General features: G+C 65.5%; 58 protein-coding genes (1 of these 58 cut by a window edge). 31 read left to right on the forward strand and 27 right to left on the reverse strand.

The annotated features are described in order from the left end of the window. Positions 1-18 precede the first annotated feature (18 nt). From K9B33_RS07595 to K9B33_RS07630, 8 genes are all read left to right on the forward strand, one after another. Positions 19-1758: a PHA/PHB synthase family protein gene (locus tag K9B33_RS07595; RefSeq protein WP_224547857.1), complete on the forward strand. Its 1740-nt coding sequence runs from the start codon at positions 19-21 to the stop codon at positions 1756-1758. Positions 1759-1898: 140 nt separating this feature from the next. Then, the gene (locus K9B33_RS07600) at positions 1899-2771 is read left to right on the forward strand and encodes a phasin family protein (protein WP_224547858.1); all 873 of its coding nucleotides are present in this window, start codon (positions 1899-1901) and stop codon (positions 2769-2771) included. 120 nt (positions 2772-2891) lie between these two features. After that, entirely contained in the window at positions 2892-3302 is a 411-nt protein-coding gene (clpS, locus tag K9B33_RS07605) for an ATP-dependent Clp protease adapter ClpS (RefSeq protein ID WP_261935664.1), read from the forward strand. A 133-nt stretch (positions 3303-3435) separates the two neighbouring features. Next, complete coding sequence (locus tag K9B33_RS07610) at positions 3436-4032, forward strand: hypothetical protein (protein WP_224547860.1); 597 nt, start codon at positions 3436-3438, stop codon at positions 4030-4032. 115 nt (positions 4033-4147) lie between these two features. Continuing rightward, positions 4148-5650: a glycerol-3-phosphate dehydrogenase gene (locus K9B33_RS07615; RefSeq protein ID WP_224547862.1), complete on the forward strand. Its 1503-nt coding sequence runs from the start codon at positions 4148-4150 to the stop codon at positions 5648-5650. After that, the gene (locus K9B33_RS07620; protein WP_224547864.1) at positions 5647-7113 is read left to right on the forward strand and encodes a glycerol kinase; all 1467 of its coding nucleotides are present in this window, start codon (positions 5647-5649) and stop codon (positions 7111-7113) included. Before K9B33_RS07615 ends, K9B33_RS07620 begins: the two co-directional genes overlap by 4 nt. A gap of 92 nt (positions 7114-7205) precedes the next feature. After that, on the forward strand, positions 7206-8987 hold the full coding sequence (locus K9B33_RS07625; protein WP_224547866.1) for a sensor domain-containing diguanylate cyclase: 1782 nt from the start codon (positions 7206-7208) through the stop codon (positions 8985-8987). Between the two features lie 76 nt (positions 8988-9063). Further along, positions 9064-9441: a MerC domain-containing protein gene (locus K9B33_RS07630; protein WP_224547867.1), complete on the forward strand. Its 378-nt coding sequence runs from the start codon at positions 9064-9066 to the stop codon at positions 9439-9441. Between the two features lie 51 nt (positions 9442-9492). On the opposite strand, the gene glpX is transcribed toward K9B33_RS07630, so the two are convergent. Next, positions 9493-10476 carry a class II fructose-bisphosphatase gene (gene glpX / locus K9B33_RS07635; RefSeq protein WP_224548042.1) on the reverse strand — a complete coding sequence of 328 codons (984 nt, stop codon included), beginning with the start codon at positions 10474-10476 and terminating at the stop codon, positions 9493-9495. Positions 10477-10616: 140 nt separating this feature from the next. Between glpX and K9B33_RS07640 the strand changes: the two genes are divergently transcribed. Then, on the forward strand, positions 10617-11051 hold the full coding sequence (locus K9B33_RS07640) for a hypothetical protein (RefSeq protein ID WP_224547868.1): 435 nt from the start codon (positions 10617-10619) through the stop codon (positions 11049-11051). Positions 11052-11058: 7 nt separating this feature from the next. Here K9B33_RS07640 and K9B33_RS07645 read toward each other — a convergent pair whose 3' ends face one another. Both K9B33_RS07645 and K9B33_RS07650 read right to left on the reverse strand, forming a co-directional pair. Further along, positions 11059-12363 carry a homoserine dehydrogenase gene (locus K9B33_RS07645; protein ID WP_224547869.1) on the reverse strand — a complete coding sequence of 435 codons (1305 nt, stop codon included), beginning with the start codon at positions 12361-12363 and terminating at the stop codon, positions 11059-11061. Positions 12364-12460: 97 nt separating this feature from the next. Beyond that, positions 12461-13333 carry a hypothetical protein gene (locus K9B33_RS07650; protein ID WP_411973995.1) on the reverse strand — a complete coding sequence of 291 codons (873 nt, stop codon included), beginning with the start codon at positions 13331-13333 and terminating at the stop codon, positions 12461-12463. 254 nt (positions 13334-13587) lie between these two features. Between K9B33_RS07650 and K9B33_RS07655 the strand changes: the two genes are divergently transcribed. The 5 genes from K9B33_RS07655 to K9B33_RS07675 all read left to right on the forward strand — a co-directional run bounded on the left by K9B33_RS07655 (position 13588) and on the right by K9B33_RS07675 (position 16675). Further along, positions 13588-14250 (forward strand): energy transducer TonB, encoded by a 663-nt coding sequence (locus K9B33_RS07655; RefSeq protein ID WP_224547871.1) that lies wholly within the window; start codon positions 13588-13590, stop codon positions 14248-14250. Between the two features lie 72 nt (positions 14251-14322). After that, a complete protein-coding gene (locus K9B33_RS07660; RefSeq protein ID WP_224547872.1) occupies positions 14323-15078 on the forward strand; it encodes a MotA/TolQ/ExbB proton channel family protein in 756 nt (251 codons plus the stop codon). 111 nt (positions 15079-15189) lie between these two features. Further along, entirely contained in the window at positions 15190-15678 is a 489-nt protein-coding gene (locus K9B33_RS07665; RefSeq protein WP_224547873.1) for an ExbD/TolR family protein, read from the forward strand. Positions 15679-15702: 24 nt separating this feature from the next. Beyond that, positions 15703-16125, forward strand: a complete 423-nt coding sequence (locus K9B33_RS07670) for an ExbD/TolR family protein (RefSeq protein ID WP_224547874.1) — start codon at positions 15703-15705, stop codon at positions 16123-16125. 220 nt (positions 16126-16345) lie between these two features. After that, positions 16346-16675: a PilZ domain-containing protein gene (locus K9B33_RS07675; RefSeq protein WP_224547875.1), complete on the forward strand. Its 330-nt coding sequence runs from the start codon at positions 16346-16348 to the stop codon at positions 16673-16675. Positions 16676-16718: 43 nt separating this feature from the next. On the opposite strand, the gene K9B33_RS07680 is transcribed toward K9B33_RS07675, so the two are convergent. Further along, positions 16719-18506, reverse strand: coding sequence for an ABC transporter transmembrane domain-containing protein (locus tag K9B33_RS07680; protein ID WP_224547876.1), 1788 nt, complete (start codon positions 18504-18506; stop codon positions 16719-16721). A gap of 111 nt (positions 18507-18617) precedes the next feature. Then, positions 18618-19910, reverse strand: a complete 1293-nt coding sequence (locus K9B33_RS07685; RefSeq protein ID WP_224547878.1) for a class I SAM-dependent methyltransferase — start codon at positions 19908-19910, stop codon at positions 18618-18620. A gap of 103 nt (positions 19911-20013) precedes the next feature. On the opposite strand from K9B33_RS07685, the gene dgcA reads away from it, so the two are divergent. Then, positions 20014-20991: an N-acetyl-D-Glu racemase DgcA gene (gene dgcA, locus K9B33_RS07690; RefSeq protein WP_224547879.1), complete on the forward strand. Its 978-nt coding sequence runs from the start codon at positions 20014-20016 to the stop codon at positions 20989-20991. Here the strand turns inward: dgcA and K9B33_RS07695 are convergent. From K9B33_RS07695 to K9B33_RS07705, 3 genes are all read right to left on the reverse strand, one after another. Then, positions 20985-21374, reverse strand: a complete 390-nt coding sequence (locus K9B33_RS07695; RefSeq protein WP_224548044.1) for a hypothetical protein — start codon at positions 21372-21374, stop codon at positions 20985-20987. The two genes, dgcA and K9B33_RS07695, sit on opposite strands and share 7 nt — an antisense overlap. A 185-nt stretch (positions 21375-21559) precedes the next feature. Then, complete coding sequence (locus K9B33_RS07700; RefSeq protein ID WP_224547881.1) at positions 21560-22726, reverse strand: mechanosensitive ion channel family protein; 1167 nt, start codon at positions 22724-22726, stop codon at positions 21560-21562. A gap of 33 nt (positions 22727-22759) precedes the next feature. Further along, positions 22760-23767: a DNA topoisomerase IB gene (locus tag K9B33_RS07705; protein WP_224547883.1), complete on the reverse strand. Its 1008-nt coding sequence runs from the start codon at positions 23765-23767 to the stop codon at positions 22760-22762. A 116-nt stretch (positions 23768-23883) separates the two neighbouring features. On the opposite strand from K9B33_RS07705, the gene K9B33_RS07710 reads away from it, so the two are divergent. Continuing rightward, positions 23884-24438, forward strand: a complete 555-nt coding sequence (locus K9B33_RS07710) for a type 1 glutamine amidotransferase domain-containing protein (protein ID WP_224547884.1) — start codon at positions 23884-23886, stop codon at positions 24436-24438. Here the strand turns inward: K9B33_RS07710 and K9B33_RS07715 are convergent. Genes K9B33_RS07715 through K9B33_RS07725 form a run of 3 tightly spaced genes read right to left on the reverse strand, consistent with a single transcriptional unit; the run spans position 24398 to position 26611 of the window. Continuing rightward, a complete protein-coding gene (locus K9B33_RS07715; RefSeq protein WP_224547885.1) occupies positions 24398-25105 on the reverse strand; it encodes a hypothetical protein in 708 nt (235 codons plus the stop codon). The two genes, K9B33_RS07710 and K9B33_RS07715, sit on opposite strands and share 41 nt — an antisense overlap. Continuing rightward, positions 25102-26481 carry a DUF5935 domain-containing protein gene (locus K9B33_RS07720; RefSeq protein ID WP_224547886.1) on the reverse strand — a complete coding sequence of 460 codons (1380 nt, stop codon included), beginning with the start codon at positions 26479-26481 and terminating at the stop codon, positions 25102-25104. Before K9B33_RS07720 ends, K9B33_RS07715 begins: the two co-directional genes overlap by 4 nt. Continuing rightward, a complete protein-coding gene (locus K9B33_RS07725) occupies positions 26474-26611 on the reverse strand; it encodes a hypothetical protein (RefSeq protein WP_165363561.1) in 138 nt (45 codons plus the stop codon). Before K9B33_RS07725 ends, K9B33_RS07720 begins: the two co-directional genes overlap by 8 nt. A gap of 105 nt (positions 26612-26716) precedes the next feature. On the opposite strand from K9B33_RS07725, the gene K9B33_RS07730 reads away from it, so the two are divergent. Continuing rightward, positions 26717-27943, forward strand: a complete 1227-nt coding sequence (locus K9B33_RS07730; protein WP_224547887.1) for a TIGR04063 family PEP-CTERM/XrtA system glycosyltransferase — start codon at positions 26717-26719, stop codon at positions 27941-27943. Between the two features lie 48 nt (positions 27944-27991). Beyond that, on the forward strand, positions 27992-28966 hold the full coding sequence (locus K9B33_RS07735; protein WP_224547888.1) for a hypothetical protein: 975 nt from the start codon (positions 27992-27994) through the stop codon (positions 28964-28966). Between the two features lie 21 nt (positions 28967-28987). Here the strand turns inward: K9B33_RS07735 and K9B33_RS07740 are convergent, their stop codons facing one another. Together K9B33_RS07740 and K9B33_RS07745 are read right to left on the reverse strand one after the other, a co-directional pair. Next, positions 28988-29359 (reverse strand): hypothetical protein, encoded by a 372-nt coding sequence (locus tag K9B33_RS07740; protein ID WP_224547889.1) that lies wholly within the window; start codon positions 29357-29359, stop codon positions 28988-28990. Continuing rightward, positions 29356-29541, reverse strand: coding sequence for a hypothetical protein (locus K9B33_RS07745; RefSeq protein WP_224547890.1), 186 nt, complete (start codon positions 29539-29541; stop codon positions 29356-29358). The genes K9B33_RS07740 and K9B33_RS07745 overlap by 4 nt, the downstream gene beginning before the upstream one ends. A 115-nt stretch (positions 29542-29656) precedes the next feature. Here K9B33_RS07745 and K9B33_RS07750 point away from each other — a divergent pair, with 115 nt between their 5' ends. Next, on the forward strand, positions 29657-30325 hold the full coding sequence (locus tag K9B33_RS07750) for a S24 family peptidase (RefSeq protein WP_224547891.1): 669 nt from the start codon (positions 29657-29659) through the stop codon (positions 30323-30325). A gap of 94 nt (positions 30326-30419) precedes the next feature. Then, complete coding sequence (locus K9B33_RS07755; RefSeq protein ID WP_224547892.1) at positions 30420-31361, forward strand: XdhC family protein; 942 nt, start codon at positions 30420-30422, stop codon at positions 31359-31361. 275 nt (positions 31362-31636) lie between these two features. Here the strand turns inward: K9B33_RS07755 and K9B33_RS07760 are convergent, their stop codons facing one another. The 4 genes from K9B33_RS07760 to K9B33_RS07775 all read right to left on the reverse strand — a co-directional run bounded on the left by K9B33_RS07760 (position 31637) and on the right by K9B33_RS07775 (position 34778). After that, on the reverse strand, positions 31637-31822 hold the full coding sequence (locus K9B33_RS07760) for a YbdD/YjiX family protein (RefSeq protein ID WP_224547893.1): 186 nt from the start codon (positions 31820-31822) through the stop codon (positions 31637-31639). Continuing rightward, complete coding sequence (locus K9B33_RS07765) at positions 31819-33867, reverse strand: carbon starvation CstA family protein (RefSeq protein WP_224547895.1); 2049 nt, start codon at positions 33865-33867, stop codon at positions 31819-31821. The genes K9B33_RS07760 and K9B33_RS07765 overlap by 4 nt, the downstream gene beginning before the upstream one ends. Before the next feature lie 64 nt (positions 33868-33931). Further along, a complete protein-coding gene (locus K9B33_RS07770) occupies positions 33932-34327 on the reverse strand; it encodes a DoxX family protein (RefSeq protein WP_411973996.1) in 396 nt (131 codons plus the stop codon). A gap of 4 nt (positions 34328-34331) precedes the next feature. Beyond that, positions 34332-34778, reverse strand: coding sequence for a pyridoxamine 5'-phosphate oxidase family protein (locus K9B33_RS07775; protein WP_224547896.1), 447 nt, complete (start codon positions 34776-34778; stop codon positions 34332-34334). A gap of 127 nt (positions 34779-34905) precedes the next feature. Here K9B33_RS07775 and K9B33_RS07780 point away from each other — a divergent pair, with 127 nt between their 5' ends. Beyond that, the gene (locus K9B33_RS07780; protein ID WP_224547897.1) at positions 34906-35457 is read left to right on the forward strand and encodes a 2'-5' RNA ligase family protein; all 552 of its coding nucleotides are present in this window, start codon (positions 34906-34908) and stop codon (positions 35455-35457) included. Between the two features lie 7 nt (positions 35458-35464). Here K9B33_RS07780 and K9B33_RS07785 read toward each other — a convergent pair whose 3' ends face one another. From K9B33_RS07785 to K9B33_RS07825, 9 genes are all read right to left on the reverse strand, one after another. Then, the gene (locus K9B33_RS07785) at positions 35465-35767 is read right to left on the reverse strand and encodes an alkylphosphonate utilization protein (RefSeq protein ID WP_224547898.1); all 303 of its coding nucleotides are present in this window, start codon (positions 35765-35767) and stop codon (positions 35465-35467) included. Positions 35768-35773: 6 nt separating this feature from the next. Further along, the gene (gene yihA / locus K9B33_RS07790) at positions 35774-36421 is read right to left on the reverse strand and encodes a ribosome biogenesis GTP-binding protein YihA/YsxC (protein ID WP_224547899.1); all 648 of its coding nucleotides are present in this window, start codon (positions 36419-36421) and stop codon (positions 35774-35776) included. 126 nt (positions 36422-36547) lie between these two features. Next, complete coding sequence (yidC, locus tag K9B33_RS07795; RefSeq protein WP_224547900.1) at positions 36548-38251, reverse strand: membrane protein insertase YidC; 1704 nt, start codon at positions 38249-38251, stop codon at positions 36548-36550. A gap of 32 nt (positions 38252-38283) precedes the next feature. Beyond that, entirely contained in the window at positions 38284-38496 is a 213-nt protein-coding gene (gene yidD, locus K9B33_RS07800; protein ID WP_224547901.1) for a membrane protein insertion efficiency factor YidD, read from the reverse strand. Further along, positions 38493-38906, reverse strand: coding sequence for a ribonuclease P protein component (gene rnpA / locus K9B33_RS07805; RefSeq protein WP_224547902.1), 414 nt, complete (start codon positions 38904-38906; stop codon positions 38493-38495). Before rnpA ends, yidD begins: the two co-directional genes overlap by 4 nt. Before the next feature lie 32 nt (positions 38907-38938). Continuing rightward, the gene (gene rpmH, locus K9B33_RS07810) at positions 38939-39073 is read right to left on the reverse strand and encodes a 50S ribosomal protein L34 (protein WP_021317369.1); all 135 of its coding nucleotides are present in this window, start codon (positions 39071-39073) and stop codon (positions 38939-38941) included. Between the two features lie 207 nt (positions 39074-39280). After that, positions 39281-40045 (reverse strand): DsbA family protein, encoded by a 765-nt coding sequence (locus K9B33_RS07815; RefSeq protein WP_224547903.1) that lies wholly within the window; start codon positions 40043-40045, stop codon positions 39281-39283. A gap of 2 nt (positions 40046-40047) precedes the next feature. Then, entirely contained in the window at positions 40048-41397 is a 1350-nt protein-coding gene (locus tag K9B33_RS07820) for a M48 family metalloprotease (RefSeq protein WP_224548046.1), read from the reverse strand. Positions 41398-41561: 164 nt separating this feature from the next. After that, positions 41562-44324: a ribonuclease E/G gene (locus tag K9B33_RS07825; protein WP_224547904.1), complete on the reverse strand. Its 2763-nt coding sequence runs from the start codon at positions 44322-44324 to the stop codon at positions 41562-41564. A gap of 522 nt (positions 44325-44846) precedes the next feature. Here K9B33_RS07825 and K9B33_RS07830 point away from each other — a divergent pair. The 7 genes from K9B33_RS07830 (at position 44847) to K9B33_RS07860 (ending at position 52634) form a co-directional block, all read left to right on the forward strand. Beyond that, the gene (locus K9B33_RS07830) at positions 44847-46127 is read left to right on the forward strand and encodes an N-acetylmuramoyl-L-alanine amidase (RefSeq protein WP_224547905.1); all 1281 of its coding nucleotides are present in this window, start codon (positions 44847-44849) and stop codon (positions 46125-46127) included. A gap of 173 nt (positions 46128-46300) precedes the next feature. Next, positions 46301-48844: a penicillin-binding protein 1A gene (locus K9B33_RS07835; RefSeq protein ID WP_224547906.1), complete on the forward strand. Its 2544-nt coding sequence runs from the start codon at positions 46301-46303 to the stop codon at positions 48842-48844. A gap of 97 nt (positions 48845-48941) precedes the next feature. Then, positions 48942-50069: a peptide chain release factor 2 gene (gene prfB / locus K9B33_RS07840; protein WP_224547907.1), complete on the forward strand. Its 1128-nt coding sequence runs from the start codon at positions 48942-48944 to the stop codon at positions 50067-50069. Further along, positions 50069-50788, forward strand: coding sequence for a class I SAM-dependent methyltransferase (locus K9B33_RS07845; protein ID WP_224547908.1), 720 nt, complete (start codon positions 50069-50071; stop codon positions 50786-50788). The genes prfB and K9B33_RS07845 overlap by 1 nt, the downstream gene beginning before the upstream one ends. 86 nt (positions 50789-50874) lie before the next feature. Beyond that, positions 50875-51198, forward strand: coding sequence for a PilZ domain-containing protein (locus K9B33_RS07850; protein ID WP_224547909.1), 324 nt, complete (start codon positions 50875-50877; stop codon positions 51196-51198). Positions 51199-51226: 28 nt separating this feature from the next. After that, positions 51227-51478 (forward strand): hypothetical protein, encoded by a 252-nt coding sequence (locus tag K9B33_RS07855; RefSeq protein ID WP_224547910.1) that lies wholly within the window; start codon positions 51227-51229, stop codon positions 51476-51478. 106 nt (positions 51479-51584) lie between these two features. Beyond that, complete coding sequence (locus tag K9B33_RS07860; protein ID WP_224547911.1) at positions 51585-52634, forward strand: NADP(H)-dependent aldo-keto reductase; 1050 nt, start codon at positions 51585-51587, stop codon at positions 52632-52634. A gap of 13 nt (positions 52635-52647) precedes the next feature. Here K9B33_RS07860 and K9B33_RS07865 read toward each other — a convergent pair whose 3' ends face one another. Next, entirely contained in the window at positions 52648-52938 is a 291-nt protein-coding gene (locus K9B33_RS07865) for a hypothetical protein (protein WP_224547912.1), read from the reverse strand. Positions 52939-53149: 211 nt separating this feature from the next. On the opposite strand from K9B33_RS07865, the gene K9B33_RS07870 reads away from it, so the two are divergent. The 3 genes from K9B33_RS07870 to K9B33_RS07880 all read left to right on the forward strand — a co-directional run. Then, positions 53150-55264 carry a TonB-dependent siderophore receptor gene (locus K9B33_RS07870; protein WP_224547913.1) on the forward strand — a complete coding sequence of 705 codons (2115 nt, stop codon included), beginning with the start codon at positions 53150-53152 and terminating at the stop codon, positions 55262-55264. A gap of 23 nt (positions 55265-55287) precedes the next feature. Further along, the gene (locus K9B33_RS07875; RefSeq protein WP_224547914.1) at positions 55288-55920 is read left to right on the forward strand and encodes a DUF4198 domain-containing protein; all 633 of its coding nucleotides are present in this window, start codon (positions 55288-55290) and stop codon (positions 55918-55920) included. A 120-nt stretch (positions 55921-56040) separates the two neighbouring features. Then, positions 56041-56174 carry the beginning of a TonB-dependent receptor gene (locus tag K9B33_RS07880; RefSeq protein WP_224547916.1) on the forward strand. It continues 2173 nt past the right edge of the window, so only the first 134 of its 2307 coding nucleotides appear in the window; its start codon is at positions 56041-56043; the stop codon falls past the right edge of the window.

The raw sequence follows: 56174 nt of genomic DNA on the forward strand, positions 1-56174 counted from the left end.
AGGAGGAGCAAGGTGGCCATGGAAAAAGCCGATGTCATGGAACCCCACCTGCCCACATTGCAGCAGATGCAGCAATGGACCGAGGTGATCGGCCGCGCCCAGCAATTGATGCTGGAACAGGCCGCCGGCGCGACCGGCCGGGCGTTGCCGTTCGACCCGGAAACGGTGGCGCGCATCCAGACCAGCTTCGCCGACGAAGGGCTGGCGCTATGGCAGCGCTTCCTCGATTCGGGCGGATTGCTGCGCGACCAGCCGGACCCGGCGCCCGCTGACAGTCCGGCGGCGGCGAAGGACCGCCGCTTTGCCGACCCGGCCTGGACGCAGCATCCCTTTTACGACCTGATCCGGCAAAGCTATCTGCTGGTGTCGGACTATATGACCCGGCTGGCGGACGCGGTCGATGGGGTCGATCCCAAGGCCAAGGCCAAGCTGCGTTTCGCCACCAGCGGGATGCTGGACGCGCTCTCACCCGCCAATTTCCCGCTCACCAACCCCATCGTGGTGCAAAAGACGATCGAGAGCGGCGGCGAGAATCTGGTCAAGGGCCTCAAGCATATGCTGGCCGACATGGAAAAGGGGCAGTTGAGTCACACCGACGGCACCCAGTTCGAACTGGGGCGCAACATCGCTGCGACGCCCGGCAAGGTCATCCATGAAACCCCGCTCTACCAGTTGATCCATTATGCGCCCTCGACGGCGGAGGTGCTGGAAACCCCGCTCATCATCTTCCCGCCCTGGATCAACCGATTCTATATTCTCGACCTGTCGCCGGAAAAGAGCTTCGTCAAATGGGCGGTGGACCAGGGGATCAGCGTGTTCCTGGTGTCGTGGAAATCGGCCGACGCGTCGATGAAGGATCTGGTCTGGGACGATTATATCCTGAAAGGCCAGATCGATGCCATCGACACGGTACGCGATCTGCTGAAGGTCGAGAGCGTCCACACCATCGGCTATTGCGTGGCCGGCACGACGCTCGCCGCGACGCTGGCGCTGCTCGCGGCGCGGGGACAGGCGGACAAGGTGGCGAGCGCGACCTTCTTCACCGCGCAGGTGGATTTCGCCCAGGCGGGCGACCTGACCCTGTTCGTCGATGACGAGCAGATGAAGCTGGTGGACCAGCTTTCGGCCGGCGGTTTCATGGACGGGCGCTATATGGCCGCGACCTTCAACCTGTTGCGCGGGCGCGACCTGATCTGGAACTATGTCGTCAACAACTATCTGCTGGGGCAGGATTATCCGCCCTTCGACCTGCTCTACTGGAACGGCGACACCACCAACCTGCCGGCGCGATGGCACAAGGATTATCTGACCCGGCTGTACCGCGACAATCTGCTGGTCGTGCCCGGCGCGATCAGCGTGGACGGGACGCCGATCGACCTGACGCAGATCCGGACCCCCGCCTATGTGCAGGCCGGGCGGGAGGACCATATCGCCCCGCTGGAAAGCGTCTGGAAACTGACGGACAATCTGTCCGGGCCGGTGCGGTTCCTGCTGGCGGGGTCGGGCCATATCGCCGGGGTCATCAATCCGCCCGCGGCGAACAAATATCAATATTGGGTTGCTGAAGAGCCGCAGTCGACGCTGGAGGATTTCCTCGCGGTGGCGAAGGAGACCAAAGGCAGTTGGTGGCCCGACTGGCGCGCCTGGATCGAGCAGGGTGATTCGCGCCGGGTGCCGGCAAAGAGCGCGCGCCAGCCGGGGAAAGGTCGTCTCAAGGCTCTCGAGGATGCGCCCGGACGCTACGTAAAGGCGCGCTAAAGCCCCGTGATATGGGCTTTTCGGCCAATCGTGCCGGCAAGTGGTCGAAGCGTCCGTTTCAATTTTGTTGCACTGCACAATAACTATTGCAAGACTCCCGCAAAGCCCTTATTGTGCAGTGCAACAAACGGAGGATGGTCATGGCTGTTACACCAAAGACCCCGAAGAGCAGCCCGCGCGCCAAGCCCGGCTCGACGACCTTGTCGGCGAGCGAGGCATTGAAGGCGGCGGAAGCGGCGATCGGTGGCCCGGCTGAAAAAAAGCCCGCGCCCAGGAAGGCGGTTTCGGCGGCAGTAAAGCCGATCGATACCAATCCGCAGAAGGAGCCAGCGCCGACTCCTGCCCCGACGCCGACCCCGACGCCCACGCCCGCTCCGACGCCTTCGTCGAAGGCCGAGCCTGTCGAGATCCCGACCGAAAAGGCCGACCCGGTCGCGGTCGCCGCCGCCACGACTGCGGTGGACGCCGCGCCCGAACCCGAAATTACAGAGAGCCTGGCCAAGGCCGAAACCATCGCCACCCAGCCGCTGCCCGCAGAAGGAACCAAGATCATGAACGACGTCATCGAAACCGGTAAGAAGTTCGCCGAAGACACCAAGGCCAAGTTCGAAACGGCCTATGCCGACCTGAACGAGAAGGCCAAGGCCAGCGTCGAGAAGTCGACCAAGGCGATCGAAGAATTCAGCGACATCGCCAAGGGCAATGTCGAAGCGCTGGTCGAATCCGGCAAGATCGCCGCCAAGGGCATGGAAACGCTCGGCCAGGAAGCCGTCGATTACAGCCGCAAGAATTTCGAAAAGGCGACCGCGTCGTTCAAGACCTTCTCGACCGTCAAGACGCCGACCGAATTCTTCCAGCTGCAGAGCCAGCTCTTTTCGAGCAGCTTCGACGAGTTCGCCAAGGAAGCCGCCAAGAGCAGCGAAGCGTTCATGAAGCTGGCCGGCGACGTCGCTCAGCCGCTGACCGCCCGCGTGACTCTGGTGACCGACAAGGTGAAGTCGCTGGCCGCCTGATCGGTCGCACTTTTATCGTCATAGCGCAGGGGCGTCGCTTCCGTCGGGGAAGCGGCGCCCCTTTGCATTGAAGCTGAAATATCGTCCCACCCACCCGGATCGATTGTCCGGCCCCTTGCCATGGGCCGGCAAATCGCCATATCCTCGGGCATCATGAACAGCCTTACCACATCCCATGCAGGCCCCGTTGCGATGGCCGGCCAGCATCCGGACGATCAGGGCGAGGGACCGGGCGGTCCCAGCGTCGGCATCGCCACCCGGACGCGCACCCGCACCAAGAAGCCCTCGCTCTACAAGGTGCTGATGCTCAACGACGACTATACGCCGATGGAGTTCGTCGTGCATGTGCTGCAGAGCTTCTTCCGCATGGATATGGAGGAAGCGACGCGGGTGATGCTGCATGTCCACCAGCGCGGCGTCGGCGTGTGCGGCATCTTCAGCTATGAGGTCGCCGAGACCAAGGTCAACCAGGTGATGGATTTCGCCCGGCAGAACCAGCATCCGCTCCAATGCACGCTGGAAAAGGCCTGACCGGGGCCGGGCGTTAACCGATCCTTGATCCGTGTAGCGCTTATATTTCAATAAATTACTACATTGAAATACAAGGTTTTTTTAGACCTTGTCGGCATCATGGCCCTGCTGAAACGAAGTGGGGACTTCCATCATGACCAGTATCAACAGCTACACTATGAACATGCCGCCATCGCCCCGCGCGATGATGGACCGCAAGATCGGCGCCGCCGTCGAGACGGGATCATTGTCGTCGGTCGATGGCGATGCGCTGGAAACGGCGCTCGATTCGATCGACACTGCACTGTCCACCTCGGCGAGCGACGGCAGTGCGCGGCTCGATCCGTCGGCGATGAAGGACCGGATCGATTCGCTGATCGACGATCAGCTATCGGCCGGGACGCTGACCGAGGACCAGGCCACGGCGCTGCAAAGCTTCTTCGCGCAGGGACCGGGTGGCGCGACGGAAACCGCGGATGCCGGTGGCGAGGAAGGCTTCGGTATCGAGGGGATGGGCGGCGTCGGCGGCCCCGGCCCGATGCGCGGCCCGCCACCCGGCCCGCCGCCGTCGGAATCGACAGACGACAGCAGCACGACCAGCACCGATGCGACCAGCGCGACCGAGCAGTTGGATTCGATCATCGCCTTCCTTGAAAATTTGCGCAGCAGCCTGTCGCAGTCGCTGTACGGCAACGCGGCGAGCAGCACCGACGGCAGCAACAGCGGGCTGGTGATCGACAGTCTGGCCTGACCCGTCTTTCGCCTGGGGACTGGCGAAAGCCCGGCGGCGGCGCGGCATCGCCTGCCGTCGCCGGCCATGGTTTTCGCGGTTCCCTCGCGCGCCTGCCCATCCTACACCGGCAGGCGTGAACGAGACGCCAAGAGCCGAGATCTACGACCTGGCCGTCATTGGCGGCGGGGTGAATGGCTGCGGCATCGCCCGCGACGCGGCCGGGCGTGGCGCGCGCGTGCTGTTGCTGGAGCAAGGCGACCTCGCCAGCGGCACATCGTCGGCGTCCACCAAGCTGATCCATGGCGGCCTGCGCTATCTGGAGCATTATGAATTCGCTCTGGTGCGCGAATCGCTGGCCGAGCGCGAACGGCTCTGGGGCATCGCGCCGCACATCATCCACCCGATGCGCTTCGTCCTGCCCTGGACACGCGGTCTTCGGCCGCGCTGGATGCTGCGGCTGGGCCTGTTTCTCTACGACCATATCGGCGGCCGTCGCGCCTTGCCCGCGACGCAGGCGATCGACCTGCGTCGCCATCCCGCGGGCGCTGCGCTGAAAGCCGGCTTCGGGCCGGGCTATTGCTATTCGGACGGATGGGTCGACGACGCCCGGCTGGTCGTGCTCAACGCGCGCGATGCCGCCGATCGGGGCGCTGATGTGCGCACCCGCACCGCTGTCGTCCGGCTGGCGCGCGCCGATGGTCATTGGCGGATCGTGACGCAATCGGAACGCGGCGAAGAGGTTGTTCATGCCCGCGCGGTGGTGAACGCGACCGGTCCGGCCGCGCTCGACCTGCTCCACCGCGCCGATCGGCCGACCGACCGGCATATGCGGCTGGTGCGTGGATCGCATATCGTCGTGCCGCGCCTGTTCGATCACGGTTTCGCCTATTTCTTCCAGTTGCCCGACGGCCGTATCTTCTTCGCCATTCCCTATGAGCGCGACTTCACGCTGATTGGCACGACCGACCGCGATCATGACGGCGGGCTGGACCATGTCGCCCCGAGCGCCGAGGAGATCGCCTATTTGTGCGAGGGCGCGAATCGCTATTTCGCGCGTTCGATCAGGCCGTCCGACGTCGTCTGGTCCTATGCCGGAGTGCGGCCGCTGGTCGACGACGGATCGGCCAAACCCGAAGCGGCGACCCGCGGCTATCGCCTGGAACTGGACGGGGAGGGCGAACCGCCGCTGCTCAGCGTCTTTGGCGGCAAGATCACCACCTATCGCCATCTGGCGGCGGAGGCGGTGGATATGCTCAAGCCCCATTTGCCCGCGCTCAAGGGCGACGACTGGACCGCCGCTGCGCCCCTGCCCGGCGGCGATTTTCCGATGACCGGCCTTGCGGACCTGATCGCCGGGCTGGCGCGCGACTATCCCTTTCTGGAACCCGCCACGGTCGACCGGATCGCGCGCGCCTATGGCACGCAGGCGCGGGTCTGGCTGGGGGAGGCCCGCGATGCATCGGCGCTGGGGCTGGACTTCGGCCATGGCCTGAGCGAAGCGGAGGCGGCGCATATGGTGACGCGCGAATGGGCGCAGACCTGCGAGGACATGCTCTGGCGGCGGAGCAAGCTGGGGCTGCGACTGGACCGGCCGCAAGTCGCGCGGCTGGAGCGCTGGCTGGAGGAGAGGCTGTGAGCGAACGTCATCTGCTGGTGCTGGACGCGGGGACGACGTCGACCCGCGCGATGCTCTATGCCCCCGATGGTGCGCGGATCGCGACCGCGCAGGCGGACCTGACCCAATATTATCCGCAACCCGGCTGGGTCGAACAGGATGCGGCGGAAATCTGGACGCGCACGCTGGCATGCGCGCGGCAGATGGTGGACCACGCCGGGGGAGCCGACCGGATCGCCGCGATCGGCATCGCCAACCAGCGCGAGACGGTGGTCGCCTGGCACCGGCGGACGGGCGATCCGATCGGTCGGGCGATCGTGTGGCAGGACCGGCGCACGGCCGATCATTGCGCGACCCTGCGGGCGCAGGGCCATGAGGCGCTGGTCCAGCAGCGCACGGGCCTCGTCATCGATCCTTATTTCTCGGCGACCAAGATGCGCTGGATGATCGATCATAGGCCGGATGTGGTCGCGGCGGGCGATGCGCTGGCGCTGGGCACGATCGAAAGCTGGCTGGTGTGGAAACTGACCGGCGGGCTGCATATCAGCGACGCCAGCAATGCCAGCCGGACGCAGTTGATGGCGCTGGACGGCACGGGATGGGACGCCGAACTATGCACCCTGTTCGGCGTGCCGCGCGCGGCCTTGCCGGAGATCGTCGACAATGCGGGCGATTTCGGCGCAACCCTGCCGGATTGGCTGGGTGGACCGATCCGGGTCTGCGGACTGGCCGGCGATCAGCAGGCGGCGACCATCGGGCAAGGATGCCTGGCGGCGGGCGCGGTCAAGGCGACCCTGGGGACCGGGGCGTTCGTGCTGGCGCCGGTGGGGGCGGTGGTGCCGGCATCCGCAAACCGGCTGCTCGGCACGGTGCTGTGCCAGATGGACGGGCGGCGCCATTATGCGCTGGAAGGATCGATCTTCGTCGCCGGCAGTCTGATCCAGTGGCTGCGCGACCGGATCGGCCTGATCGCGGCGGCGGCCGATACCGATGCGATCGCCCGCTCCGTGCCCGACAATGGCGGGGTCTTCCTGCTGCCCGCCCTGTCCGGCCTGGGCGCGCCGCACTGGCGGCCGGAGGCGACCGGCGTCATCAGCGGGCTGACCCATGGGACGGGCAAAGCGCATATCGTGCGCGCCGCGCTCGAATCGATGGCGCATCAGGTGCATGACCTGGCCGCCGCCTTCGCTGCCGACGGCGCGCCGTGGCGGACGCTGCGGATCGATGGCGGGATGAGCGCCAACGACTGGATCGCGCAGGACATGGCCGACATGCTGGACCTGACGGTCGAACGACCCGCCGATGTCGAGACGACGGCGCGGGGCGCGGCCATGCTGGCGGGCGTCGGGGCCAGCCTGTTCCCTTCGCTGGAGGCGGCGGCCGGCATCGCGTCGGCGGCGACGCCATTTACGCCGCTGATGTCGGCGCAGGCGCGGGCGCAGCGGCTGGCGGGGTGGCGCGCTGTGCTGGCGCAGGCGGAATAAAGCGGCGCCCCGGATTTCGCGAGTCTTCTCCTCCACATGACCGGATCGGTCGTGAGCAAATATTAACGATGAGCGCCTAGCACTGGCCCATCATGTCGCGCACCGCTCTTCGCCAATCTCCCTCCTGGATCGGATCGGTCGCCACCGGCTGCGTCTATTTCGTGGTGGCGTCGCTGGCGCTCATGCTGTCGCGCTTTGAGGGCGGATTGGCGTTCATCTGGGGCGCCAACGCCTTCCTGATGGCGGAACTGCTGACATCGCGCACCGCCCATTGGCCGCGCGCGATCATCGCCTGCGGCATCGCCAGCGCCATCGCGACCGCCTGCTTCGGCATGGGGCCTCTCGCCGCGCTGCCCATGGCGGCGATCAACATCGTCGAATCGCTGATCGTGGCCGTGCTATGCCGCTGGTTCGTGGCCGACCGGATGGTGACCGGATCGATTCGCCCGCTGATCGTGTTCATCGTGGCGCTGTGCGGCGTCGCCAACATGGTGTCGGGCGTCGCCGCAGCGCTGGTGGCGTCGGCCCTGACGCCCGTGTCCTTCGGCCATTCCTTCGTGCAATGGTATACCGGCCATGTCCTGGGCGGGCTGACCTGCGCGCCGATTCTGATCATGGCGTTCCAGGGCGAATTCCGGCGATGGATGGACGAGGCCTCGACCCGAACGAAGCTGGAGGCGGTGCTGTTACTCGGCCTGTTCGCGCTGACGACCGTCCACGTCTTCTTTTGGGCGCGCTATCCGCTGCTGTTCGCGCCGCTGCTGCCGCTGGTGCTGATCGCCTTTAGGGTCGGCCATATGGGGTCGGCGGCGGCGATCATCCTGCTGGCCGCGATCGGCGGCAGTGCGACCATGGCGGGGGTCGGCCCGCTGACCTGGGTTCCCGGTTCGACGGGCGACCGCATCCAGTTCTTCCAATTCTATCTCGCGCTCAGCTTCCTGCTATGTATGCCGGCTGCCGTCGAGCTGGCAGCGCGCAAGCGATTGTTCCTGATGTTGCAGCAGAGCGAGGCGCGGTATCGCGCCATGGCCGAATATAGCGGCGACGTGGTGCTGCACATCAGCCTGGACGGCACGATCCAATATGCGTCGCCATCGGCGACTGAGCAGATCGGCTGCGCCCCGGACCTGCTGGTCGGGCAGGCGGTCGCCAATCTGGTCGACCCGCACGATCGCGCCACCGTGATCGCGACCCATCGTCTCGCGCTGGAACAGCCGGGCGCGGTGCACAAGGTTGAGTTCCGGCCGCTGGTATCGACCGACGGGCTGGAATGGTGCGAGATGGTGAACCGCGCCATGATCGACGAACGCGGCCTGCCGAGCGGCGTAGTGAGCATGATCCGCGACATGTCGCGGCACAAGGCGCGTCAGCGCGCGCTGCAACAGGTCGCCGCGCGCGATTCTCTGACCGGGGCGGACAGTCGCCGGGCCTTCCTCGACAAGCTGGACCGCGAGATCGAGCGCGTCGCCATCGGCGCCCGCTCGTCCTTGCTGCTGATCGATATCGACCATTTCAAGGCGGTCAACGATCGCTACGGCCATGGCGCGGGCGATCGGGTGCTGAGCGCCTTCGTGGAACGGCTGCGGCCTGGCCTGCGCGCGGGCGACAGCATCGGCCGGCTGGGTGGCGAGGAATTCGCCATTCTCCTGCTCGACAGCGACGTCGACCGGGCGAGCATGCTATGCGAAAGGCTGCGCGCCATCCTGACCGAGCCGATCACCGTCGGCGCGTCGCTGGCCATCGGCGTGACGTTCAGCGCCGGGCTGGTCGAACTGGACGGCGCGTCCGATCGGTCGGCGATGCTGGAAGCGGCCGACAAGGCGCTCTATCGCGCCAAGCAAAGCGGCCGCAATTGCCTGCGTCTGGCGGCCTGACCTCCCGCGCGCCGACGCGGAAAATTTGCAATGTTATGTTGTAACTTACGGTCGCTTGGCCTAAGTACTCGCAACCATGAAGTTGACCTTGCGCCATGCCCTGATGAGCGGCCGGATCGATCGCATCGCGATCGCGCTGTCGGGCTTGTGCGTCGCCCATTGCTTCGCCACGGCGGTGATATTGGGCCTGCTGGCGTCGGCGGGCGGAATCTTCGAAAGCCCCATATTCCACGAGGCCGGGCTGGTGCTGGCGATTTTGCTGGGCGCGGTGGCGCTCGGCCATGGCGCGCTGGTCCATGGTTATATGATGCCCGCGGCGATCGGATCGCTGGGGCTGGGGGTGATGGCGGGTGCGCTCACCATGGATCACGGCCTGCAGGAAGGCGTCTACACGCTGATCGGCGTCGGCATCCTGGCGCTGGGCCACGATCTCAATCATCGCGCCGGCCGCTAGGGCCGACCGCAAGCGATCATGTGAGGGAGCCTAGCCGGCTCCCTTTTGCGGTCAGCGGCTCTTGCTGTCGAAGCGATGTTCGCCCTTCACCCAGCGCACGGTGCCGGTGCTGGCGCGCATCACCACGCTCTCGGTGGTCAGCTTGCCGCCGGGCAGGCGCTTGACCCCGTCGAGCAGCGAGCCGTCGGTCACGCCGGTCGCGGCGAAGATGCAGTCGCCCTTCGCCAGTTCGTTGAGGTCGTAGATCTTGTCGAGATCGGTGATGCCCCATTTACGGGCGCGTCCCTTCTCGTCCTCGTTGCGGAACAGCAGCTTGCCTTTGAACTGGCCGCCGACGCAGCGCAGCGCGGCGCAGGCGAGCACCCCTTCGGGCGCGCCGCCCGATCCCATATAGATGTCGATCGTGGTTTCCGGGTCGGTGGTGGCGATGACCCCGGCGACGTCGCCATCGGGAATCAGCATGATGCCGCAGCCGATCGCGCGCAGTTCGCCGATCAGTTTCTCATGGCGGGGCCGGTCGAGTACGCAGACGATGATTTCGTGCGGATCGACGCCCTTGGCGCGGGCGACCGATTCGACATTCTCCCGCACCGATCGTTTGAGGTCGATCGTGCCGTCGGGATAGCCGGGGCCGATCGCGAGCTTCTCCATATAGACGTCGGGCGCGTTGAGCAGGCCGCCCTCTTCGGAGATGGCCAGCACGGCCAGCGCATTGGGCCCTGCCTTGGCGGTGATAGTGGTCCCTTCGAGCGGATCGAGCGCAATGTCGATCCGCGGCCCGGTGCCGATGGCGTTGCCGACCTTCTCGCCGATATAGAGCATCGGCGCTTCGTCCCGCTCGCCTTCGCCGATGACGACGGTGCCGTCCATATAAAGGTCGTTGAAGGCGAGGCGCATCGCTTCCACGGCGGCGGCGTCGGCCGCCTTTTCGTCGCCGCGGCCGATCAGCTTCGATGCGGCGATCGCGGCCGCTTCGGTGACGCGGACCATTTCGAGCACCAGGACGCGATCCAGAGTCGAGCTTGCCTGCACCATCATTTTCCTCTGCCTGTTCTTATGGATCGATCCGATAGGCGTCCGGCCCGTTCTTGTCGAGCGAGGAAGGCGGACCGCATGGCTCATTTCGCAACGATTCGCCGCGACATGATACGGCCATGATTGGCTGCTTTTCTGGCATGATGAAGCGGCTTATTCTTCTCGCTCCGCTGGCGATGGCATCGCCTGTCCATGCGCAGGATGCGGGAGAGGATGCGGTGATGGCCGCCTATCGGGACAAGACGCGGGTCGTCCGTCCCTGCGATCGCAGCGGCGATGCTATCGTGGTGTGCGGGACGCGGGCGGAACGCAATGCGCGCGAGCGGCTGCCCCTGCCGCGCTCCAACGACGATGGCGGCGCCCCGTTGCGTGGGGAGGCGCCGCGGGCATCGGCCGTCGCCGTGCGGCAGGGCAGTTGCGGAGTGGTCGGCGGCCAGGGAACGGGCTGCACCGGCGGCTTGCCGGTGTTCCAGATGATCGGCGCGCTGGCCAGGGGCGTGCAGGCGATCGTCGATCCCGATGCCGACCTGTCGCCGCCGCCGCCCGAACGCATCAAGGGCGCCGGGCGGGATTAAGGCGGCATCAATCCAGTATGTGCATGACCATCGGCGTGCCCAGCAGGCTGTCGGACCCCGCCAGCCGCTCCAGCGTGTCGCGCACGCAGCGCTCCTCACCGGCATGGGTGACGATCGCGACCAGCACGCCGTCGGCCTGGTTGGCGCCGCGCTGGATCATGCTTTCGATCGATACGCCCGCGTCGCGGGTGGCTGCTGCGATTTCGGCCAGCACGCCAGGGCGGTCCTGTACCTTGAAGCGCAGATAGCTGCGGCCGATGCGCGCGCCGGCGTCCGCCGTATTTTGCGGCGTCAGGGCGGCGACCGGCATGGCGAAGGCATCGCCATATTCGTCGCGCGCGACGTCGATCAGGTCGGCGACCACGGCCGACGCGGTCGGCCCGTCGCCTGCGCCGCGCCCCTGAAAGAAAAGGCGACCGACGAAATTGCCCTCTGCGACCACGGCGTTCAGCGAACCGTCGACATGGGCGAGCGGATGATCGAGCGGCACCAGCATCGGATGGACCCGCTGGAACAGGCCGTCCGGCCCGTTCTGCGCCATGCCGACCAGGCGGATGCGGAAGCCCAGCGCGGCGGCTTCGGCGATGTCGGCGGCAATGACATGGCGGATGCCGGTGGTCGCGACCGCGTCGAAATCCAGTTCGGTGCCGAAGGCGAGGCTGGCGAGGATGGTCAGCTTGTGCGCGGCGTCGACGCCATCGATGTCGAAGCTGGGATCGGCTTCGGCATAACCCAGATCCTGCGCTTCCTTCAGCACCTCGTCGAAGCCCCGGCCTTCCTTCTCCATGGTGGTCAGGATATAATTGCAGGTGCCGTTGAGGATGCCGTAGACGCGGCTGATCTCATTGGCGGCCGCGCCTTCGCGCATCCCCTTGATGACCGGGATGCCGCCCGCGACCGCAGCTTCATATTTGAGCGCGATGCCGCCCTGCTCGGCCAGCCGGGCGAGGTCGAGGCCATGATGCGCCAGCATCGCCTTGTTGGCGGTGACGAAGGGCTTGCCCAAGGTCAGGCACTGGCGCGCCAGCGTCAGGGCGGGGCCGTCCGCGCCGCCGATCAGTTCGACCACGACATCGACATCGTCGCGCGTGGCCAGCGTCGTCATGTCGTCCACCCATTCATAGGGTGACAGGTCGACGCCGCGATCCTTGTTCCGGTCGCGCGCGGAGATGGCGACGATCTGGATCGGGCAGCCGGCGCGGCGGGCGATCAGGTCGCCATTGGTCTCCAGCAGCCGAATCACCCCGCCGCCCACCGTGCCGAGGCCGACAAGCGCGACGCGCAGCGGGGCATGGCGGTGCAGATTGGTCATGGCGGCGTATCTTCCCTTCCGTGATGAACGCCGCGCTGATAGCCGCCCGCGCGAAACTGTCCAAGGAAAAGCGGGCGGCCGTCGCGCGCCCTCCGAATCAGGAGGTGGCGCGCGTCCGTCCACAGGGACCGAGCGCGGCGATCACCACGCCATAGTCGGCGCGTGCGGCTTCGGCGTCCTGCATCGACAGGGTGCGGACGGCGCGAGAGGGGAGGGTCGCGGGCAATGTACAGGCCAGCCGATACCAGAGCAGGCTGCCCGGCTCCGGCGCACGGGCGGCTTCGTCCATGATCTCGCCCAGCGCGACGGCCCAGTGCGGCGCCTGGCCCGGACGACGCAGGATCGATAGCGACACCGGATCGCCATTTTCGGTACGCAGGAAAATCTGCGTCTCGCCTTCGCCCGCAACCGTGCCGGCGACGTGGAAAGCGTCGCCCAGGTCCAGGATGCGGGGCGGCGTGTTGGGGGCAACCAGTTCCGACAATATCGCCTTGACCCGGTTCACCTCTGCAGGGGTGGCCGGAATTTGCGCGTCGGGCGCGATCAGCTGGATGTCGCCGGGTCGCCCGCCGGGCCGCGCGAAGAGGATGACCTGCGCCTTTTTGAGCTTGGCTATTTTGCCCCGCGCATCGAGCGGCGCGTCATAAAGATAGGTAACAAGGGGCGCGATTCCCGCTTCACCGCGAATCAGCCCCGTCACGTCGGCCTCGATAAACAGTCTTTTATGGCCTGCGGGGACCGTTCCGGCCTGTTCCGCCTTCAACGCGATGATGTTGCGAATACGCACATTGGCCACTAGCGGCGCTTTGTCCGCCAGGTCCACAATGTCGGCATAGGACAGGCCGGGACGGGCGGCAGATGGTTGCGTTACCATCCTGCCGCTTTGGGCAAAGGCCGGAAAAACCGCGGGAGATGCGGCGGAAATGAGGCACAACAATCCCAGGTGGCGCAGGCGGGTGGCGGATTTCATCGTCAGCTTCGTCCTATGTTTTTGGCCCGTGGCAAGGATGTCACAGGCAAGTCATTCCGATATGAAATGGTAACCGCAAATGAACAAATCGATAAAGCGTTTGCGTGCCACGATGCGTCGCGATAGGAGTTTGCGCGGTAGCAAATGAACGGGCAGGGGCCAAAGGCGATTGGGGTAGCTCGGTCGGCTTGGGTCGTTTTTGGCTGATTTTGTATAAACCACTGGTAAGATGAGTTAAGGAGTGTCGTTGCCGAATGGCCTATGCTGACCACTCGCAAGGATCGAGTCGGACTGTCTCGATCGTCATCGTCGCCCTGATTCACGCTGTTCTTGGCTATGCCTTCGTCACCGGTCTTGGCATGAAATATGTCAAAAAGGCGGCAGAACAGCTGAACGTGATCGACGTGAAGGAGGAACCGCCACCACCGGACGAGGAGCCGCCGCCGCCGCCGCCAGACCAGCCGGTCGAGCCGCCGCCGGTCGTCGCGCCTCCGCCGATTGTGCAGACCCCGGCGCCTGCGCCGCCGATCCAGACCGTTCGGACGCCCCCTCCGGTGTTCAATCCGGTTCCGGTCGCCGCGCCGCCGCCGCCTCCGGCTGCACCGCCGCCACCGCCTCAGGCCGCAACGCGCGCTTCGCCGCGTGGCGCTCCGGGCAGCTGGCTCAGCGATGCCGACTATCCGAGCCGCGCCCAGCGCGAAGAACGTTCGGGTACGGCCGGTTTCCGGCTGGAAATCGGCGCCGATGGTCGGGTGACCAACTGCACCATCACCTCTTCGACCGGCCATGCCGATCTCGACGAGGCGACCTGCCGCCTGCTGCCGAAGCGTGCGCGCTTCAAGCCGGCCAAGGGGTCTGATGGCGCGGAAATGCCCGACACCTACAACGGGCGTATCACCTGGCGTCTGCCGGAATAATCCTGATCGGGCAGGCGTGCGCTCGGCGCCGCCTGGCCCTAGCTTGATCTCATTGAGAGGGAAGTCTTGAACATGTTGATGTATCTCGCAGCTGCGGCTCCCAAGCCGGAAAACCCCTATGGCCTGATGGAAGCTCTGGAACAGGGCGGCACGATCGCCTGGACCGTGTTCCTGATCCTGTGCGCCATGTCGGTCGGTACTTTCTACGTCCTCTTCACCAAGCTGATCGAACAGCAGAAGGTGATCAACCAGGGCAAGAAGGTTCGTGCGACCTTCTGGCGCGCCGGTTCGCTCAAGGAAGCGTCGGCCAAGCTGGAAAAGAACTCGGCCTATAAGCAGATCGTCGACGACGGCATCAAGGCGCAGGAAGAGCATAGCAAGCTGAAGGACCCGGTCGAAGCACATGACTGGCTGCACGGTTCGCTGGCCCGCTCGGAAGCCGCGATCAACTCGTCGCTCGGCGGCGGTCTCGCCTTCCTCGCAACCGTCGGTTCGACCTCGCCGTTCATCGGTCTGTTCGGTACGGTTATCGGTATCTACCGCGCGCTGATCAAGATCGGCGCCGCCGGTCAGGCCTCGATCGACGCCGTCGCCGGCCCGGTCGGTGAAGCGCTGATCATGACCGCCCTGGGTCTGGCCGTGGCCGTTCCCGCGGTGCTCGCCTACAACTTCCTGCAGCGCCGCAACAAGTCGATCGCCGAACAGCTCAACGGTTTCACCGTCGACCTGCTCGCCTATCTGGTTTCGGACGGCGCCGTGAAGCCGACCGTTGCCGCCGCTCCGGCTGCTTCGGTCGCCAAGCCGGCTGCTGCGCCGACCAAGGCCTGATTGCCTTAAGACTCCGGTATGGGACCGGGTGGCGGCTGCGACCGCCCGGTCCCGCCGGACGTGGGCCCCGCCTGACGGGGCGCCATCGACACCAAGGTTAGGATAGTATCAATGGCAATGAGTGTTGGCCCCGGCGGCGGTGACGACAAGCCCTTGTCCGACATCAACACGACGCCGCTCGTCGACGTCATGCTGGTGTTGCTCATCATCTTTCTCATCGCGGTCCCGGTCGTCGTCCAGACGGTCGATCTGCAACTTCCCAAGGTTGCGTTCGAGCCGACCACGACGAAGCCGGAAAATGTGTCCCTTTCGGTCACGACGGCCACGGATGGCAGCTGTGCGGTGTTCTGGGGCATGGCCCCGGTCAACTCCAGTGAACTGCTAGATCGTGCCGTCGCCAAGCTTGAGGCGGACATCAAGAAGGCAGGCGGTGTCGAAAACATGACGCCCGAGGATCTGCCCGAAGTGCATATTCGCGGCGACATCAACACCCCCTATCGTTGCATCGGCGGGACCATCTATACGATGCAGCGCGCCGGTTTCCCGAAGGTGGGCTTCATCTCCGAGCCGGAACCCGGCACGTCGACGACCCGCCTCTGATCGGCTGATTAAGGAGATTTCGCTATGGCTATGAGCATGGGCTCCGATGATGGCGAGCCGATGATGGAAATGAACACGACGCCGTTGATCGACGTCATGCTCGTTCTCCTCATCATGTTCATCATCACCATCCCGATCCAGACCCACGCGGTTAAGATCGATCTGCCGCAGAACGCGCCGCCGACTGACAGCGTGATCGACCCGGTCAAGAACAAGGTCGCCATCGACCCGGCCGGGATCATCACCTGGAACGGTTCGCCGATCGACCTGCTGACCTTGCGTCAGTATCTGCAGCAGTCGCTGCGCCTGCCCGTCGAGCCGGAACTGCAGTTCCAGCCCAACGCCGCCACCCGCTATGTCGTCGTCGACCAAGTGTTGGCGGAGATCAAGCGTGCGGGCGTGACGAAGCTGGGCTTCGTCGGCAACGAGCAATATGGCAACTTCTGATCGCTGACTGCCAGCGACCCTTATCCCGCACAGGACTTCCCGGTTGGCGGGTTGGGTTTGCTGGATCATGCGATGGAAGATGACAGAGACAAAAGGGTCGCCCTCGGGTGGCCCTTTTTTTTGTGCGTCGGGAATGAGGACTGAACCGCCACGCCGGCCGATTTAATCTTTTGCTTACCTCGACCGCCGATAATGCGGCCGAAGCAGCGCGGTATCGATCATGAGTGCGGAACGGAAATCAGAATATGACCGCAAGGGCCGGGCGGCCGAGCGTCGCCACGTCCAGATCGGGGTCAAGGTCCGGCGACCGGGTGAAACCTGGTTCACCAGCCGGATCACGGACATGTCCGTCACCGGATTTCGCCTGCAAAGCTTCATGAAGCTGACGATCGGCAGCGATCTGTGGATCATGTTGCCGGGCTTCGAAGGGCGCCGCGCCCGCGTTCTGTGGACCCGCGGTCCCGAATCGGGCTGCACCTTCGAACGGCCGCTGCATCCCGCGATACTCGACCATATCGTTCGCCTGAACGAGACGGGTGGCTCATACTGACGCGCGACGCATCGCCTGGCGCCATCTGAGCGCCAGACGGATATCAGGCGGCTGGCGCATCCTGGAACTGGAGACTGGCGAGGCGGGCGTACAGGCCGTCCCGGGCCACCAGCGCGGCATGATCGCCCTGTTCGATGATACGCCCTTCGTCCATCACCAGAATGCGATCCGCGGCGCGCACCGTCGCCAGTCGATGGGCGATGACGATCGTCGTGCGCCCGCGCATCAGCCGGCCAAGCGCATCCTGCACCAGCCGTTCGGATTCGGCGTCGAGCGCAGAAGTGGCCTCGTCCAGCAGCAGGATCGGCGCATCGCGCAGCAGCGCGCGGGCGATCGACAGCCGCTGGCGCTGGCCGCCCGACAGGCGCGCCCCGCCCTCGCCCATCTGGCTGTCCAAGCCCTGCGGCAGGGCGCGCAGGAAGGCTTCGGCATTGGCGGCGCGGGCGGCTTCCCAAATCTGTTCGTCGGTCGCGTCCCAGCGGCCGTAGCGCAGATTGTCGCGGGCCGATGCGGCAAAGATCACGCTGTCCTGCGGCACGATCGCCATCATGGCGCGCAACGCGGCGGGATCGGCATCGGGCAGGGCGACGCCGTTCAGGCGGATGACGCCCGACCCCGGATCGTAGAAGCGCAAGGCGAGCTGGATGAGGGTCGATTTGCCCGCGCCGGAGGGGCCGACGACGGCGACCGTCTCGCCCGGCGCGACAGCAAAGGAGACGCCATGGAGTGCGGCCTGATCGGGCCGGGTGGGATAGTGGAAATGCACATCCTCAAAGCGAAGATGCGCGCCATGATCGCCGGCGGGCAGCGGGACGGGATGGGTTGGCGGCACGATGTCCGGCTCGGCCGTCATCAGTTCATGCAGGCGGCTGGCGGCACCCGCGCCCCGCAGCAGGTCGCCCCAGCTTTCGGACAGCGATCCGAACGCGCCGGCGACCAGGCCGCCGGTCAGGACGAAGGCGGCGATGCTGCCGCCCGACAGGCGACCGGCGGCGACATCGAGCGCGCCCTGCCACATCACCGCCGTGATCGATCCGAAGACGAGTGCGATCACCACCGCGGTCATGAGCGCGCGCAGGCCGATCCGCCGCCGCGCGGTGGCGAATCCGCTTGCCACGGTCGCGTCGAAGCGGGCCGCTTCGCGCCCTTCCTGCCCGAAGGCCTGGACGATCTTCATCGCGCCCAGCACTTCGCTGGTGACGCTGCCGATGTCGGCCAGCCGGTCCTGGCTGGCGCGCGACAGACCGCGTACCCGGCGGCCAAGGCCGATCAGCACCAGCAGGATGACCGGGATGCCGAGCAACAGCATCGCCGCAAGCTTGGGCGCCAGCGCGAAGAGGTAGATCAGGCCGCCGATCCCGGTGACGAGGTTGCGCAGCGCGACCGAGACGGTCGATCCCACCACCTGTTCGACGATCGCCGTGTCCGCCGTCATGCGAGAGGCGATTTCAGAGGGGCGGTTTTCCTCGAAGAAGCGCGGCGCCTGGCGCAACAGATTGGCCTGAGTGGCGCTGCGGATGTCGGCGACGACGCGCTCGCCCAGCCAGGACACGAAATAGAAGCGCAGCGCGCTGGCGATCGCCAGGACGATGACGATCATCAGCAGATAGGCGAACCAGCGGCTGATGTCGCCGCCGCCCATGAACCCCTTGTCGATCACCAACCGGAACCCGCTGGGGATGCCCAGCGTCGCCGCGGACGACACGATCAGCGCCAGCAACGCGCCGGCGATGCGGCCCGGATAGCGACGGGCGAACCCCCACAGCATCGTCAGGCTGCCAAGGGCGGGTCGCGCATCGGCGCGGGCGGCGGGTTGCGGGGCATCCTCCATGGATGCGGCGCTTAAAGCGATTTCAAGTCAGATGGAACATCTGAAGACTCCAGCGAAGCGAAATCGCGTAAACCGGGGCGCCAGCAGCGTCGCCCCGCCGCAATCGGCCGTTCAGGCGCCGGGGGCGATCTCGCCCGCCAGTTGCATGACGCGGCGGGCGTCGCCCTTGCTGGTCAGGGCGTAGGCCATGGCGCCGGCTTCCCAATAGGCGACGACGTCGCCCTGTTGCCGGGCGATCAGCGGCGTCGCCTCAGCCGGCGTTTCGGCGCGATCCGCAAAGAAGGACAAGGCTTCCCCCTGCGGCGTGCGCAGGGACATGGCGATCGCCGGACTGTCCGCGGTCGGAAAGAGCTGGACGTCGGTCACGCGCCATCCGGCGGGCAGGGCGGGCAGCACGATGCCGGTCGACCGTTCGATCTCCTGCGGATCGAACGTCGCACTTTCGACCTGGGATGCCATGCGTTGGCGCAGGAGGCCGGCGCGGCGGGAGGCGGCCGCTTCGTCCAGGAATGTGCTGGCCTGCGCGCTTTGCGGAAATTCGCCCAGTGCGCCGCGGGCGATCCAGCCGCTGGCGAGCAATGCGGCGATGGCGGCGGCGCGTCCGACATGGCGCCAGGTACGGCCGGCGTCATTGTCATTGGCGACCGGCAGGCGGGTGTCGCGACGGCGGCCGACCAGCGTGCCCTTGGTCCCGTCCTTCACCAGGCGGAAATCGATATGCGGCCAGCGCTGCCGCCAGCGCCGCGCCACCAGCCGCTCGCCGGGACGGGCGGCGTCGTCCAGCAGGACCACGCTGTCGGGGGACAGGCGCGCGAACAGGCTGTCGGCCGCGCCGCGCACGAGCGGGTGAACGCTCCAGGGCGGCCCGTCGATGATGATGAGGTCGATCTGTTCGGGCAGGGCATCGATCGCATACCAGCGGCCCGGCCAGTCGGCGCTGTCATGGGTCAGCGGGGCGTGGCGGATGTCGACGTCGAGCGCGTGGTCGGCCAGCCACTGCCGGGTCGCATCGACAAAGCCGCCATGCTGGTCGAAACTGTGCAGTCGGCCGCCGCCATGCAATTGCAGGGCGCGGGCGGCGATGAGGGAGGACGCGCCCGCCCCCAGTTCCACCACATGGGCGGGGCGCAGCCGGGCGATCTCCCGCACGATGTGGCGCAGGAATCCGACATCGGCCTTCCAACTCCCCAGATGCGGCAGGGCGTCGTGCGGCAATTGCAGTTCGTCCAGCAGGGCGCGCTTGTCCGCCGGGCGCCCGCCCGACAGGCTGGCGAGCAGCCAGGGCCAGCCGATCGCGCCGAAACCGATGCGCCAGGCCATGTCCGACAGGCGGCGCGGCAGGTCGCTATCGGCATGGTGCGCTTCGGTGAGCGCGAGGAGGCCGGTGAGGTCACGGGATGTCACTGTAAAAACATGCTCCTTGTCGAACTGCCGGACTATGCCGCCCATCCTGTTTCGCGCATATGACAGCGTCACACATCGTCAATGGATGACGCAGGGAACGCCGATGACCCGTATAATTTCCGCGACAGTCGAACGGTGGCCGGTTGCGGGCGCCTTCGTCATCAGCCGCGGGGCCAAGACCCATGTCGACGTCATCGTCTGCACCGTGATCGATGGGGCGTACGAAGGGCGCGGCGAAGGGACGGCCATCTATTATGAGGGCGAGAGCGCGGAAGGCTGCGTCGCGGCGATACAAGGCTATGCCGGGCCGCTGGAGCGGGCGGCGCTGCTGACCCATATGCCGCGCGGCGCGGCGCGCAACGCGCTCGACTGTGCCCTGTGGGATATGGAGGCGAAGCAGGCCGGCTTGCCGGTGTGGCAACTGGCCGGGCTGGAATCGCCCGCGCCCTTGCCCAGCGCCTTCACCATCAGCCTGGGGGAACCGGACCGGATGGAGGCGGACGCAAGAGCCGCGGCGGCGCGGGGTTTCGCACTGCTCAAATGCAAGCTGACCGGCGAGGGCGACCGGGCGCGCATCGCGGCGGTGCGAGCGGGCGCGCCCGACGCCCGGCTGATCGTCGATGCCAATGAAAGCTGGCACGCCATGGACATTGCGGCGGAGGCGGAGGCGCTGGCGGCGCTGGGTGTCGAAATGGTCGAGCAGCCGGTGATCCACGGGCAGGAGGCGCGACTGGCGGGCGTACGCGCCCCGCTGCCGCTATGCGCCGACGAAAGCTGTCATACGCGGGCCGATCTCGATCGGCTGGGCGATTTCGACGCAGTCAATATCAAGCTCGACAAGGCCGGCGGGCTGACCGAAGCGCTGGCGCTGGCGAAGGAAGCGCGGGCGCGCGGCTTTCGCATCATGGTCGGCTGTATGCTGGGCACGTCGCTCGGCATCGCCCCCGCCGCTCTGGTGGCGCAGGGGGCGGACTGGATCGACCTGGACGGCGCGCTGTTGCTGGCGGATGACCGGGACGGTGGCCTGGCGCTGCGCGACGGGCTGTTGCAGCCGGGCACGCTATGGGGCGGCGCTCAGTAACCGAGCGTCAGGCCGACCGCATAATATTTGGGGCCGACATTGGCCTTGGCCCGCAGCTTGGGGATGAGCGGCATCGCCAGCGTCGCATAAGGGCGGATATTGTCGCCGCTGAAGTGCGCGCCCGCGCCGATCGTGGCGGACAACGGGATGGTATAGGCGGCCTCGACCCGGCCATAGAGTTTCGTGTCGCCATCGCGCACATACACGCCTGCGCCGGGCGTCAGGCTGAACCCCGCCATGTTCAGCGCATAGCCCGCACCGATTTCCGTGCCCCAATGGCCGTCGGCGCGGCCATAATTGACCTCTGCGCCCAGCCCTTCTGCATAAGCGGTGGAAGGAAGGGCGGCGGCGAGCGCCAGGGCGACGAGAGGGAGGCGCAACATTGTCATGGACAGGGCGGCTAGGCCGGGTGTCTGGCGGCGGCAAGGCGCTGTGCCATGGTCGGATCGACGCACCTGCGGTGACAGGGGGATGGTTTTCCTATCCGAGGGGATAGATCAGCGATTATCCCGATGTCGCCCACCCTGGGTCAAGCCTGGGGGTGAGGATGATTCCGATCAGGCGTCGATCACCCCTTCTCCCCGACCGTCCGCACCGGCTGCACCTCGGGATAGGGCATGATCGCCTTGCCGTCGGGGCCGGCGGTGATGCTGGTCTGGGTCGGATAGGCGAATTCGATTCCCTCCGCGTTGAAGCGTTTCCAGATGGCGAGGCCGATGCGGTGGCGCATCTGGAAATAGTCGTGATGGTCGGGATCGGGCACGTCGAAATTGAGCTGATAGTCGAGGCTGCTGGCGCCGAAGGCGATGATGCCGGCATTGACGAAGATCAGCCCCTCCGCCTCGACAATATCCTTCAACATGTCGGGAATCGCGTCGGCCTTCGCTTCCTCGGTCTGGTAGATGATGCCGATGGCATAGGTGACGCGGCGCTGGGTGAGCGTCTGCAGGCTGGTGATTTCCTTCTGCAGCAGATTGGCGTTGGACACGACCTTCCGCTCGCCCGACATGGCGCGCAGGCGTGTGCTTTTCAGGCCAATCCGCTCGACGCGGGCGGTGGTCTGGTCGAACTGGATGATCTCGCCACGGCGGAACGGCTTGTCGAAGATGATCGACAGCGCGGCGAACAGGTCGGAGAAGATGCCCTGCGCGGCGAGGCCGATGGCGATGCCGCCGATGCCCAGGCCCGCGACCAGGCCGGTGACGTTGACGCCCAGATTGTCGAGCACCACGATCGCCGCGATCGCGAACAGCGCGAAGCTGACCAGCACGCGGATCAGGCCCATGGCGTTGGCAAGCGTTTCGCCGCCGCCATCCTCCGCCAGCGTCTTGCGCTCGATAAGGCCCAGGATGATCTCCCGCGCCCACAGCGCGACCTGCAACACGGTGGCGATGGTGAAGAGGAAAGCGACGGTCTTCGTCAGCGAAGCCGGCGCGTCGGCATAGCCCACGACCAGCCGGGCCGCGACCAGCACCATGAAATAATGGGTGGTGCGCGCGGCGGCGCGGCCCAGCACATTGGCATAGCCCAGCGGATCGCCGCGGCTGCCCTTGTGCCGCTTGCCCAGTTCGCGCAGCGCGGCGAGGGCAAGATAGATGAGGACGGCCGCGCCGACGGCGATCAGGATCTGGACATAGTGGACCTGCAACCAGGCGATGGTCGAATCCCACATCTCGCGCAGGTTCGGCGCATGGACGCTGAGGTCGGGGAGGGCGGGGTCTTTCTTGTCGGCCATGCTGTTCCGTCTGCAATAGGGTGGCGCGGCGGATCAGGCCGCCGCTGCCAGCGGGGCGCAATCCGCGATCCCGTCGAGAAACGCAATCAGGCCGCGCTCCCCGCGCGACAGATAGCGCGTTCGGCGCGGCAAGCGAAGCCCCGCACGCCATTCATCCTGTCCGTCCTTGCACAATGCGAGCAGGGCGGGGTGGACGTAGCTTTTGCGGCTGATCGCCGGCGTGTTGCCCAGCGCCTGCGCCACCGGGGCGAGCAGCTCCTTCTGCGAGACATGGCCCGCCGCCAGCGTTTCGAACGCGATGGTGGAGGCGCCCCAGGTGCGGAAATGCTTGGCGGTGAAGGGGCCGCCCATGGCGTCGGCGATATAGGCGTTGACGTCGCCCGACGTGATCGGCCGGGCGTCGCCATCCTCATCCAGATATTGGAACAGATGCTGGCCGGGCAAATCCTGCACCTGCCGCACGAAGCGGAGCAGGCGGGTGTCGGTGACGGTCAGCAACTGCTCCTTGCCCGACTTGGCGCGGTAGCGCAGCGTCAGCGACTTGCCGCTAAGGTCCATGTGGCGGCGGCGCAGCGTGGTCGCGCCGAAGCTCTTGTTGGTGGTGGCATAATGTTCGTTGCCGACGCGCAGCTTGGCGAGGTCGAGCAGGCGGATCACGGCGGCCAGCGTACGGTCCTTGCGCAGGCCGCGACGCGACAGGTCGGCCTCCAGCCGTTCGCGCAATTTGGGCAGGGCGCGGCCGAAATCGGGGCAGCCGGCATATTTCTCCGCCTCCCGCGCGGCGCGGAAGTCGGGGTGATAGCGATATTGTTTGCGGCCGCGATCGTCATAGCCGATCGCCTGGACATGGCCCCAGGGCGAGGGGCAGTACCAGCAGTCGACATAGGCCGGCGGCAGCGCGATCGCGTTCAGCCGGTCGATTTCGTCGCGGTCGGCGATGCGCGTGCCGTCGGCGTCATAATAGGCCCATCCGTGCTTGAGCGCGCGTCGCGTAATGCCGGGAATGGAGTCGTCCGCATGGACGATGGAGCTATGGGCCATCTTATCCTTCTCCCCCATCCTGTTCCTTGAAGCCCGAAAACCCGCCGTTCATCGCTTCGTTCCGCAACCTCCGCGGCGGGCGCCCGTTTAGGCTCCATATCATCAAGGAGAGCATCATGCCCGTCATCGAAGAAAGCCGAATCCTGATCCTTGCAACCGACGGGTTCGAACAGTCCGAACTGTTCGAACCGCGTCAGGCTTTGCTCGACGCCGGGGCGGAGGTCGTGCTCGCATCGCCCGGTACGAAACCCATTCAGGGCATGAAGCATGCCGAAAAGGGCGACAGGATCACGCCGGACATCACGCTGGAGGCGGTCCGGATCGCCGAATATGACGGACTGATCCTGCCGGGCGGGGTGGCGAATCCCGATACGCTGCGGATGAACGAAAAGGCTGTGGCGATCGTCCGCGCCTTTGCCGAATCGGGCAAGCCGGTCGCAGCGATCTGCCACGGACCCTGGCTGCTGGTGGAGGCGGGCGTGGCGTCGGGCCGGACGATGACGTCCTGGCCCTCGCTGCGTACCGACCTGGCCAATGCCGGCGCGCAGGTGGTCGACATGCAGGTGGCGATCGACGGGAACATCATCACCAGCCGCAATCCCGACGATATTCCCGCTTTTGTGGAGGCGTTCAGGACGGCGGTGAGCGCAGGACAGCCGGTCGAAGCCTGAGCGGCGCGGCGCCGAGGTGCCAGGGCATGACGCGCCGGCGCAGGACCGACAGATGCGCCAGCGCCCATGCCGCGCAAACGGTAAGCGTCGGGGCGGCGAAAGCCTGCGCACCGGGGAACAGCAGCGGCGCGACGATGGCGGCGACGATGCCGCCGAGCGCCAGCGCGAGCGCGCGCGGTTCCCCATCCGGGCCGCGTAGCCAGGCCATGGCGGCGGTGACCCCGGTCAGAAAGCTGAGGACGAGATGCAGCGTCGACGGGCCGGGCAGGCCCAGCGCGGCGACCAGCAGCGTCAGGATCGCCACCGCCGGCGCCAGAGGCGCCCGGCCGAGCAGCCGGGTGGTGAGCGGATAGGCCAGCAGTTCGCAGGCGAGCGCGGCCAGCAGGACGGCGACTGCCAGATCGCCGTGCCCGGCGATCAATGCGACCACCGCGGCGGCGCCCCAGCGGATCAGCCGGGACGGCGCCATCAGGATATGGCTGACCCACTCCCGCGCGCCGGGGCGCAGGGCGAAGCGGCGATCGGCGAGCCGCAACTGGAATCCGCCGACCAGCAGCAGCGCGTCGATGCCCCAGGGCAGCAGGCCCGGCGCTTGCCACGGGCAGGCGAGCAACAGGCCGAGCAGCAGGCCGTGGGCCAGGCCCAGCAGGCGCAATTCCCCGGTCATGCCGTCACCGCCCGCCGCGCGTTGAGCGTTGCCGCAAGCGCTTGCTTCGCCGCATCCTTGCGCAGCCGCGTCAGATAGGTGTCGAGCCCGATCTGGAGCGCGAGCATCATGAAGATGAAGGGTTGATAGGCGATGCCCACGAACAGCGATCCGATCATGTAGACGACATGGCCCTGTTGCAGGGCCGACGCGAAGGGCGAGATCCAGGCTTCGTCCGGGTATTTGTCCGGTTCATTGGCGCGCTTGCGATAGAGGCGACGGATCGATTCGGTGCGGATGAAGCAGATGCCGTGGATCAGCGCCCATATGAAGAAGCCGAAATAGCCCTGTTCGCCCAGCATCTCGAAATAGGCGCTGTGATAGGCGCGGCCCTTGTCGGTGACGATGCGCCGCTCGATCCGTGCGCCGCCGCTGTCGACGACGGTGCTCTGGGCGAAATAGGTGAAGCTGTTCTGGAGATAATTGTCGAAGCCGCCGCCGCCCGGATGCGTCTTCACATAGTCGAGCGTCCACATCCACACCGCGACTCGGGTGGCGGCGCTTTCGTCGCCCTGGTGATTCTCGATCGTCTCCATCCGCTGGGTGAAGCTGGCGGGCAGGAAGGGGATGGACGCCAGCGCGGCCACGGCCAGCAGCGGACCATAGACGAACTTCTTCTTCGACCGCACCAGCATCATGCCGAAGAGGATGACGAGGCAGACGAGGCCCGTGCGCGCCTCCGTGCCGATCGGCATCAACATGCAGGCGAGGCACAGGGCGTAGCAGAAGGTCTTCACGCGCCAGTCCGGCGGAAAGATGGTGCCATGGTTGGACAACCAGAGGATCAGCGGCATCAGCGATATGGCGACGCAACTGATGATGCTGCCTTCATAGAGGCCGCTATTGTTTTCGACCATCAGGTTGAGCACGCCATAGCCCCCGCCCGACAGCGCGGTCTTCATGCCGCCATTGATGATGATGGTGCTGGCGCAAAGAATCATGAAGAGCGTCAACGCCTCGATCCGCAGCCGGGTGCGCAGGACGAGCGGCAGAAAGATGCCGGCGATGATCGCCTTCCACACCCAGTTCCATTTGGTCAGCGCTTCGACCGGGAAATCGGCGGTCATGGTGGTATAGCCGCAATAGGCGACCAGCACGAGCATCAGCCCCTGCCGCACCGAGAATCGGCAATCCTTCTTGTCGTCCATGACCAGCCAGGCCCCGACCATGGCGGCAAAGGCCATGGCGGAGATGGGAATGGTGTTGAGCAGGAAATAGGACAGGCGCTGGGGCGAGACGATGTCTATATAGGCATAGACGGCGACCAGCAGGAACGGCCGGCGCAGGCCCATCAGGCCGAAGATGCCGAGAAAGGCGATGAAGAAGAGATCACGCATCGGTATGCGGCTCCGGCGCCGAAGGAAGCTGCGCGGGCGGGTCGCGATCCAGATCGGCGCGCGGCAGCAGCCGCCAGGCCGCAAGCAGGATCACGCCATGGCTGATAAGCAGGGACAGGGCGTCGATCATCGCGCGTCGATCATAGGGGGCTGAGTGATTCCGTTCGGCACTTGTCCCCACTAGCGAGACAGAGTTGACGGGCCGTTAAACCTTTTTCGGCAAACAGATTGGGCTATGACTCGTATTCTCCATGTCCTGGACCACAGTCTGCCGCTCCATAGCGGCTACACATTTCGCACCCGCGCGATTCTGCGCGCGCAAATGGCAAAGGGGTGGGAGGTGTGCGGCATCACCGGCCATCGCCATGCGGCGCAGGGCGCTCAAGAGGAAGTGGTCGACGGCCTGACCTTCCATCGCACGCCGGGCGAACCGGCCAGCGGCAATCCGCTGATTCGCGAATGGCGCGACATATCGGCCCATGCCGATGCGATCGACGCGCTGGTGCGGGCCTGGCGGCCGGACGTCATCCACGCCCATTCGCCGGTGTTGAACGCGATCGCGGCGCAGCGCGTGGCCAAGCGCCACGGCCTGCCGATGATCTACGAAATCCGCGCCTTCTGGGAGGATGCGGCGGTCGGCAACGGCACCGGGGTCGAAGGCAATCCGCGCTACTGGCTGACGCGCCAGCTCGAAACCCATGCGGTGCGCGCGGCCGATGCCGTTGCGGTGATCTGCGAAGGGCTGCGCGGCGACCTGATCGCGCGCGGCGTGGATGCGGACAAGATCGTGGTGTCGCCCAATGGCGTCGATATGGACCAGTTCGGCACGCCGGTGGATCGCGACCAGGCGCTGACCGCGAAGCTGGGCCTCGAAGGCGCCGACGTGGTCGGCTTCATCGGCAGCTTCTACGATTATGAGGGGCTGGACGACCTGATCGCCGCGATGCCGCGACTCGTGCGCGCCCGGCCCCGCGCCAAGCTGCTGCTGGTCGGCGGCGGTCCGCGCGAACAGGCGCTGCGCGACCAGGCGATGGCGTCGCCCTTTGCCGACCATATCGTCTTCGTCGGGCGGGTGCCGCACGACCAGGTCGAACATTATTATGCGCAGGTCGACATATTGGCTTACCCGCGCAAGGCGATGCGCCTGACCGATCTGGTGACGCCGCTGAAGCCGCTGGAGGCGATGGCGCAAGGGCGTCTGGTCGCGGCGTCGAGCGTCGGCGGGCATCGCGAACTGATCGAAGACGGCGTCACCGGCACCTTGTTCGCGCCGGACGATCCGGCGGCGATCGCCGCGGCGCTGGCGGGCCTGTTTGCGAATCGCGACGGATGGGATGCGCGCCGCGCCGTGGCCCGCGCCTTCGTCGAGCGCGAACGTAACTGGTCGTCAAACATTATGCGTTATGAACCCGTTTACCAGCGACTGCTGGCGCGGCCGTCCCGGACACGTGCGGCCGCATGAGCAAGGGTTGAAGACAAGGTGGCGGCGGGAGTCATCAACAGGCGGAGCATGGCGATCGCCGCATCGGCCGGCATGGCGACCGCGCTGCTGGTGCTGTGGATTCCGGTGGGCCTGATCGAGATGCTCGTGGCGTCGAGTGGCCTCAGCGAAGCGCTGCCCGCCGCGGCGCCGCCGCTGGGATTGAAGGCGCGGCTGTTGATGGCGGGTTTCGCCGGGATCATGGCGCTCGGCCTGATCGGCCTGGCGAGCCGTGATGCCGGTGGGCCGGAACAAGATAATGGGAAAGGACGCGCCCCTCGCGTCCAGGGAGCACATAAAATGGGTTTCGCATTCTCCAAGCTGACCGCGCTGGCGCGGGGCCGTGCTGCGCCGGGCATCGAACCGGACGCGCCGATCCTGCGTCGTGCCGACGCCCATCCCGACGCCCCGTCGCGTCCGCCCATCTTTGCCAGCCGGGATTTCGACGGCATCGATATCTTCCCGCGGGCCGAAGCCGGCCGGCGGTCGCTGGTCGCGCATCGCGACCCGGAACGCGAGACGATCGTGCCGCTCGGCAAGTTGGCCATGCCCAGTGCGCCCATGCCGCTGTCCGAAGCGGAACTGCCGCAGCCCGCCTTCCTGCGTCCGGCCGGCCCTTTTGCCGTGCCGAGCCTGGTCGAAAGCGATATCGAGGATGATCTGGCTGACGAACCCGTCGCCGGGATCGATCCGGCGCCGGTCGCGATCGACAGGACGCCGCCCGCAACGCCCTCCTTCTTGGCGCCGCCTGCTGAATCGATCCCGTCCGCACCGTTGCCAATGCCTTCCACCCATGGCCTGTCGATCGGCGAGCTGACCGAGCGGCTGGAGCGGGGGCTAATGCACCGGTCGCGCAAAATGTCTTCGGCTGCGGCGGGCGATCGCGTGATTGCCGACATGCCGGTGGCATCGGCTGTGCCGGTGCGCGCGGCGGTCGAGCAGGATGCCGACGAAGCGCTGCGCGCCGCGCTCGGCGCACTACGCTCCATGACCGGGCGACGCTAAAAGCGCGCGCCCGGCACAGGTCTACCAGTCTTCGATCGTCAGGGCGGACAATTCCAGCCAGACGCTCTCCATGTCCGCATCGCCGTCGTCGACGCTGATGTCGGCAACGAAATGACCCGGCAGCGCCCATTCGACATCGGCCAGGCCGGTCATGAAGGCCGTGCCGCGTTCGGGGAAATCGTCGCCGCTCAGGCGCAGTCGCACGTTGTGGCGTTGCCCTTCGAACAGGGCGCTGGCCCAGGGCCGGCTGACCGCCCGTTCGACGATGGCGGGCTGACCCGCCCGCACGAGCAACTGCGCCAGAAGAGACGGCAGCGGGTTCGTTCGCCGATTTCCTATTGCTTTATTTCGGATGAGGTTGGCCGCGCCGAACCCATGATCCATGCTTGTCATTGGCTGATGCTCCTGCGATAACTGTTCATGAAATGTTCTACTCGCCTTCTTACGCGATCGCCGGGTTCCCGACCCAGGCGCAGGTCGAAAACCAGCCGCGGATCGCGCGCGCATTTGCGCCCGAACCTGGTCGGCGGCATCTGAAATTCGCGAAGAAATTGCTCGATCATACGCAGCAACATTGGCCTTCTTCTCCCCGTTCAGTGCGACTCGCCCGCTGCAAGTCGATAGGTTTATTCCTATCTCTAAGCCAATTTCCTACTTGTCTAGGAAAATTCCTATCATTATGGATTGGATATGGATGAATCGGAACATGCCCGGATTGCGCTCGATCGACTGATTGCCGATCGGGGAGAAAATTATGCCGATCTGTCCCGGCTGATCGGCCGCAATCCGGCCTATATCCAGCAGTTCATCAAGCGCGGCACCCCGCGCAAGCTGGACGAGGAGGATCGCCATGTGCTGGCGCGCTATTTCGGCGTACCCGAACAGATGCTGGGCGGCGCGACGCCGCCGGTCGCTGCGCCCGTCCGGGTGCGCGGCATCCCTGCGGTGGTCGCGGTGCCGCGTCTGGCGCTGGGCGCGTCTGCGGGGCAAGGGTCGCTGGACGAGGATGAGCAGGCGGCGGGCGTGATGGCGTTCGACGCGCGCTGGTTGCGCCATCTGGGTGTGCGGCCGCAGCGTGTGTCGATCATCCGGGTCGATGGCGAATCGATGGCGCCGACGCTCAACGACGGTGACGATATCATGGTCGATCATGACGATGACGCCGGCCGGCTGCGCGATGGCGTCTACGTGCTGCGATTGGACGGCGTGCTGATGGTCAAGCGGGTCGCCATGGGGCCGCGGCGCGGCTGGTTCAGCGTGGTCAGCGACAATCCGCACTATCCCGACTGGGCGGATATCGATCCGGCGCTGGTGGATATTGTCGGCCGGGTCGTCTGGAGCGGCAGGCGCTTGCATTAGGCGTTGAATTGCGCGGGGCCGCATCCCATCCTGTAGGGCGGTTCCTATCATAGGCACGAAATGGACGAAGTTTCAGAACTTCCGGGAATTCCGATTGAACGATAATGAATCGATTATCCGCAAATCGATCGAATGGCGCGGCGCGCGCATGGCGCTGGCGACGGTGGTGTCGACCTGGGGATCGGCGCCGCGGCCGCGGGGCAGCCATATGATCGTCCACGCCGATGGCCGGTTCGAAGGCAGTATTTCGGGCGGCTGCGTCGAAAGCGCCGTACTGCAGCGCGCTGCGGAAGTGATCGGCGGCCGCTCTGCCCATGTCGAACGCTATGGCGTCGCCGATGGCGACGCCTGGGAGGTCGGACTGCCCTGCGGCGGCGAGATCGCGGTGTTGGTCCAGCCGGTGAGCGAGGCCGGCTTCGCGCCCGGATTGTTCGACCGGATCGCCGCCGCCAGCGCGCGCGGCCGGGCGCTGACGCTGGCGACCGACCTAGACAGCGGCGTGACGCGCGAGGCGGCGGGAGAAGGGGATTTCCTCAATCGCTACGATCCGCCGCGCCGTCTGCTGATCGTCGGCGCGGTGCAGATCGCCCAGAGCCTGGTGCCGCTGGCGCAGGCGATCGGGGTGACGCCGGTGGTGATCGACCCGCGCGGCCGCTTCCTGACGGCGGAGCGCTTTCCCGGCGTGGAACTGGACGACCGTTGGCCCGACGAGGCGATTGCGGCGCGCTTCCCGGGCGAATCAACCGCGGTGGTGACATTGAGCCATGACATCAAGATCGACGACCCTGCGCTGGTGGCGGCGCTCCGCGCATCGACGGGTTATGTCGCGGCGCTGGGATCGCGCAAGAGCCATGCGGCGCGGCTGGAGCGGCTAGGGGCGATGGGCTTTGGGGCCGACGATCTTGCCCGTATCGACGGACCGGCCGGGCTGGATATCGGCGCGATCGGCGCGGCGGAAATCGCGCTGTCGATCACGGCAGGGATGGTGGCCGGGTTCAACGCCCGAGCGATTGCTCATCGGATGGAAAACATCTGATGGCGCGAACCTCGCGCTGATGCCCAGATGCTAAGGGCGATGCGTGCCCCCTGCCGCAAGGGATGGGCAGGGGACACATCCCTTACGCTGTCGGGCACAAAGGATGGCGCGCCCTAGCAAAGCGGCGGGATGGATCAATACCCCTAACGACGTATTTGCGAAATTTCTTGTCGTGCCATCCGATTTTACAGTCGTAATATTACAAGAGTTGCGATATTCTGCGGATAACGACTTCCGCCAAGAGTCGCTATCCGCCTTGTTTCGACAGGATATTTTCAGCAACAGCGGCCGCCATTCTTGCCGCCATAGCGGGCTTCCTGCCGGTCGCGAAAAAACTGGGTGCGGTTCATCGCGGGACGCTCGGGATGATGCGCGGCCATGTGGCGCAGATAGGCGTCATAGTCAGGCATCCCGACCATGAGTCGCGCGGTACGGCGAAGGGTATCGAACAACCCGCTCATTCGGCCGGCACCAGTTGCGAAGGAATTTCGCGTGCGGTTGGGGCCGCGATTCGCCGGGCGGCGAGGCAGGTGCGGACGGTGAAGAAGAGCAGCGCCAGCACCACCGCCAGGAACAGCGCGACCAGCGCGGCGTCGATTCGGTCGTTGAAGATGATGCGCTGCATCTCCGCCATCGATTTGGCCGGGGCCAGCACTATGCCTGCGTCCGCCGCCGCGCTGAACTTCGCCGCATGGGCGAGGAAGCCGACCTTGGCATCGGCCGCGAACAGCTTCAGCCAGCCCGCCGACAGGGTGCAGATCAGCAGCCAGACGGTAGGGACCAAAGTCACCCAGGCGAACTTGTCCCGCTTCATGCGGAACAGCACCGCCGTCCCCAGCATCAGCGCGATCGCCGCCAGCATCTGGTTGGAGATGCCGAACACCGGCCAGAGCGTGTTCACCCCGCCCAGCGGATCGGTGACGCCCTGATAGAGGAAGAAGCCCCACGCCGCGACGGTCAGGCCGGTGGCGACGATACCGGGGACATGGCTGGTCGTGTCCTTGAAGGACGGCACGGCCAGCGCGATCAGATCCTGCAACATGAAGCGCCCGGCGCGGGTGCCGGCGTCCACGGCGGTCAGGATGAACAAGGCCTCGAACAGGATCGCGAAATGATACCAGAAGGCCTTCATCGCCGGGCCGCCGACGACATGGCTGAAGATTTCCGCCATCGCCACCGCCAGCGTCGGCGCGCCGCCCGCGCGGCTGATGATGCTATGTTCGCCGACATCCTTCGCCGTCTGGGCGATCAGGTCGGGCGAGATGGGGAAGCCCATGGCGGTGACGGCGGCGGATGCACTGGCCGCATCGGTGCCGATCAGCGCGGCGGGGCTGTTCATCGTGAAATAGATGCCGGGGTCCAGGATCGACGCGCCGACCAGCGCCATGATCGCCACGAACGCCTCCATCAGCATCGCGCCATAGCCGATCATCGGCGCATGGGCTTCGCTCGCGATCAGCTTGGGTGTGGTGCCGCTGGCGATCAGCGCGTGGAAGCCCGACACCGCGCCACAGGCGATGGTGATGAACAGGAAGGGGAAGAGGCCGCCCGACCAGACCGGGCCGTTGCCGCCGACGAACTGGGTAAGGGCAGGCATTTTGAGCGGCGGGGCCATGATGACGATGCCGATGGCCAGCGCCGCGATCGCGCCGATCTTGAGGAAGGTCGAGAGATAGTCGCGCGGCGCGAGCAGCAGCCACACCGGCAGGACGGAAGCGACCGCACCATAGCCGATCAATATCCAGCAGAGCTGGACCGGCGTGAAGGTGAAGATCGGACCCCAGACCGACGACAGCGATACCGCCTGGCCATAGACGATCGCCGCGAGCAGACCGACGAGACCCAGCAGCGACACTTCGCCGATGCGGCCGGGCCTGATCCAGCGTGTGTAGGCGCCCATCGCCATGGCCAGCGGCACGGTGGCGGCGACGGTGAACATGCCCCAGGGGCTCTCCGCCAAAGCCTTGACCACGATGAGCGCTAGAACCGCCAGGATGATGACCATGATCATGAAGGCGCCGAACAGGGCGATGGTGCCGGCGACCTGCCCCATTTCCATGCGGATCAGTTCGCCCAGCGACTTGCCGTCGCGGCGCATGGAGATGAACAGAACCATGAAATCCTGCACCGCCCCCGCCAGCACGACCCCCACGATGATCCACAATGTGCCGGGGAGGTAGCCCATCTGCGCGGCCAGCACCGGCCCGACCAATGGTCCTGCGCCCGCGATCGCGGCGAAATGGTGGCCGAACAGGACGGACCTGTCGGTCGCGACATAGTCGAGGCCATCGGCGCGGCGGAGCGCCGGGGTGGGGCGCGCCGGGTCGAGCCGCATCACATGGCGGGCGATGAACAGCGCATCATAGCGATAGGCGACCAGGAAGCAGCAGACCGCCGCGACCACGATCCACAGCGCGTTGACCGCCTCGCCGCGCGACACCGCGACGACGCCGAGCGCGATCGCGCCGAGACAAGCGGTCAAAATCCAGGGTAGGTGCCGGGTCACATGCGCTCCAGAGCGGTTGGGGGGACGTCGGCACCCTAATCCCCCCCCTCCGAAACACAACCGCCTAGCGGCGCTGCCGAAACGGCCAGTCGATGACGTCGCTGGCCCAGAGCGCCCACCAGATGATGACGGGTTGCAACGCGAGCCGGGGGCCGTGATACCACCAGCTCAGATGCACCCCACCCAGGGGGATGTCGTTGAGCGCGTGATTGATATTGGCGGGCCACACGCACAGCGCATAGAGTGCCAGGCCTATCCCGGCCGCGCGGCGCAGACCGGGGATCATCAGACCCAGCGCCCCCGCCAGTTCCGCCACACCGGTCAACGCCACGACAGTGTCGGGCATCGGTACCCAATGCGGCGTGATGGCGATGAAACCGCCGGGCCGCGTCAGATGCGCAATGCCGGCAAAGGCATAGGCGGCGGCCAGCACCAGTCGGGCGATGGTCCGGCCGCGCACGGCCTTAATGCATCACGTCGATTTCAAGCTCGCCTTCATCCTGCCCGTCCCAATAATGGGCGCGTTCGGCATGGACATGGATCATCACCAGTCCAGGCGTGTCGGCGCCATTCTCGAACCAAAGCTCCAGATCGGGGTTCCAATGTTCCTCGAACAGGGCCCGATCGCGGATCAGGTCGGCGCGGCCTTCCAGCGCGATGAACAACGGGCGCTGGCCGAACAGCCCGCTCTTGCCGTGGAAGGACAGGCTGACCCGCGGGTCACGCTCGATATCCCGGACCATCAGCGTGTCTTCGGTGGTGAAATAATAGCTGTCGCCGCCATGGGCCACATCCTGGTTGTTGCTCATCGGACGAGCGCCGATATGGCCATCCTCCGTATGGGTCGACAGCATGGCAAAATCGATATGCTGCATCTTTTCGGCCAGGCTGGCCATCGTGTGCTGCACCATGTGCGTCTCCTCTGCTCGATCGGGTCTTAACGCAGGACAGGGCGAGTCGGGTTCCATCGATCGGATTCGACTCCTGTTCATAAGAACATATAATGAACATATCGGATATGATTCGGGAGTTGCCGCCATGGAAAGCCGCGCCGCGCCGCTTTACCGCCCCTTTTTCGCGCTCAAGCCGCCGCCGGTCGTCGCGCGGCAGATCGACCATTTCGCCGCGACGCTGGCGCCGGGGGCGGACCGCATCCGTCCCGAACATCAGCATGTCACGCTCGGCATCACGACCGACTGGCCGGATTATCCCTATGAACTTATCAAGGCGCTGCGCCGGGCAGCGGCGGGGATCATGGCGGAGCCGTTCGACCTGCTGATGAACGGTGTGAACTTTGGCGGCCGGTCGGCGGCCCTACGGCCATCGCGCAGCATTGCGGGATTGAAGAAGGTGCAACAACAGGTCGCCGCCGCGATGGCGCGCGCCGGGGCGACGCCGCGTCCGGGCTGGAGCTTCAGCCCGCACCAGACCCTATACTATAGCGACGGGCGGCCGCAGCAGCGGCGCATCGACGGGTTCGGCTGGCATGTGGAGGAAGTGGTGCTGCTGTGCAGCCATGTCGGCCGCACCCGGCATGAGATAGTGGGCTGCTGGCCGCTAAAGGGCGATGCGCAATATAGCCTGTTCTGACGGCCTCTCAGCGTTTGCGGACGAACTCCGCGCGCAGCACCAGCCCCTTGATCCCGTCATAGCGGCAGTCGATTTCCTGGGCGTCGCCGGTCAGGCGGATCGACTTGATGAGCGTGCCGCGCTTCAACGTCTGGCCCGCACCCTTGACGGTCAGATCCTTGATCAACGTGACCTGGTCGCCGTCGGCCAGCAAATTGCCGACCGAATCGCGGACTTCGACGGGATCGATGGCATCGGTTGCCGCTGCGGCGTTCGCCGCGCTGATCCATTCGCCGCTGGCTTCGTCATAGACATAGTCGTCGTCGGCCATGGCCATCTATCCCTGAGTCACGCTTTGCAGCACCGCGGCGCGCAATTCGGGGATGCCCATGCCCTTTTCGCTCGACGTGACGATGATGTCGGGATGGGCGGCGGGGCGCTTGCGGATCGCGTCGGCGGTGGCTTTGGTCACGGCCGCCAATTCACTTGCCTTGATCTTGTCTGCCTTGGTCAGGACGATGCGATAGCTGACCGCCGCGCCATCGAGCATGTCGAGCATGTCATTGTCGACATCCTTGATGCCATGGCGGCTGTCGATCAGCACCAGCGCGCGCTTGAGCGAGGCGCGCCCGCGCAGATAGTCGTTCACCAGGAACTTCCATTTGCGCACGATGTCCTTGGGCGCCTTGGCATAGCCATAGCCCGGCATGTCGACCAGGCGGAAGCGCAGCGGTTCGCCCACGTCGAAGAAGTTGAGTTCCTGCGTCCGGCCTGGCGTGTTGGAGGTGCGGGCGAGGCCATTGCGGTTGGTAAGCGCATTGAGCAGTGAGGATTTGCCGACATTGGACCGGCCCGCAAAGGCGACTTCGTTCACGTCCATGTCGGGCAGGAAGTCGAGCGTGGGCGCGGACTTGAGGAAGGAAATCGGCCCGCTGAAGAGCTTGCGCGCTTCCTCGATGAAGTCCGCGTTATCTTGGTCCGTCATTCCACACTCCGTTCGGTTTCGAGCCCTTCGACTGACTGCTTGCAGCAGTCGCTCCGGACAGGCTTGTCGAGGGCCGTTGGCATCCGTTTCTCGACAAGCTCGAAACGAACGGGCGTGGTGCTTGGCTTACTTCGCTGCGCTCGCCGTGCTCAGCACGGGGTGGCGCTTGTACAGCCACCATTGCTGCGCCATCGACAGGCAGTTGTTGGTGATCCAGTAAACCAGCAGGCCCGCCGCGAACGGCGCCATGATGAACATCATCATCCACGGCATGATCGAGAAGATCTGCTGCTGCATCGGGTCCATCTGGGCCGGGTTCAGCTTGAACTGGAAATACATGCTGATGCCCAGCAGCAGCGCCAGCACACCGATCGCCAGGAAAGAGGGCGGGGTGAAGGGCAGCAGACCGAACAGGTTGAAGATATGCAGCGGATCGGGCGCGGACAGATCCTTGATCCACAGGACGAAGGGCTGGTGCCGCATTTCGATCGTCAACTGCAATACCTTGTAGAGCGCGAAGAAGATCGGGATCTGGATGAAGATGGGCAGGCAGCCGGCCAGCGGGTTGACCTTCTCCTGCTTGTACAGTTCCATCATCTTCTGCTGCAGCTGCGGCTTGTCGTCCTTATATTTCTCCTGCAGCGCTTTCATCTTGGGCTGCACCGCGCGCATCGCCGCCATGCTGGCGAACTGGCGCTGGGCGACCGGGAACATGAGCGCGCGGACGCAGAAAGTGAGGCAGATGATCGCCACGCCGAAATTGCCCAGCGTTTCGAACAGCCAGTGGAGCAGCGCGAAGATCGGCTGTTCGAACCAGTAGAACCATCCCCAGTCGATCGCGCGGTCGAACAGCTTCACGCCGTTCCGCTCATAGGCCTGGAGCGTCTTCACTTCCTTGGCGCCGACATAGAGGCGAATGCTCTGCGTCGCCGCCTTGCCGGGCGCCAGCATGGTCGAACCGAGCGCGGCGTCCGCCTGATATTGCGTGCCGGCGCCTTTACGGAATTGGCCGGCGAAATCGGCGTCGGCGCCGGGAACCAGCGCGGACAGCCAATATTTGTCGGTGAAGCCGATCCAGCCGCCCTTGGACTGGAAGCTCTGGGTCGACGGACCCTTGTCCAGATCCTTGTAGTTCACGTCATAATTGGCCGCGCCGTTGAACACGCCCATCGGCCCGACATGGATGGTCCAGGTGTCGGGGTCCTTGGGGATGCCGGTGCGGCTGATATAGCTGTACGGCTTCACGCCCACCGCGCCCGCGCCGCTGTTCGACACCTTCTGCGCGGCCGAGATCATGTAATTTTCATCGACCGACAGGCGGATTTCGAAAGTCTGGCCCGCGCCGTTGTTCCAGGTCAGCGTCACCGGGCTGGTCGGCGTCAGTTCGCTGCCCTGCGCGGTCCAGAGCGTGTCCCTGTTCGGCGTCTTTAGGCCTTCGCCCTGCCAGCCGAAGCCGGCGAAATAGGCGTCCTGCGTGCCGCTGGGGCTATACAGGCGAACGGCGGGCGAATCCTTGGCGATCGTCTCGCGATAGGTTGGCAGCACGATGTCGTCGATGCGCGCGCCGCGCAGGTTGATCGATCCGGTCAGCTTGGGCGTACGGATCGGCACGCGCGGACTTTCCTTCAGCACGATGGCGCGGTCGCGAATCGTCGCAGGGCCGTCGGCCGTGTCGGTGCCGGGGGCCGCAACCGGGGTGGTCTTGCCGCCTTCGATCTTCGTCGCCGGCGGATTGGCCGCGGGAAAGACATAATGCGAGACATAGGGCCAGCCGAACAGGATCGCCGCGGTCAGCAGCACCGCCAGAATGATATTCTTCTTGTCGTCCACGTGTTCGGCTCCGCCGTCTTATGTCTATCGGGTCAGGGGACCGGGTCGTAGCCCGACCCGCCCCATGGGTGGCATCGCATTAGCCGCTTGAACCCCAGCCAGCTACCCTTGATCGCGCCATATTTGCGGATCGCCTGAATCGCATATTCCGAACAGGACGGGGCGTAGCGGCAGGTAGGGGGCAGGACGCGCGAAGGGCCAAGTTGCCAGAAGCGCGCGATCAGGATCAGCAGGCGGGCGATCACGGCTGTTCGCTTGAACGCGCCGCGAGCGTATCGCTCTTTTTGGCGGGTTTGCCCCTGCGGGGGCGTGCCGGGCCGCGCGGCGGATCGACCGGGCGCGTCATGATCTTGCCGAGCGCCTTGCCCAGTTCGGCGTGCAGCAGCGCAAATTCGCGTTCGATCCCGCCTTCGCGGCCGATCAGCACATGATCCGCGCCGGCAATGCCATGGGCCGGCAGCAGTGCGCGCGCCAGAACGCGAAAGCGGCGCTTCATCCGGTTGCGGATGACGGCGCCGCCAATCTTCTTCGTGACCGTGATGCCGATACGCATCGCCGGGTCGCCATCGCCGCGTTCGCGCACCAGCAGGACGAATCCCGGCATAGGCGCGCGGCGTCCGCGATTCGCCGCCAGAAAATCCGCACGCCTGCTCATGACGGCAGGCGCAGCGGACGGCGGCGCGTCGATCAGGCGCTCAGGCTCTTGCGGCCGCGCGAACGGCGCGCGCGAATCACATTGCGGCCGCCGGGGGTCGCCATGCGCGCGCGGAAACCGTGACGGCGCTTCCGAACCAGATTGCTCGGCTGAAAAGTGCGCTTCATCGTTCATTCCTCAAAACAACTAGAGAATCAGGCGTGACAAAAAAGGGCCGCCAAAGCAGCGGCCGCCAGTCAGGGGGCGTCCGATAGGCAAAAGGGGGGGCGAAGTCAATGGCTGAGGCCGGAAGAGTCCGTTCGTTTCGAGTGACGTCGAGAAACGAAGCGGAGCGCTTCCCGTTTCTCGGCACGCTCGAAGCGAACGGATAAGGATTACTTCCCCCGCGCGCTCGCCACGCCGTCCTTGAGCGCGTCATAGCCCACTGCGCCGTTCAGTACCTGGCCGCCGATCACGAAGGTCGGCGTGCCGCTGGCCTGCAATTTCTGGGCGAGCGCGATGTTGGACTGGATTTCGGCGTCATATTTGCTCGATGCGATTGCGGTTTCGGCTTCCGACCGGGTGATGCCCGCCTTGGCCGCCGCCGCCACGATCGTGTCGCGCGTCACCTTGCCCGCGCCGTAGAGCGCCTTGTGATAGGCCATATATTGACCGCGCTCGGCCGCCAGCAGCGAAACTTTGGCCGCGGCGCTGCTTTCATCCGACAGGATGGGGAGTTCGCGATAGACGACCTTCACCTTCGCGTCGTTCGCGACCAGCTTGGCCAGGTCGGGCAGAGAGGCGCGGCAATAGCCGCAGGCATAATCGAAAAATTCGACCACGATGACATCGGCATTGGCCGCGCCTTCCCAGGCGCCCGCATAGGGGGTTTCGAGCGTGCTGCGGCTGGCGTCGATGGTGCTCGACATGCGCTTGGCCTGCAACTTCTCCACCGCCTGCGGGATAATTTCGGGATGCTCCAGGATATAGTCGTGGACGATCTTCTCGATCGCGGCCTTGTCACTGGCGTTGACGCTGGCGGGCGCCTGCGCGGCCAGCGCGACGCCGGCAATGGCGGTCAGGGCGAGGGCGCCAAGGGTCATCTGTATGGTCCTGTTGGAAAGGGCCGCGCGAAAGCTGGGCCGGGTCTGGTCTGTCATATCTATCTTTTCTTGCGCTGCTGCTCGATCGCGGCGCGGGATGTCATCGCGATATCCTGCGCCCGCAGATAGTCAACCGTGCCGGCCTGCAATCCCTGCATCGCGGCGTCGGCGCTGCGCAGCGCCATGGGATGTTCGCCCATCATCGCATAGCGTTCCGCCGTCGCCAGCGCGGCGCGCGGCGTGTCGCCGCGCCGTTCATAGACGACGCCCAACTGATACCAGGCAAAGGGATTTTCCCGGTCGCGCTGGACCGCAAGGCGCAGCACCTGCTCGGCCTCGGCGAAATTGCTCTCATCCTCGGTCGCGATCAGCGCGTGGGCGAGTAGCACTGAGATCAGCGGCTGGTTGGTGATCTTGACCGCTTCGCGCAGCGGCGCCACCGCGTCCCTCGGGCGGCCGCTCTCGAGCAGGATCTGGCCCTTGAGTTCGAGGAAATAGGGGTCATGCGGTGCGGCGGCGAGCAGGGCGTCCGCCTCGTCCAGCGCCCTTTGCGGATAGGCGCTCTTATGCCAGGCATAGGCGCGCGCATAATGGGCCGGGATCGACTGGTCGGTTTCGGGATATTTCTGCAAGGTCTGGGTGGGTTCGGACACGAAGCCGATCAGCTTGGCCTTGATCCGTTCGAACCGCGCCTCCAGCGCCTTGTCCGGCGGCCGGTCCCAGGCCGGATCGACGGTGTAGACTTCGCGCAGCACGTTGATGCGCTCGCCCGACAGCGGATGGGTGCGTCCGTAGCTGTTGTCCTGCGGGATCGCGAGGCGATATTCCTGATTTTGCAGCTTCTTGAAAAATTCCAGGCTGCCCTTGCCGCTGAGACCCGCCTTCGACAGGTACCGCGCGCCGGCCAGATCGGCCGAGCTTTCCTGCCCGCGGGAAAAGGCCAGGAACTTGGTCATCGCCGCCTGCTGGCCCAGGCCCATGATGCCCATGCCCGCTTCCGCCCCGCCCGCCGCGATCGCGGCCGCGCCCAGCACCAGGCTGAGCAGGGTGACGCCGGTGGCCTCCTTGATCCCCTCGCCGAAGCGGACGACATGGCCGCCTTCGATATGGCCCAGTTCGTGCGCAACGACGCCCTGCAACTGGTTCACATTGTCGGCCTGGGCGATCAGCCCGCTATGCACCCAGACGATCTGGCCGCCCGCGACGAAGGCGTTGATTTCCGGGTCGTTGATGACGAGGACCTGGACGTTTTTCGGCTCCATGCCGGCGGCCTTGACCAACTGGCCCGACATGTCAGCCATGAAGGCTTCGGTTTCGGCATCGCGCAATATTTGCTGGGCCACCGCTGGCTGCGCCGTGCAGGCGAGCGCGGCGATCGCCAGCACGCAAATTTTGAGCCGCTCCCGCATCAGCGGCGCGCCATGGGCAAAGAGGGGCAGACCGTCACGGCGGCTTCGTGCCAAGGTCGGCCTGAACCTGCCGTGAAGAGGGAGGGGGCAACGAAAAGCGCCGCTGCGCACCGGTCGGGACCGGATGGGCAGCGGCGTTTGTTCATAACAGCCTAAGTCCGGCCTTATTGGCCGAAGGTGCGTTGCCACCAGCCACGGCGGGGTTCGCCATCCTCGCCTACGCCGTCTTCGCCATTGGCGGCGTCGGCGGTTTCGGCGACGGAGGCTTGCGGCGCGGCCGCTTGCGCCACCGTTTCGACGGCGGGTGCAGCGGCCTCGACCTCTGCATCCGCGACGACGGGCTTCTTGCGACGGGTGCGCTTGGGCTTGGCCGGCGCTTCCTCGGCAGCGGGAGCCTCGACGGCAGGCGCGGTTTCCTGCGCAGCGACATCCGCTTCCGCAGCATCGGCGACGGGCTTCTTGCGACGGGTGCGCTTGGGCTTGGCCGGCGCCTCCTCGGCAGCGGCGTCGACCGGCGCGGGTTCGGCGGCGGCTTCCGCCACAGGCTCGACCACGGGTTCGGCCGCTTCGGCTACCGGCTCGACATCCGCCTTGGGCTTGCGGGCGCGGGGGCGACGACGGGTCTTGGGCGCCTCTTCGGCGGGCGCCGCCTCGACCACGGCTTCGACGACCGGCTCGACTGCTGCGGCAACCGCTTCCGCCGGTTCGCCAGCGTCCGCTTCGACGGTTGCAACGTCCTCGCTGCCTTCCCCGCCTTCGCGGCGACGGCGACCACCACGGCGACCGCGACGACCGCGGCGACGCGCGCCGCCATCCTCGTCATCACCCGCAGCGGCGGCTGGCGCCGATGCGTCGGGCGCGTCTTCGGCTGTCGCGACGGCTTCGTCTTCACCCTCGGCTTCCGCATCGCCATTTTCGCTGGCGTCTTCCTCGGCGCGATTATCCTCTCGCTGGCCGCCACGACGGCGACGGCGACGACGACGACGACGGCCGCCGTCACGATCTTCGTCTCCGCGATCGCTGCGATCGCTTCGTTCTTCACGCTCGGTTTCGGCTTCGGCTTCGGCCTCCTCGACCTCTTCCTCTTCCTCCTCGATGACGTCCAGATCGTCGTCCTCTTCCGGCAGCGGCGCATAGGTCACGACACGTTCGGGCCGTGGGCCGCTGGCCTCGACCGACATGCGCGCGCCCTCGATCTCGCCATCGGGCAGGATTTCGATGCGCACGCCATAGCGCTGCTCGATCTCGTCCAGTTCGGCGCGCTTGTTGTTGAGGACGTAGAAGGCCGCTTCCTGGCTGGCGCGCAGGGTGATGAGGCTACCGCGACCACGCGCCGCTTCTTCTTCCAGCATCCGCAGCGCGCCCAGGCCCGCCGACGATGCGGTGCGGACCAGGCCCGTGCCTTCGCAATGCGGGCACTGGCGGGTCGATGCTTCCAGCACGCCGGTGCGCAGGCGCTGCCGGCTCATTTCCATCAGGCCGAAGCCGGAGATGCGGCCGACCTGGATGCGGGCGCGATCGTCCTTCAGCGCCTCCTTCATCGCCTTCTCGACCTTGCGGATGTTGGAGTTCACCTCCATGTCGATGAAGTCGATGACGACCAGACCGGCCATGTCGCGCAGGCGCAACTGGCGCGCGATTTCGCGCGCGGCTTCCAGGTTGGTGGCGACGGCGGTCTGCTCGATACCATGTTCGCGGGTCGACCGGCCCGAGTTGATGTCGATCGACACCAGCGCTTCGGTCGGGTTGATGACCAGATAGCCGCCGGACTTGAGCTGCACGACGGGGTTGTACATCGCCGCCAGTTGCTCTTCGACGCTGGCGCGCTGGAACAGCGACACCGGATCGGCATATTGCTTCACCCGCCGGGCATGGCTGGGCATCAGCAGGCGCATGAAGTCCTTGGCGGCCTTGTAGCCATGCTCGCCCTCGACGATCACTTCCTCGATATCCTTGTTATAGATATCGCGGATCGCGCGCTTGATGAGGTCGCTGTCGTTGTGGATCAGCTCGGGCGCTGCGGCTTTCAGCGTCTTTTCGCGAATCTCGTCCCACAGGCGGGCGAGATAGTCGAAGTCGCGCTTGATCTCCGGCTTGGTCCGCTGGAGGCCGGCGGTGCGGACGATGCAGCCCATCGAGGAGGGCAGCGCCATTTCGGCGATGATCGACTTCAACCGCTTGCGGTCGGCCGCATTGCTGATCTTGCGCGAAATGCCGCCGCCATGGCTGGTGTTGGGCATCAGCACGCAATAGCGGCCGGCCAGCGACAAATAGGTGGTCAGCGCCGCGCCCTTGTTGCCGCGCTCTTCCTTGACGACCTGGACCAGCAGCACCTGGCGGCGCTTGATGACGTCCTGGATCTTGTAGCGACGGCGCAGCGCCATGCGCTTGCGGCGCAGTTCGTCGGCGGCTTCGTCGCCGCCGCGGCCACGACCGCGTCCACCGCGACGGCCGCCGCGATCGCCATTGGCCCCGTCGTTGCCGGCTTCGCCCTCGGCCTGTTCGGCGTCTTCGCCCGGCTCTTCATCGTCATGATGATGGGTCGCCTCGACATATTCGACGCCGCCTTCGGCCGGGCCATGGTCATGGTCTTCGTCATCATCGTCGAAATCGGCGCGCAGCGCGGCCTCTTCCTCGGCGTGGGCGCGTTCTTCGCGCAACAGCGCCTCGCGGTCCTCGCGCGGGATCTGGTAATAATCCGGATGAATCTCGCTGAACGCAAGGAAGCCGTGGCGGTTGCCGCCATAATCGACGAACGCCGCCTGGAGCGACGGCTCCACGCGGGTGACCTTGGCCAGATAGATATTGCCCTTGAGCTGCTTGTGCTCTGCGGACTCGAAGTCGAACTCCTCGATCCGGTTACCCTTGACGACCGCGACCCGGGTCTCTTCCCGGTGGCGCGCGTCGATCAGCATACGCATTGTCATTTATATATCTCCGGCGTGGACGGGCTGCGGCACAGGGCCGCGCCGCCACGCGATAGTGAAGGGACGGCCGGGCGCGCTCCGTTAAGGGCGCGGATGTCGGCATCGTCCAGGTTTGAAGGAAATTATGCGCGTCTGCTGCGTCGGCAGGGCCGGACAAATCGCCGGGCCGGACCATCCACGCCGCATCGCCCGTGACCGGGGCAAGCGTGGAATGGAAATCATGCCTCATGCAGCGTCAACCTGTTTACGACACTGCGGGGGGCAAATGCTGCCTCCGCCGGTGCCTGTCTCATTGCCCCGCAAGGCTGCCATGATATCGGCAAGTCTTTCAGGAATATGAATGGGTAGCAGTCAAATACCGACGGGGCAACGGCCGCCTGAAATATAATGCCGTGTCCGCCGGTCGGGCTATCGATGCTCTATTCATCGTGAAGGACGGGTTAACCTTCTCATTTTACCGGGCCACAAGGAGCGATGCTTAATCCGGAATTTAGCGTGGGGACGCTGAACGGATTAGCCCAAATGAAATTTGGCTGGACGGCCGACAGGCGCGCGTCGCACAAGCGGCGTATGCTCCAAAGCATTGCCCTGGCAGGCACGATATTGATGGCGGTCCCCGGCAGCGCCGGCGGCATATCCGGCGTGGACGTGCAGGATGACACCGTCGTCGTGCGCTTCGACGACCGCGTGGACGGGGCTTCGGCCTTTCTGCTGGATTCGCCGCGCCGCATCGCGCTCGACATCAACGGCGCGCAAATGGGCAGGGGGCGGTTCACGCCGGGCAACGGCGCCATCGCCGCGGTGCGCCAGGGGCAATTGAGCGGCGACACGGCGCGCGTGGTGCTGGACCTCTCCACCCCGGCGACGCTGGGCAATGCGCGGCTGGCGCAGGACGGAAAGTCGCTCAGCTTCTCGCTACAGGGCGTGAGCGACAGCCGGTTCCGCGCCGAAGTGGGCAAGGGGCGCACGCGCTTCGACGGCCCTGCCGACATGGCGGCGCGTCCGCAAAAGCGCATCCATTCGATCACCGTGCCGATCCCCGCCGCGGCGCGCGGCGTGTCGCTGCCACAGGTGGAGGGGGCGCATGACGGCGCCCGGCCGCTGGTGGTGATCGACGCGGGCCATGGCGGCCATGATCCCGGCGCGATCAACAAGGAAAATGGCAAGCGCGAGAAAGACGTGACACTGGCCATCGCCCAGGCGATTCGCGATCAGTTGGTCAAGTCCGGCCGGGTGCGCGTGGCGCTGACCCGCGACGACGATAAATTCCTGGTGCTGCAGGAACGTTATGGCATCGCCCGCAAGCTGGGCGCGGACCTGTTCATCTCGATCCATGCCGATGCGGCAGAAAATACCGAAGCCCATGGTGCGACCGTCTATACGCTGTCGGAAACGGCGTCCGATCGCGAAGCGGCACGGCTGGCGGCGCGGGAAAATAAGGCGGACATCATTAACGGCGTCAATCTGGGCGGCCAGTCGGGTGACGTCTCGTCCATCCTGATCGACCTGACTCAGCGCGAATCGATGAACATATCGGCCAATTTTGCGCGGCTGTTGCAGCGGGAGGCGGCGCCCTATGTGCCGTTCCGCAGCGCCTATCACCGCTTCGCCTCGCTGATGGTGCTCAAGGCCCCGGATACGCCGTCGATCCTGTTCGAAACCGGCTATATCAGCAACGCCGACGACAGCGCCTTCCTTTCCTCGCGCGAGGGGCAGGGCAAGATCGCTCGCGGCGTCGCCCGCGCGATCGAGGTGCATTTCGCCCGCAAACTGGCGATGCGCGACGGGGCGGCTGGCGGCTGAACGCAGCCATAAAAGTGCAAAAACCGTTCGCCCTGAGCCTGTCGAAGGGCGTTGCGCGCGCCCTTCGACAGGCTCAGGGCGAACGGAGGTGGGTTCGGTTTGGGCAAGAGTTGGGGCGGATCGCGTCATGCCCACTGGTCTTGGCGATAATTTGACCCTAGAGCCTCTTCCCTATGGAAGAGGCCCGTTCCGAACCCGCCCCGTCGTCCTTCGCCTATCGCCTGCGCCGCGACGCGGGGGGCTTTTTCGGCCGTCTGCGTCCCCTGTGGCAGCGCCGCTGGGTGCGATGGGCGTCGATTTTGCTGGGCGGCTTCGCGCTGTTCTGCGCGCTGTTCTGGCTGATCTTCGCGCGCGGCCTGCCCGATGCGGCGACGCTGCTGGAATATGAGCCGCCGCTGCCGACCATCGTGCGCGACATTAACGGCCAGCCGGTCCACAGCTATGCGCGCGAACGCCGCGTCCAGCTTCAATATAGCGATTATCCCCCGCTGCTGATCCGCGCCTATCTGGCGGCGGAGGACAAGACCTTCTTCGAACATCATGGCGTGGACATCCCCGGTTTCGCGGGGGCCGTGGTCGATTATGCCAGCAAGCTGGGTTCGGGCCAGCGCGCGCGCGGCGGCTCCACGATTACCCAGCAGGTCGCCAAGAACCTGCTGATCGGCGACGAATATTCGCCCACGCGCAAGGTGAAGGAAATGATCCTCGCCTACCGCATGGAAAATGTGCTGTCGAAGCAACAGATCCTCGAACTCTATCTCAACCAGATATTCCTCGGTCGCAACGCCTATGGCGTGCAGGCGGCCGCGCGCGCCTATTTCGACAAGGACGTCGCCGACCTGACGCTGCCCGAAATGGCCTATCTCGCTATCCTGCCCAAGGGGCCCGCCAATTACCGCCCCGAAAGCAAAAGCGGCCATGCCCGCGCGCTCGACCGGCGCAACTGGGCGCTGGGCGAAATGGAAAAAAATGGCTGGATCACCGCGGCCCAGCGTTCAGCGGCGCAGGCTCAGCCGCTCGGCACCGTCGCCGCCCATGGCTCCAGCTTCGACGCCCGTGCCGGCGGCTATTATATGGAGGAGGTGCGCCGTCGCCTGATCGGCCTGTTCGGCGAAAAGGCCGATGATGGCCCCAACAGCGTCTATGCCGGCGGTCTGTGGGTGCGCAGCCCCTATGATCCGGTGGTGCAGGACAGCGTGGCCACCGCGCTGCGGAACGGCCTGCTCCGCTTCGACGCCGGACGCGGCTGGTCCGGTCCGGTCGGCCACATCAATATCGACAATGGCTGGGAACGCGAACTTGCGGCCAGCTATATCGACGTCGATTATGCGCAATGGCGCGTCGCCGTCGTCATCAGCCGGACCTCGTCCGAGGCGCAGATCGGCTTTGCCGACGGCAGCACCGGCGCGCTGCCCGCCGGATCGGCGCAGATGCCGTATCGCAAGATCGGCGGCCCTGCCTTTTCGGCGATGAAGCCCGGCGACCTGATCGTCGTGGCGCGCAACGGATCGAGCTGGGCGCTGCGCTCCATCCCCGAAGTGTCGGGCGGCATGGTCGCCGAAGAGGTCCATTCGGGTCGCATCCGCGCGATGCAGGGCGGCTTCGATTCGCGCCTGTCCTCCTACAACCGTGCGACGCAGGCGCTGCGCCAGCCGGGATCGACCATCAAGCCATTCGTCTATGCCGCCGCGCTCGACAATGGCATGACCCCGGCGTCGATCATCGTCGATGGCCCCTTGTGCGTCTATCAGGGCGCGGGCCTCGGTCAGAAATGCTTCCGCAACTTCTCCGGCGGCAGCGCCGGGCCGCAGACGATGCGCTGGGGCGTGGAGCAGTCGCGCAACCTGATGACCGTGCGCGCCGCCAGCCAGACCGGCATGGACCGGGTCGTGCGCACCATCAAGAATATGGGGATCGGCGACTATCAGCCCTATCTCTCCTTCGCTTTGGGCGCGGGCGAGACGACGGTGGAACGGATGGTCAACGCCTATGCCGCGCTCGCCAACCAGGGACGGCAATTCCCGCCCAAGGTCATGGATTATGTGCAGGACCGGCGCGGCAAAGTGATCTGGCCGGAGCGCTGGCGCGCCTGCGACGGCTGCAACATGGCGAACTGGGACGGCAAGCCGATGCCCCGCTTCGGCATGGAGGGCAAGCAGGTGATGAACCCGATGACCGCCTATCAGGTCGTCCACATCGCCGAAGGCGTGGTCCAGCGCGGCACCGCCACCGTGCTGGCCGATCTCGGCCGGCCGCTGTTCGGCAAGACCGGCACCACCAACGGCCCGACCAACGTCTGGTTCGTGGGCGGATCGCCCGATCTCGTCGCCGGCGTCTATATCGGCTACGACCAGCCACGAAGCCTGGGCGGCTGGGCGCAAGGCGGCCGTATCGCCGCGCCGATCTGGAAGGCGGCGATGGCGCCGATCCTGGAAACCATGCCCAAGACGCCCTTCGTCGCCCCGGCGGGCGTGCGCATGGTTGCGATCGACCGCCGGTCGGGCAAGCGCGTCTATGGCGCCTGGCCCACCAGCGAGCCCAAAGCCGCGGTGATCTGGGAAGCGTTCAAGCCCGAATCCGAACCGCGCCGCACGATCCGCAAGGAGGAAGCGGAGGAACAGGCCAAGGTCGCCGAAAGCCGCGCCGACCGCGCCGTGTCGAGCGGTCGCCGCCGTACCGACGCCGACTTCCTGGAAGGACAGGGCGGAATCTACTAAGGTGCCGTCGGGCCTACGCTCTTCCCAAATCTGCCGCCCTCGGATAGGGGCAGTCGCCTGATGCGTTGAGACGCCACGACATTTCTGGAGACTCCCCATGCGCGCCGAAGCGCAGCAATATATCGACCGTATCGACGCCGCGCTGGACCTACTGCGCCGCTTCCTCGACTGGGACCGCGCGCTGCGCCGGCTGGACGAGCTGAACGCGCGCGTCGAGGACCCAACCCTGTGGGACAATGCGAAGCTGGCGCAGGAGGTGATGCGCGAGCGCACCCGGCTGGAAAGCGCGATCGGCGCCACCCGTGCGATCGAGGGCGGCAAGAGCGACAATGCCGAACTGATCGAAATGGCAGAGGCCGAGGGCGACGAGGAAATGGTTTCCGAAGCCATCGCGTCGCTCAAGGCGCTGGCCGACCGGGCGGACGAGGACAAGATCAAGGCGCTGCTGGCCGGCGAGGCCGATGCCAGCGACACCTATCTGGAAATCCATGCAGGGGCTGGCGGGACCGAAAGCCAGGACTGGGCCGAAATCCTCTCCCGCATGTACCGCCGCTGGGCCGAACGGCGCGGCTACAAGGTGGAACTGGTCGATTATCAGGCGGGCGAAACCGCAGGCATCAAGTCGGCCACCTTCCTGATCAAGGGCGAGAATGCTTATGGCTATGCCAAGACCGAAAGCGGCGTCCACCGCCTGGTCCGCATCAGCCCCTATGACAGCGCGGCCCGCCGCCACACCAGCTTCTCGTCGGTCTGGGTCTATCCGGTAATCGATGACAATATCGATATCGAGGTCAAGGAAAGCGACCTCAAGATCGATACCTATCGGGCGTCCGGCGCGGGCGGGCAGCACGTCAACACCACCGACTCCGCGGTCCGCATTACCCACGTGCCCTCGGGCATTATCGTCGCATCGCAAAATGACCGATCGCAGCACAAGAACCGCGCGACGGCGATGAACATGCTGAAGGCGCGCCTGTACGAAGCCGAACTGCGCAAACGCGAAGAAGCGGCCAATACAGACTATCAGGCCAAGACCGAAATCGGCTGGGGCCACCAGATCCGCTCCTATGTGCTCCAGCCCTATCAGTTGGTAAAGGATCTGCGCACCGGCGTTACCTCGACCGCGCCCGACGATGTGCTGGACGGCGCGCTCGACCCGTTCATGGCCGCTGCCCTGTCGCAGAAGGTGACCGGCGAGAAGGTCGATGTGGAGGATGTGGACTGATGATCCGGGCGGTCATGGCGGGCGTGCTTGTCCTGCTGGCCGCCTGCGACCAGATTGGCGGCGGCAAGGATTCGCATCGCTCCGCCGTGGCGGCACCCTTTCCGCAGGCCGACCGCCCGGTGGCCCCGATCGTGTCGACCCGCTGGTCGAGCGAGGAAGCGCGCGACCGGGTCAACGAGGCGGAAGATATCATGGACCGGGCGGGCATCCGCCCCGGCATGACCGTCGCGGATATCGGCGCAGGCGAGGGCTATTATACCGTGCGTCTCGCCAGACGGGTGGGCGACAAGGGGCGCGTCCTGGCGGAGGATATCATGCCCGAGGTGATCGAGGCGCTGTCGCGTCGCATCACCCGCGAGAAATGGGATAATGTCAGCGTGAAGCTGGGCGCGCCGGAAGACCCCAAGCTGCCGGAGAACAGCTTCGACCGCATATTGATGGTCCATATGTATCATGAGATTGGCGAACCCTATGCCTTTCTGTGGCACATGAGTCCGGCGTTGAAGAAGGACGGCGAACTGATCGTGGTCGATGCCAACCGGCCGACCGACCAGCATGGCACGCCGCCGCGCCTGTTGGCCTGCGAACTGGCGGCGATGGGATTCCGCATGGAGCAGGTGATCCCGAAACCGACCGCGGGCGGCTATCTGGCCCGTTTCCGGCGCATCGCCGCGCGGCCCGACCCGGCCAGCATCGTCCCCTGCGCCTTTCAGGGCTGAACCGCAGGGTTAATTTTTGCCTAGTGTTGCTTGTTGAGAAGCCGGCATGGCCCGATGGCGTAAAGATCATCCAGGGAGGCTGCGGCATGACCGATCGAGGGTCTTTCACGGCATTGGACATGCGACAGCGGGGTGCTGCGCGGCACAAGCTGTTCGAACCCTTGGCGCTGCGCCATGCGGGGGTGCTTCGGCGCGCCCATATGCTGGACCTGTCGGTGTCGGGCGCGTTGCTCCACGCCGAACGGCCGCCGCGGATCGGCGATGGCGTCATCATCGAATTCCAAGACTTGGCGGCGGTTGGGCATGTCATATGGGTGCGGGCCAAGCGCTTTGGCGTGCGGTTCGACGTGCCGCTGCCCGAAACGGCCTTGCGCGCGATGCTCGACGGCGGCGGCGCGGGTTGCTCCTGAGGGGCTGGCTGCTGTAGGGTCGGCGGCGATGCATTTCGACGATCAGCTCCAGCGCTATTTCGGGACGACCGAGATCGATAGCCTGCCTGCCGCGGCGATGGAGTCCGGGAGCGAGCGGATGCGCGTCGACCTGGGGCTGGAGGAGGATCGCGGGCGGCGGTTCGCGCTCTGGTCGCTGCTGTTCCTGCTTGGCGATGCGCCCGACCTGGATGTCGTGTTCGAGGATGAGACGGACCGGGACGCGGCGCGCAACTTCATGGAATTGACCGAACAGGGCTGACCCTGCCTGCCTCATAGGTCGATGAGTTTTGGTGAAGCGCCTGCGACCCTCTTTCCTTCCGCCAGCCCATCGGTAAGACGCAACCCAATAGCTTCGAGAGGATCGCATGGAATATCGCACGCTCGGCCGCACCGACCTGAAGGTCAGCCTGATCTGTCTGGGCACCATGACCTGGGGATCGCAAAATAGCGAGGCGGAAGCGCACGCCCAGCTGGCTTATGCGATCGGCGAGGGCGTCAACTTCATCGATACGGCCGAAGCCTATCCGGTGACGCCGGTCAGCGCGGACACGCAATTTTTGACCGAAACCTATATCGGCAACTGGATCGCCGGGCGCAGGAAGCGCGACGACATCATCCTGGCGACCAAGGTGGCGGGGCCGTCGCGCGATCCGATCCGCCAATTTCGGGGCGGCGACAACCGGCTGGATCGCCGCAATATCCATCAGGCGGTCGATGACAGCCTGAAGCGGTTGAAGACGGACTATATCGATCTGTATCAGGTGCATTGGCCCGACCGGCCGGTGCCGTCCTTCGGCGCGCGCGGCCTGGGTGCGCTGGCCGACGGTCCCGACACGGTGCCGATCCAGGAGACGCTGGAGGCGCTGGCCGACCTGGTCCAGGCCGGCAAGATCCGCCACGTCGGCGTGTCCAACGAGACGCCCTGGGGGCTGGGCGAATATCTGCGGCTTGCGCGCGATCAGGGGTTGCCGAGGGTGGCGTCGATCCAGAACGCCTACAACCTGCTCAATCGAATCTTCGAGATCGGCCTGTCCGAATTCGCCCTGCGCGAGGATGTGGGGCTGCTCGCCTATTCGCCGCTGGCGGGCGGCAATCTGACCGGCAAATATCTGGGCGGGGTCATTCCGCCGGGTTCGCGCCGCGACGTGTCGCGCCAGTTCGTGCGCTACGACCTGCCCAACCAGCCGGTCGCCAGCGCCCGCTATGTGGCGATCGCCCATGCCTTCGGCCTGGACCCGGCGACGCTCGCACTGGCTTTCGTCCATGCCCAGCCCTTCGTCACATCGACGATCATTGGCGCGACCAGCCTGGAGCAGTTACGGGTCGATATCGCGAGCGCGACCATCCGCCTGACCGATGAGCAACTGGCGGCGATCGAAACGGTGCATCGCGTGCTGCCCGATCCCTGTCCCTGACGAGAGTCTATCGTCAGGCGGCGCGTGGCGAATGGGATTCCTTGTCCGAGGAAGCGGGGGCGTCCGCCATCGCCGCTATGCCGAGCCACCAGTCGTCGACGGAAGGGGTGAGGATCGCCAAACTGACACGGCGCGGACGCGCGTGCCAGATCGAGGCGACACGCAGATAGCGCCATTGCGGATCGCAGTTGACGGGGACATGGCGAAAGCGGCTCTTCATGCCGGTCGTTACGGGATCGATGGGGCGCAATTCGCTGGGAACGTCACGCCAGCTGCCGTCGGGGAAACGCACAGAAATCGCCATCGCCTGCCTCCATTCCCCGCCGTCACTCCCCCATAACGCGTTACAAGCCATTGAGTTCATTACGCCTTGTAGGAAAGGGGTGAAGCGCGACTGCGCGCGATGGAAAGCGCGTCAAGCGCGATTTCGCGCCAATATCACATCATGCTATTGATAATATGTCGCATTATCTATACGCCGCGAGCCAATCGAATCACGAATAAGGGGCGTTGGAATGAAGGTAAAATGGATCGCGCTGGGCAGCGCAGCGGGCATGGCGTTGTGCCATACGGTGGCTCATGCCGCGGACGGAGCCGCCGTCGCAGCGGCGGATCAGATGCAGGACAGCATCATCGTCACCGCAGCCACGACCGGCTCGAAGACCGACACCGCGCTGGTCGAACTGCCCCAGCCGATCAAGGTTATTACGTCGGAACAATATCTGTCGCAGGGCGCGATCAGCATCTCCGACACGGTCAAATATGCTGCCGGCGTGCTGGCCAATCCCTACGGCCGCGACACACGGGTGGACGGCTTCAACGTGCGCGGCCTGGACGCGCTCCAGTTCCGCGACGGCATGCGCGACATTTTCAGCTATTATGCCAGCGTCACGTCGGACCCCTATAATTTCTCGCGCGTCGAAATCCTGCGCGGTCCGGCCTCCGTTCTGTTCGGCCAGGGATCGATCGGCGGCCTCGTCAACCTCGTCTCCAAGACGCCGGAGTTCCGCACCGGCAGCGAGCTGAACCTCGTCTATGGCAGCTATGACCGCAAGGAAGTCCTGGGCGACGTCAATGTCGCGCTGGCCGATAACCTGGCGGTCCGCTTCGTCGGCCGCGCTCGCGACGCCGACACCTATGTCGATCATGTGCCCGACGACCGCGTGATGTTTGCGCCGTCGATCCGCTGGCAGCCGACGCCCGACACCGACATCGTGCTGACCGGCCTCTATCAGGAGGACGATAGCGGATCGACCTCGCAATTCCTGCCGATCGTCGGCACCTTCCGCCCCAACACGGTCGCAGGCGAGCAGCTTGGGCGCTACACCTTCGTCGGCAAGGCGGGCTGGGACCGCTATGCCGGTCGCTCGCTGCAGGGCGGCGGCTCCATCACGCACCGCTTTTCCGATGCTATCAAGCTCAGCCTGAAGGCCCGCTATATCGACAGCGACCTGGCATATAACACCCATTATGCCGACAGCTATTCCAATCCGCAGGATCCCTTTTCGGTCTATGGTACGGATGGGCGCACGATCGGCCTGACCGCCAGCGCCAGCGATGCGCGAATGAACGTCTTCTCGACCGACAACAATCTCCAGGTCAATTTCAACACCGGCGCCAATATCGAACACAAGCTGCTTGTTGGCATCGACTATAGCTGGAACAAGGTGGCCAAGCGTACTGTTTACGGCAGCGAAATCGTTGATCTCTACGACATCGACTATGATGCGCTTCAAACCTATGACGCTACCGGTCCGTTCACCGCGGAAACGCAAAAACAGCTTGGAGTTTACGTCCAGGACCAGATCCGTTTCTACGATCGCGTCTCGGTCGTGCTGGGCGCCCGTCGCGACCATGTGACCGGCTCATCGGGTCAAGAGGACAATGCCACCACGTTCCGCGCCGGCATCATCGGCGAAATCGGCGCCGGCCTCTCGCCCTTTTTCAGCTATACCGAAAGCTTCCTGCCGGTTGCGGGTAGAATTCAACTGCCCGGCGGCATTCCGAGCGATGCCTACCGCCCACAGACCGGCACCCAATATGAGGCGGGCGTGAAGTGGCAACCGGCCGCCGGCACGTTGGTCACAGCCACGATGTTCAAGATCAAGGAGCGCAACCGCGTCCTGTATGGCGCCAATGATTCTACCACTCAGTCCGGGGTGCTCAGCACCAAGGGGTTCGAGATCGAGGCCAGCCATACCCTGCCAGGCAATTTCGAACTGCTGGCCAATTATGGCTATTCGAAGCTGAAGTCGGAAACCAACACGAGCCTCGACTATATGCCGCGTCATACGGCGTCGGTCTGGTCGACCAAGACGTTCGGCCTTTCCGGCGAGGCCCAACTGCGTCTGGGCGGCGGCGTCGTATATAGTGGCAAGAGCGTCTCGACCGGTCTTGTCGATCCCTATGGATTCAATGCCGCCATTCCTGTCGGCGCGCTATATACGATCGTCACGCCGTCGCGCACCACGGTCGATGCGCTGGCGGAGATCAACTGGAACAGCTGGCGCCTCGCGCTGAACGCCACCAACCTGCTCAACAACCATTATTATGCGTCCTGCCTGGCGCGGGGCGACTGTTTCGTCGGCGCGCCGCGCAACGTGATGGGCACGGTCGGTTTCCGTTTCTGACGGGATATCAAAGGAGAGAAAGCATGAAGAGATTATCCCTGGCCCTGGTGGCGCTGGTGAGCCTGTCCTGCGTGGCGCAGGCGCATGAAATATGGGTGGAGCGGGACGGCACGGGGCCAGCGCGCATCTATCTGGGCGAACCGGGCGAGGCGCTACCCGAAGGCGGAGATCCCGAGTTCGAGAAGCTGAAGGCGCCCAAACTGATGCCCGCGTCGCAGGCGGCGCAGGTCCGCAAGGCCGGCTATATCGAGGTTGCGGCACCGGCCGGCGACGTGCGCGTCATCGACGACACGGTGTTCGAACCCTGGGGCGAAGAGGGCAAGAAGGAAGGCGTAATCTATTACGCCCGCGCTGGCCGCGCCGAGGCGAAGGCGGGCCTGCCGCTGGAGATCGTGCCGACCGCCGCCCATGCCGACAGCTTCACCTTGCTACGCGAAGGCAAGCCGGTGCCCGCCACCAAGCTGACCGTCATTTCGCCCGACAAATGGACCAAGGCGTTCACGACCGATGCCCAGGGTCGCGTGGCGCTGCCGCTCAAGGACAAGGGGCGCTATATTCTGAGCGCGACGCAGGAGGAAAAGGGTGACTTCAGCCTGGCCAACCGGAAGGTCGCGACCCTCTATCATATGGCGACGCTGACCTTCTTGAACGACTGATCAATATGTGACGGCGCCTGTCATCGATATGACTTGGCGCCGTCAACCAAACCACATTGCGGTGCAACATGATGCGGATAGGCCGCCCCCGACTTCAGGTCCAAGAGGGGGACTATCCAAATGCGTATCACCACCATATTGCTGATGGCGTCGACCGCCATCATCGCCCAATCCGCCTATGCCCAGGACGTTGCGCCCGCCGCGGCCGATGTGGCGGCGGACGCCGGCGCCGACATCATCGTGTTCGGCCGGGG

This window comes from Sphingobium sp. 3R8 (genome assembly GCF_020166615.1).
In the GTDB taxonomy this organism is placed as follows: domain Bacteria; phylum Pseudomonadota; class Alphaproteobacteria; order Sphingomonadales; family Sphingomonadaceae; genus Sphingobium; species Sphingobium bisphenolicum.

Excerpts from the sequence above, each read along its gene's own strand:
- K9B33_RS07705 (WP_224547883.1), bottom strand. The coding sequence starts at position 23,767 with ATGGCCCATAGCTCCATCGTCCATGCGGACGACTCCATTCCCGGCATT.
- K9B33_RS07740 (WP_224547889.1), bottom strand. The coding sequence starts at position 29,359 with ATGACAAGCATGGATCATGGGTTCGGCGCGGCCAACCTCATCCGAAAT.
- K9B33_RS07670 (WP_224547874.1), top strand. The coding sequence starts at position 15,703 with ATGGCTATGAGCATGGGCTCCGATGATGGCGAGCCGATGATGGAAATG.
- K9B33_RS07855 (WP_224547910.1), top strand. The coding sequence starts at position 51,227 with ATGCATTTCGACGATCAGCTCCAGCGCTATTTCGGGACGACCGAGATC.
- K9B33_RS07710 (WP_224547884.1), top strand. The coding sequence starts at position 23,884 with ATGCCCGTCATCGAAGAAAGCCGAATCCTGATCCTTGCAACCGACGGG.
- K9B33_RS07700 (WP_224547881.1), bottom strand. The coding sequence starts at position 22,726 with ATGGCCGACAAGAAAGACCCCGCCCTCCCCGACCTCAGCGTCCATGCG.
- K9B33_RS07850 (WP_224547909.1), top strand. The coding sequence starts at position 50,875 with ATGACCGATCGAGGGTCTTTCACGGCATTGGACATGCGACAGCGGGGT.
- K9B33_RS07875 (WP_224547914.1), top strand. The coding sequence starts at position 55,288 with ATGAAGAGATTATCCCTGGCCCTGGTGGCGCTGGTGAGCCTGTCCTGC.
- K9B33_RS07830 (WP_224547905.1), top strand. The coding sequence starts at position 44,847 with ATGAAATTTGGCTGGACGGCCGACAGGCGCGCGTCGCACAAGCGGCGT.
- K9B33_RS07735 (WP_224547888.1), top strand. The coding sequence starts at position 27,992 with ATGGCGATCGCCGCATCGGCCGGCATGGCGACCGCGCTGCTGGTGCTG.
- K9B33_RS07780 (WP_224547897.1), top strand. The coding sequence starts at position 34,906 with ATGGAAAGCCGCGCCGCGCCGCTTTACCGCCCCTTTTTCGCGCTCAAG.
- K9B33_RS07825 (WP_224547904.1), bottom strand. The coding sequence starts at position 44,324 with ATGACAATGCGTATGCTGATCGACGCGCGCCACCGGGAAGAGACCCGG.
- K9B33_RS07695 (WP_224548044.1), bottom strand. The coding sequence starts at position 21,374 with ATGTTGCGCCTCCCTCTCGTCGCCCTGGCGCTCGCCGCCGCCCTTCCT.
- K9B33_RS07600 (WP_224547858.1), top strand. The coding sequence starts at position 1,899 with ATGGCTGTTACACCAAAGACCCCGAAGAGCAGCCCGCGCGCCAAGCCC.
- K9B33_RS07680 (WP_224547876.1), bottom strand. The coding sequence starts at position 18,506 with ATGGAGGATGCCCCGCAACCCGCCGCCCGCGCCGATGCGCGACCCGCC.
- yihA (WP_224547899.1), bottom strand. The coding sequence starts at position 36,421 with ATGACGGACCAAGATAACGCGGACTTCATCGAGGAAGCGCGCAAGCTC.
- K9B33_RS07845 (WP_224547908.1), top strand. The coding sequence starts at position 50,069 with ATGATCCGGGCGGTCATGGCGGGCGTGCTTGTCCTGCTGGCCGCCTGC.
- K9B33_RS07655 (WP_224547871.1), top strand. The coding sequence starts at position 13,588 with ATGGCCTATGCTGACCACTCGCAAGGATCGAGTCGGACTGTCTCGATC.
- K9B33_RS07595 (WP_224547857.1), top strand. The coding sequence starts at position 19 with ATGGAAAAAGCCGATGTCATGGAACCCCACCTGCCCACATTGCAGCAG.
- K9B33_RS07860 (WP_224547911.1), top strand. The coding sequence starts at position 51,585 with ATGGAATATCGCACGCTCGGCCGCACCGACCTGAAGGTCAGCCTGATC.
- K9B33_RS07720 (WP_224547886.1), bottom strand. The coding sequence starts at position 26,481 with ATGCGTGATCTCTTCTTCATCGCCTTTCTCGGCATCTTCGGCCTGATG.
- K9B33_RS07665 (WP_224547873.1), top strand. The coding sequence starts at position 15,190 with ATGGCAATGAGTGTTGGCCCCGGCGGCGGTGACGACAAGCCCTTGTCC.
- K9B33_RS07630 (WP_224547867.1), top strand. The coding sequence starts at position 9,064 with ATGAAGTTGACCTTGCGCCATGCCCTGATGAGCGGCCGGATCGATCGC.
- prfB (WP_224547907.1), top strand. The coding sequence starts at position 48,942 with ATGCGCGCCGAAGCGCAGCAATATATCGACCGTATCGACGCCGCGCTG.
- K9B33_RS07865 (WP_224547912.1), bottom strand. The coding sequence starts at position 52,938 with ATGGCGATTTCTGTGCGTTTCCCCGACGGCAGCTGGCGTGACGTTCCC.
- K9B33_RS07760 (WP_224547893.1), bottom strand. The coding sequence starts at position 31,822 with ATGAGCGGGTTGTTCGATACCCTTCGCCGTACCGCGCGACTCATGGTC.
- rpmH (WP_021317369.1), bottom strand. The coding sequence starts at position 39,073 with ATGAAGCGCACTTTTCAGCCGAGCAATCTGGTTCGGAAGCGCCGTCAC.
- dgcA (WP_224547879.1), top strand. The coding sequence starts at position 20,014 with ATGACCCGTATAATTTCCGCGACAGTCGAACGGTGGCCGGTTGCGGGC.
- K9B33_RS07815 (WP_224547903.1), bottom strand. The coding sequence starts at position 40,045 with ATGACAGACCAGACCCGGCCCAGCTTTCGCGCGGCCCTTTCCAACAGG.
- K9B33_RS07645 (WP_224547869.1), bottom strand. The coding sequence starts at position 12,363 with ATGACCAATCTGCACCGCCATGCCCCGCTGCGCGTCGCGCTTGTCGGC.
- clpS (WP_261935664.1), top strand. The coding sequence starts at position 2,892 with ATGGGCCGGCAAATCGCCATATCCTCGGGCATCATGAACAGCCTTACC.
- K9B33_RS07660 (WP_224547872.1), top strand. The coding sequence starts at position 14,323 with ATGTTGATGTATCTCGCAGCTGCGGCTCCCAAGCCGGAAAACCCCTAT.
- K9B33_RS07775 (WP_224547896.1), bottom strand. The coding sequence starts at position 34,778 with ATGGTGCAGCACACGATGGCCAGCCTGGCCGAAAAGATGCAGCATATC.
- K9B33_RS07650 (WP_411973995.1), bottom strand. The coding sequence starts at position 13,333 with ATGAAATCCGCCACCCGCCTGCGCCACCTGGGATTGTTGTGCCTCATT.
- glpX (WP_224548042.1), bottom strand. The coding sequence starts at position 10,476 with ATGGTGCAGGCAAGCTCGACTCTGGATCGCGTCCTGGTGCTCGAAATG.
- K9B33_RS07610 (WP_224547860.1), top strand. The coding sequence starts at position 3,436 with ATGACCAGTATCAACAGCTACACTATGAACATGCCGCCATCGCCCCGC.
- K9B33_RS07835 (WP_224547906.1), top strand. The coding sequence starts at position 46,301 with ATGGAAGAGGCCCGTTCCGAACCCGCCCCGTCGTCCTTCGCCTATCGC.
- K9B33_RS07745 (WP_224547890.1), bottom strand. The coding sequence starts at position 29,541 with ATGTTGCTGCGTATGATCGAGCAATTTCTTCGCGAATTTCAGATGCCG.
- K9B33_RS07675 (WP_224547875.1), top strand. The coding sequence starts at position 16,346 with ATGAGTGCGGAACGGAAATCAGAATATGACCGCAAGGGCCGGGCGGCC.
- K9B33_RS07730 (WP_224547887.1), top strand. The coding sequence starts at position 26,717 with ATGACTCGTATTCTCCATGTCCTGGACCACAGTCTGCCGCTCCATAGC.
- K9B33_RS07715 (WP_224547885.1), bottom strand. The coding sequence starts at position 25,105 with ATGACCGGGGAATTGCGCCTGCTGGGCCTGGCCCACGGCCTGCTGCTC.
- K9B33_RS07725 (WP_165363561.1), bottom strand. The coding sequence starts at position 26,611 with ATGATCGACGCCCTGTCCCTGCTTATCAGCCATGGCGTGATCCTGCTT.
- rnpA (WP_224547902.1), bottom strand. The coding sequence starts at position 38,906 with ATGAGCAGGCGTGCGGATTTTCTGGCGGCGAATCGCGGACGCCGCGCG.
- K9B33_RS07640 (WP_224547868.1), top strand. The coding sequence starts at position 10,617 with ATGATGAAGCGGCTTATTCTTCTCGCTCCGCTGGCGATGGCATCGCCT.
- K9B33_RS07785 (WP_224547898.1), bottom strand. The coding sequence starts at position 35,767 with ATGGCCGACGACGACTATGTCTATGACGAAGCCAGCGGCGAATGGATC.
- K9B33_RS07870 (WP_224547913.1), top strand. The coding sequence starts at position 53,150 with ATGAAGGTAAAATGGATCGCGCTGGGCAGCGCAGCGGGCATGGCGTTG.
- K9B33_RS07820 (WP_224548046.1), bottom strand. The coding sequence starts at position 41,397 with ATGCGGGAGCGGCTCAAAATTTGCGTGCTGGCGATCGCCGCGCTCGCC.
- K9B33_RS07750 (WP_224547891.1), top strand. The coding sequence starts at position 29,657 with ATGGATGAATCGGAACATGCCCGGATTGCGCTCGATCGACTGATTGCC.
- K9B33_RS07625 (WP_224547866.1), top strand. The coding sequence starts at position 7,206 with ATGTCGCGCACCGCTCTTCGCCAATCTCCCTCCTGGATCGGATCGGTC.